A 55,401-nucleotide genomic window follows, 5' to 3' on the forward strand; every position below is an offset into this window, starting at 1 on the left:
TTGGGCGGCGACGGGGTCGCGGCGGCCGGCGCCGCCATCTGCGTCACCATAGCGCCTCTCTTAATGGGGATGGCCGCCACCTTCAATACCACCGCCCTCGATCCCGTGGCGTGGACCTTGATCACACTCTGTCTGGTTCATGCGGCCAGAACCGGTAAAGGCCGTGCGCTGTGGCTATGCGGCCTGATCGCGGGCATTAATTTGGAAATCAAATATTCGCTGGTCCTGTGGTGCGTCTGCCTGGCCGTGGGATTACTGGCGACGCCGGAACGCAAACTTCTGTTCCGAAAGGACATGTGGATCGGCATCGCGATTGCGGCCATCATCGCCGTGCCGTCCGTGATCTGGCAGGCCCTGCACGGGTTTCCGTTCCTTGAACTGGCGGCGGCAGCCAAGGCAAAGAACGCCGAAACGCCCCCTGTCGCCTTCCTGCTCAACCAAATCCTGATCATGAGCCCCTTACTGGCGCCGGTCTGGATATCCGGCCTTGTCGGGCCCTTCGTGATCGACCGCCTGCGCGTCATGCGCTTTGTGCCCATCGCCTTTGTCGTGTTTGCGCTCTTCGTCATGGTGAGCCACGGCAAGGACTACTATCTGGGCGCGGCCTACCCCGTCCTGTTCATCATGGGCGCCGTGTCGATCGCCCATTGGATCAAGCCGGTCTGGGGCCGCATCGCCTTGGCCGGGTGGGGTGTCGCGGCCATAGCCTTTTCGGCATGGATATCCCCGCTGGCCCTGCCGGTCCTTACCGTGCCGGAGCTGAAAACCTTTATCGAACACTTCCCCCTAAAGCCGCAACAGCAGGAAAAAAGCTTTGCGGGCACGCTCCTGCCCCAGGTCTTTGCCGACCAGTTGGGCTGGCGCGATTTCACCGATCAGGTCGGAACGGCCTGGAACCAGATCCCCGCCAGCGAACGCGCCAAAACCGCCATCAAGGTCGATAACTATGGCGAAGCGGCTGCGCTTGATATTTACGGCAAGCCCTACGGTCTGCCACCCACACTCAGTGGTCACAACCAGTATTATTTCTGGGGTCTGCGCGGTCAGCATCCGGTCCACCTGCTGGTCGTCCAGAACCATCCGGAGCGGCTATATCCCTATTGCCAGAAGACGACCCTCTACCGCACCACCTTCTCACCTGACGCGATGCACAGCGAAAACGGCAAGATCATCGCCTGGTGCCAAGGCCTTAAGGTCGATCTGCCAACACTCTGGCCAGAGCTGAAGCATATGGATTAAACGCCACTCTGCCGGCGGACGCCCAACCCGCGCGATAAACACCCCTTGCGCGACCTGTGTATATACAATATACACACTATATGACCCAGTCCGGCTTCGACATCAGGTTCGGCCCCGTCTCCCACGCGGCGGACGGCGCGCTTTACGAGCAGATCGTGCTGGCCGTGAAGCGTGAGGTCGCGGCGGGGCGGCTCAAACCCGGAGAGGCGCTGCCGTCGCTGCGCGTGCTGGCCGGCGACCTGATGGTCAGCCTGATTACCGTCAAACGGGCCTACGAAGAATTGGAACGCGACGGCGTCATCTACCTGCGTCAGGGGCTGGGCGCCTTTGTGACCGACGCGGGCCTGCGCCAGGTGCGTCAGGAAAAGGCCGAAGCCGCCATGGCGGCCTTGCGCGCGGCCGTACACTATGCCCGCGCCGCCGACCTGTCGGACACGGATATTCAAGCCCTATTACAGCGGATTATTGATCAGGAGGATCAGGCATGACCACGACACCGGCGATTGAACTCAGCGACCTGTATTGCACATCCGGCAAATTCGCGTTGGGGCCGATCAACACAACCGTTCCCCGTGGCTGCGTACTGGCCTTGATAGGCCCCAATGGTGCGGGCAAAACCACCCTGCTCGACCTCATCATGGGGCTGGGGCGGCCAAACCGAGGCCATATCCAAATCCTGGGTCTAAGCCAGCCGGTCGATGAGGTCGCCATCAAGGCCAGGGTCGCCTACGTCACTCCGGACCTCAATTTTAACGTCTGGGGGACGGTCGGCCGCGCCATCGATTTCATTCGCGGCTTCTACCCGGATTGGGACGCCGCGCGCTGCGACCGCCTGCTTAAGGCCTTCGAACTGAAACGCACCGACAAGATCAACACCCTGTCGTTTGGCGGGCGTATCAAGCTATCTTTGATTATGGCCTTGTCTCGCGACGCCGATATCCTCCTCCTCGATGAGCCGACCGTAGGCCTCGACGTCAATGCGCGCCGTGTATTGTTTCATGAGATCCTTGAGATCGTAAAAAACGAGAGCCGCACCGTCGTCATCTCGTCGCATCAGTTGGACGACCTTGAGCGGCTGGCGGACCGATGCGCCATTCTGGTCGGTGGGCAATTGATCGCCATGGCGCCCATGGATGGCCTACTGGACCGCTACCGCCAGATCGATTGCCTGATCGAAGGCCGCACGCCCACTATCGAAGGCGTCCGCGTGCTCGCGCGCCAAGATAACCGCGTCCGGCTGCTTATCGACCGCAGCCTGTGCCCCGACGATGCGCTCACGGGCGGGAACCTGCAGGTCGTCGCCGACATACCCATGACGCTCGAAGATTTGTTCGTGGCGCTTGCCTCAGATATGCCAAAGGTCGCCGCATGATGTCGCCCAATGTGCGCCGGCTGGTGCTCGATCCCTCCCCCCGGCTTCAACTCGGGATTGGCCTGATACTCTGGGTCATTTCCGGCCTTATGGCGGCCCTGTGGATGCACGGAAACGTGTCGCCCAACTTCTTCATGATTTTTATGACCTGGTCCTTCACCTTAGGCGTCACTCAGAAAGCAAGCATTTGGCGCATCTTGCCGGTGTCGGCAAAGGATTTGGGACAGGCGCAATGGTGGTGTCTGTGGGGGCTGCCGTTCCTGGCCGTCCTTATTACGGTCGGCATTGCGGCCTCTGTTGCCGCAGGCTTCGGCTGGCTGGGCGTAAGCGGGGCGGACATCTGCGTTTATGCCGGCGCCGAATTGACCCTCATTTTTTTGATGGGCACGATCCTGCCAGTACCGCGATTTTTGCGTTCAACCTTCGGACCGTCAGGCACTGTCACCGGCACGATCGTTTTGATCGTGGCCATTTTGAGCCTGGCGTTCCGCTGGACCGGCGTTGTCGCCTTTTCCACCCTCCGCCCTGAGATATTGGCCGGAACGGCCGTCTCCGTTACCCTGGTCGCGGTGGCTTATGGACTGAGCGCGCGTATCCCCATTACAGCGCCCAATACCCGGCAACTCAAGCCGCCGAAATCGCAGGCCTCGCCCCCTACGGCCACTGCCAAATCCGCGATCGGCTGGAACGCCTTATTTAGGCTCGCCTTAAAAATCGCCTTGACTGTGTTGCGCACCGCGGCGGTAGTCACCATCGCGCTCCTCTTGCTGTCCGCTGTCACACCACTTACCAAGACCTTTGACACCCAAGACATACTTCAATACGTCCCACTCGTCGGAACCCTCGCCGCCATCGGATATGTCCCCGCCTTGTCGCAGCGCGTACTCGCCGGATTGCCGCTCTCTGCCCTGCAACGCACGCTCATGCTGCACCTGATGTCCGTGACTATCCAACTCCCTGTGTTTGGCGCGATGATGATAGTGACGGCGATGGCGAATCCTTACGCGGTGAGCGGGACGTGGGTAATCGCCCGGTGCCTTTTTGTCCTGATGGCCGTGTCGTTTGCCGCCGCCATGATTGCCGTGGCGCTCAGGTTTGGCCAGAAAAACGTCGTTTGGTTTTACGGCCTGGCCGCAATGCCTGGAGCCTTCGGGAACGTCGCGCTGAATAGCCTGGACACCGGGGAGCCGACCTGGTTGGGGATCGATATGGCCAATGTGCCGGCCATTCTCACCCTGGCTTTCCTGGCGATTTACGGGCTCAGCGTGATCTGGACCTATCTTGAACTGGCCTTTGGCCGCGCGGCCTATCACTACCAACCCCTGGCGCAGGCGACATGGCGGGGCAGCGGGTCCTAAAGCCCAGACCGCATGAGTCTTCTGTTGAACGAAGACAATGCCGACTGTCTCGACGCGCCGCGCGATGAGGTGTATTTCAGAATCGGCTTTCCGGGAACAGGCGAATCCGGGTGGGAGGTGCTTCCGCCGGATATTGCCGTATCCGGGCCACGCTGGCTTGACGGAAAACCGTCATCCAGGGCTCACCTTTTCCCTATGGTGGCAGCGAAGAAACCGAACTCTACACCACGGAAAACCAATTCTGAGACGGCCAGGGAAAAAACGACAACAGCAGGTTCTGCTCTACCAACTGAGCTACGCGAAGGACCCTTCACGACCGGGTTCGAACCGGCGGCACGAGGAAGCTGTTGTCTGCGCCACTGGCCGCAGGTGTCAAAGGGAACAGACGAAAGCGCCTATTCTGTTGCTCTATCCAATTGAGCTACCCGGTTGCCCGGAGCCGGATTTGAACCGGCAACCCACAGATTATGAGAAGGATTCGCTTTCTACACCACTCTGACACCGCAGCCATTACGGACAAATGTTGCATACCGCAACAACAAATGCGCCCTTTGCGTTCGCACACCCCGGATAGTGTTTCAAATGCAACAATATGCCGGGAGGGCGCATTAGGGTGGAAGTGGGACCGAAATGTGCCTTTCAGCTAAATGCCTCGGAAAACCTGACGCATGCTGAGAATTTCTGTTGTGTAGCGAAGACAACACACCCCATCCCACCGCTTGCACGCACCCCACAATTCATAGTTGCCGTTAACGCAAATCGCAATTAGCTTAACAAACACGACAACTTTAGGGATTCCTATAGGAAGTCGACTTTCAAGCGCTGGGGGCAGCAATGAACTTCTTCAACTTGGCGATGGAATTACTTTTTTTCGTGAACGCGACATCGAATGTCACGCTCCCCGTCATAAATGTCCCTGCGGCCAATTTTAATGAAAAATACTATGACCACAGAGGCATCAGCAACCAAGCGACGTTGGTCGGGTGGCAAAGTGGCGCCCCCTTACTAAAAATAACAAGCGCGACAGTTTTTGTTGCTGGCATAAAGGACACGGATCAAACGATATGTATTGAGATTGAACACGTTAGTGGAGGCTATTCCGCATCTGCTCGCATCAAAAATCCATATCGAGGACCATCGATTGAGCTAAAGCTTCCTTCGACTTTTTTCGCCAAGAATAAGAATATAACGCAGGTGGACCTCGCCTTACTTGTTCGCGCCTCGTCGTCTCCGCGCTGTATGAGCGACAGTGCAATTCTAAGCGCTGGGTGGGAGCCAGTTATTAATTCGCCTTCAACCTCAATGCTCGTGAACTTAGGGTTGGGGAGCGTGGCGAAAGTGAATATTTCGAACGGCAGTTTAACAGGTTGCCAACCCGTTGACCAAATTGCAAGCGAAGCGAACACGGTGCGTCAGCGTTTCAATACAATTTGCAAAGTCTCTCAAGCTTCTCCGTGTGTTTCAGAACGCCATTTTGAGCTGGTTGTTGCTTCTGGAGACGGCAGGGACACCCCTCTTAGCGGAACTTTTAGAACCAGCTGTCCTGCAAAGAGATGAGCGACAAGCACCTGTCATTGACGCAGTTGTTGCACCTGCTTAAAAAGATTGGTGCATGGCTAACCTCTGTCGCGGCCCTGCCGCTGCGACTGCCGCAGTTCGTCGAAGCCTCAATTGTTCGGGTGAACTCCCGAACCATCCTCTGGACTACTTTAGCTATAAACCTAACAGTCGTACTGGCCGCTGGTTGGATCGTTTTTTCTCCGGTCGACAATGCTTTATTTTCTGTAGACGCGCTAACGGAAGCGTTGTCCATAGACGTTCCGGTCGGCACCATAATTCCGCAAAGCATTGCGATCCTTCAACGTACCGACGTTGTACACTGTAGTCGCTCTGTGGAGTTGTTCTCGCCCACAGAAACACCGCTAAGATTAGAGTTCACGATAGGTGAGAAAGAGCCCTCACTTACTGTCCGAAATTTGGCAAAAAATGGCGCCCCATTCGCGCGAGGGACCTGCAAATCGACGGCCGATGAAGAAAGAGACTTTATCGTATCAAATCCATTTTCAGGGTGGTCACATCAGTCCGTCGTATTGGACGGTAAGATTCAACTAGGGCAACAGGCGGGCGTGCCAGATGAACTACTTCAATCTGGCTCAATTATTACGCGGACTAAGTCATTTCCCATTCCAATCGATACAATTAGTGAGACGTCCGCATTGATGTTGGGGGATGAGGTACATTTCCTGAAAGATGATCAGGGACAAGAAGCAAACGCCAAGCTTTTGCTGCGACTTGATACTGAGCGCCGCGCTTTTCATGTCGTCGTTCATACTGTTGCGGCAAGGGCGTCAGTTGCCCGAAGTGGACTTACCGAAAATATTGATCTGGCGGTAGCACCGTCTCTATGGGCCCGCCTTAGAGCGCAATCACAATGGGCTATATTTGCATTAACGGGTGCACTTCTTCTGAACGTAATTGGTGCCATAAGGCATTTTTCCGAAACTCACAAGACAACAAAAAGTGGAGAACAAAATTGAAGCGTAATCTTTACTTGAAAGCAACTATGTCGATTAGCGCTTCGCTATTTTTGGCGCCTTGCTCTTTCGCCGGCTCGATAGATCCAGTATATATACGCACCGATTTTGGTGCACAGGGAAATGGAGCCAGGTTCCTTGTAGGCGACGAGTGTATTCTTGTCACTGCGGCCCATGTCGTCTCCGGTACTTCCCAACCTTTCGTGCGTCCTATGCGCTCTATTGAAGACAGAGCTCAGATGACGAAGCATGACACAACACTTGACGTCGGTATTGGCGTACAGAAGAATTTGAAAAGTAAAACATGTGCGCCGCTCCCGAGCAGCGAGACAATTCAAAATGCCCTCTTCGCAAGTCAGCGAGAAGTTTGGTATGTCGATTCAAATGGGGATGGCTTACCTTTCAAGGTCGATTTGATTAAATCTACTGACAAGTACATCCAACTGCAAATCATCCCTAACCCATTAAATCCCTCCGCACCAAAATCTTTCATTGCGGGTATGAGTGGTGCGTTAGTCGTTTTTAACGGCACCCCCGTGGCAATTCTGCAAAGTTCAGATGTTGATAGCCCAACTACCAATGCCTTGCGGCTGGATTTTATACGCAACCAGTATGCATCGATTTTTTTGGTTGTAGCGCCGTCCCGCACAGTTGCGCCCCCCTATTCCACTGATCAGCTTCCTGAAGAATACAAGACAATAGTACTAAATGCGCGTAAGACCAAGCAAAAGGTAATCGATGTTGAGACGATCGCATTTGATGTAAAACGAAAAGCTGAGGATGCTTCGTCCATCGCATTGCAGTACCCTAAAGGCCAGGTTGTCAAGGGGTACGCAAATTTTGACGCTGAGAACAATTCCAACTTTTATTCTGGGGAAGTATACCAGGTTGGGGTTGCTTATGGTTCGCAAGGTTATGGCGTATCTGAGGTCCGTTCGGGTGACGCCATCGGCGATAAATTTTACTGCCGTTATGAAAGAGATAAAGGGTGCGTGGGCTATGGTTTCCTCTCCTACCAAGTAAACCCTGACAATGAAGTGTCTCAGTTTAAATCTTGGGCAGGCGGTTTTTCCAATGGTCGGCACGGGTACGGCCATGAGGTTTGGAAGTCACCTGCGGGCGCCGAAGCCTGGATAAACGATCAAGATATTGCAACCCCCGGCGTCTGGAAAGAGGCTGATGGTCGACTCTATGAGGGGATGTTGCTGCACGGATGGGAGGGTAAAGGTGTGCTGTGGGACAAAGAGGGTAACATCTTGTTTGTAGGAGAGTTTTCTAAGGGCAAAATTGTCAAGGATGAGACGGATAGAATCAGATAAATTCGTGTTTTAGCTATTTATCTCTCCACCTATTCAAAGACCTTTAATCACCGGAAGGATCAATTGTCATTACCTAGCGATGTTTATGGCTTTCCTTATAAAGTATGATCCAGCCCGCGAGCACAGCGACATGCCATCTGCGCATCGCCGGTACCAATGTCTCGGCGTTCGCGCTATAGGCTATTGATACGTCACCCCTAACCAAAACACTGCGTCCTGGCCCTACCGTCTTCGCCTACGCCGACGACGGCAGGGCCAAAGCCACACCGGTACTGGCTGACCATTTGGATTAAGGCATTCTGATCGCCACCAGATCGCCACAGTCGATGCGTGGCCACCTCCCCCCGCCCGGGAGCCAGACCTGATGCACCACCAGCCACAACATAGCCTACCTACCACAGCGCTGATATAGCTGGACACCTCGAAAAACCTGGCGGAATTGGCCGGATCATGATTCCATATCTTGGTCGGGATATGGAGGATTTCGATGAAGGGAGAGCCTGGTCTTTTTGATGTTCAGGAGCGTTTGAAACGCTTAAGCGATCTGGGCGATCAGCTCGAAACGTACGGTCGGTTGGTCGATTTCGAAGCGTTCCGTCCGGATCTGTTGGCTGCCGTGGGTTACAGCGCCGGCGCCAAAGGCGGGCGGCCACCGTTCGACGTCGTACTGATGTTCAAAATCTTGGTCATCCAGGCGCAGAACAGTCTCAGCGACGAACGCGCGGAATATCTGATCAGCGATCGGCTGTCCTTCATGCGGTTCCTTGGGCTGACGCTGAGCGACCCCATTCCCGACGCCAAGACAATCTGGCTGTTGGAAAGCGGTACAGGCCACGCCTCGCATATCGTTTTTGCCCGCGAAGGGGCAAAGACAACGGGCGATGCGGCGCAATATGAGATGCGTGCCGACAGCGGTAATATGAAAACACGTCATTTCTGCAAGGTTTGCGGTTCCCCGATCCTTATGACCTTCGCCGCCACGCCGAACCCGTTCACAGTGCGCGCAGCCAGTCTCGATGCGCCGGAAAGATACCAACCACAGATCGTGACCTATACCGCGCGCGGTCACGAATGGGACTATCTAAACCCCGCCCTTCCCAAATTCGAGAGGATGCCTTAGCGCACCTCGACCGGAGGCGCAGCGGCCGCCTGCTCTTGCGGCGTCGCGGCCCGATGGCCGTAGCTCAGGACATTGGTGATGCGCCAGGCGCCGTCATGCTTGGTCCAGACCATGACGAACTTGGCAATGCCTTCGCAGCGGTTCGTCGCCAACTCGCAAAAGCGGTGCTCGCCCTCCTCGATCGCACCGTAGTCCTTGATCGGATAGACCCGGAAGGTCGCGGGGATCAGTTCGCGCCGCACCTTGCCGCATATGTATTTGCGCACGCCGTCCACCATGGCGTCACGCTCAAACGTCGCGCCCCCGGTATCGTGGTAGAAGGCCACCTTCGGATCGAAATAGCCCGAAAAGGTCGGCAGGTCGCACCGGTTGTAGGCGTCGAACACCTGCGTATCCAACGCACCGATTTCCGCCGTCAGCGGGTCGGCAGCCGCCGGAGTAGCGGCCGCGAGTACGGCGGCAATGGTAAGGGCGGTGATCATGCTTATGCTCCGGCGTCTGAGGCATGGAGGCTAGGTGACCGGCAGAAGGCTGTCATCTTAAACTGTTGTAATGTCGTGGGCCCGCATACCGGGCATACACTACCGCTCTTGACAAATCGGGCCGATCGAAACACAACCTTAAGAAGCGCGCGCATATGGTGCGGTTACGCAAATCAGCACGAGGCAGGTTATGGACGTCACCACCGCTCCCTCCGCCGCCGCCCCGGCAGCAACCCCACCCGAGCAACCGCAAGCGGCGTTCAAAAACCAGGACCAGTTCAGCGACCTGATCGAACGGGTGTCGAATGCGGCGGGAAGCTATTCTGAATCAGAACAGTTGGATGCCTATACGTCATTGCAAAACATGGCCGTCACGGGCGGAATGATCGGCATGGGCGCCGACAATCAAAAGCTATACAATCAGGTGACATCTAGTTCTGCGATCGCGCAGAAGGTCAGACAAACCGGCCAGGCCTATACCATGGCGATGATTGCGGGGGCGCAAAGCGGCGGTGCGTCCGGCGCACGACAGGCGGCGCTCGACTTTTTCGACAAGCAAAACCCATCTGACCAGCAAATTCTCTTCAGAGGTCACATCAACGCAGCGGACATGAGCGGCTCTGCGCCGTTCGCCAACGTGGATAGCTGGCGCACCTCCATGCTCGCGGGCATCAAACTCGACCAATATGTCGAAAGCGCTTCGGCCAAGGGTGATCCTTACGTCCAGGCCAGGACAGACCCCAAATTGGCCGCCGCGCTCAAGCTGTCGGACGCCAAGGACCAATTCGCCACCTGGGCGCAGCAGATCGCCGATCTGTTCGGCCTGCGCAACCCGATCCAGGATAAGGTCGATCTGTCCGACGCGGCCAAACAGGCGCTGGGAACGGTGTCATCGCCCGCAAACCCTACGCCCGCGCCCGCCAAGCCCGCGCCATATGAGGCGGGCGCCTTGGCCTCGAAGACGGTTTAAGCCCCACCACCCACGACGTCCTGACCTTGCCCGCCCCGGCGTTCCATGCCTAAGTGCGCCGCCGATTCCGGCCCTTAAGGACCACAGATGACCGAGCAGACGGGCCCGGCGACACCGCCCCTGTATAAGCGCAGCCCCGCCTGGCGACGCGTCGCCGCGGCCTTCGCCCTGGCGCTTTGCCTGGCGCTGGCCGCCTATGCCATCCTCTCTCTTGTCCGCAGCGAAAGCGGCTTTGCCAGCGTAAGTTTTCTGGCCGTGCTGCCCGCCATCCTGTCGGCCCTGATCTGCTATATCGGCGACCCGGCCCATGCGCGCGGTGCCGGCTTTTATTGGACGGTGCCGGCCGTCCTGGTCGCCCTCATCTGCGCCGCGGCAGCCTGGCCGCTGCACGAAGGGATTGTCTGCCTGATCATGCTGGCGCCCATCTGGCTGCTCTCCGGCTGGGCCGGCGCGTTCCTGCTGCGGCGGCTGCGCAAACGCGTCATCGACCCGACCCTGTTCCAATCCTCGCTGGCCGTCTTCCCGCTGCTGGCCCTGCTGGTCGAAGGGCAACTCCCCTACCCGCCGCAAGACTTTACGGTGACGCGCCGCATCGTGATCGAAGCGGACGCCGCCACCGTATGGCCCTTCGCCGTGTCGAACGCCCACATCGCCCCGTCCGAAGGCAAATGGACCTTTTCGCAGAATATCGTAGGCCTGCCCCGCCCGCGCGCCACGGTGTTGCGCGGCACCGGCGTGGGCGCGGTCCGCACCGCCTATTGGGGCGATCATATCCATTTCGACGAGATCATCACCGGATGGGAACCGGGACACAGGCTGGCGTGGCGGTTCAGCTTCCCGGACGATTCCTTGCGGACCTATACCGACAAACATATTTCACCCGATGGACCGGCCCTTAAGATCGCATCGGGCGACTACACCCTTAAGGCCCTGTCGCCGGGACGGACCCTGCTGACCCTGCGCACGCGCTACGTCGCCCGAACCCATGTCAACCTGTACGCCGCCGCGTGGGGCGAAGTCTTCCTGGGCGACATCCAAAGCAATGTGCTGACCCTGATCAGGGACCGCGCCGAACACGCCGCTCATGCGCGACGCGGCGAAGCAGGCTTGTAGTCCAGCAACCGGCATAGCCAACGCATCGCGTTTCCGCCCAACCGCACATCACCGACGGCCATTGACCTGAAAATACGAGATGTCCTGGCTATCGGGATCATATAGCGCGCGGAAATAACACGCACCACCGTCAGCGACGACAACCAGGTGCTGCGTCAGCATTTCATCCGGCACACCGCTACGTCTACAAAAAGCGTTTATCAAAATGACCTTCGGCCCTGACGCGTCTAAATCGTAAATCCGGTTCGCAGCAGAGACGCGAACGCCCTCAAACTGGAATATGTACGTGTCGATGGCCTCTCCGATGGCCCTGCGCTCATTTTCGCTGCGTTGATTTAATGAACCGAGACGAACCTGGCCAACAGGCGCTCTCAGGTATCGTTTCAGGGCGGACGTGGCGTCACCCACCTGCGCCTCGGACGGTGTCCATGCGCCCCCGGCATTTTCGGCGGGTACGGCAATGATATAGTGGCTTTCGAGCGGTTCGGCGCGCGCTGGAGCCGCAACGGCGGCGCAGACTACCGCGCACGCCGCCAAGATCTTCAAAGCTGATTTAAAATGCATCTGCCCTGTCTCCGCTTTCACTTATCCTACCGACGCCTCACGCCAACCTTCGCATAGCGCACGAAGAGATTCCAGCGGTGTGTACACACCTTATTTATCCTGCGGTTGTATGATGGCCCCTCCGGAGGGGCGGCATGTCAAAAAAGAAGTGAAGGCCTGGCTTTGGCTGCTCGGCGTGTCGGGCGTGGCAAGCTTCATGCTGTTCTTCCTGCCGGTCACCGTGCTCATACTGCTGATGTACGTTTTCATCGGCATGTTGATGGTCCCGGCCCCGTTCATTTTCCTCTATTCGGCCCTCACCTTCGGCCTCAATGCGCTTCTGTCCCGTGTCCTGCCCAAACCGGTCTGGCTGCGCATCGCCATGAGCATAGCGGTGGTGGTTTTCGGCGCGCACCTCGTTTCGGGCCTCCTCAACACAGAGCGGGCCGCCGCCTTCAACCGGATCGTGGCCAATGACATCGCCCTGACCTCAAAGCCGTCTTTTTCGCGGCTTGTGCGCATCGACGAAGGCCCGGAATCTCATCGCGCCGATGGCCCCGTGACCTGTGACCACGCCTGCATCACCTATCTGGCCAACGGCGCGGTCACGGCCGTGCTGCTTCCGACCGACCGTGGCGATACCCGCCCGCTGTATCAGCGCAGCTATACCCTGTTTCGCAACCGCCCCGGCTGCCGCCAGGCGCAGGATTGGCGCGACACCGGTCGCGTCTGGCAAGGCGGCTGTCTGGCGCCGCCCCAGTCGGGGAAAATCGCCATCGGCGATCTGGTCGTCCATGCAAAACCGGTGTCCGTGCCGTTTCAGGTCAAAGACAGCAAGGCCGAACGCTTCGAAGTCTATCTTATGACCGCGTCCGGCCTGCAAACGATCGAGCGCCAAACATCGTTTGAGATGACGGCCTATGGCGACATGCCCGTGGTGAGCCGCGATGCCGGCTGGAACGGGTCCAATTTCGATCACGGCTTGACCTTGCTCAACAGCACCAAGCCGCATTGGCGCTATCTCGAAAACGTGCTGAAAGACGATCTGGGTCTAAGCACCGATCTTCGCACCCGGGAGAGCGACCTGGCTGCCGCCAGCCGGGCCAATGCCGAAGCCAGTGCCAAAGCGAGCGCGGCTTCATCGGCAAAGGGCGACAAAACGGTCGGGCAGATTCTGATTGACCTCATCCGGTCCTTGGGTAACCGGTGAGGCTGAATCAGCCAGAACAGCCGTCGAGATCAAAGAACTGCTTATCGATGGCGTCGCCTTGCCAACTGGAATCCGCCAGACCGCTCATCAGGATATGCGCCGGTGCGGCGTCTCCCTTTTGGGGCGCATGGTTGATCAGGTCATAATTGGCGTCGGCACCGATATATTCCATGTCCCCCAAACGGCCCGGTCCGCCATCGGGTGACGGCAAATGGAAATCGGGGCGCGTGACGTCGGTGGTGTGGGCGACGTTTTGACGGCCATCGTTTCCCCCATTCCACGGCAGGAAATAGGTCGTGTGGCCGGGCAGGCGGTTATGCAGGGCCAGCGCGATACCGGACGGCCAATCCTGCGACCGCTCCACCTGCACAACGGACAGCGTCACGTCCCTTTGATGGCGCAGGCTGTAATGGGCCTTTTCGACGGGACAGGTCGCCGCCACGGCCAAGGCAACCGCGAACACAAGCATGGTCAGTTCTCCAGGGAATAAGGCCTAAACTGCGCCGATCCGCGCCGAAGTCAAGACGCCCCTACTCCTCCTTTTCCGTCGGCTTCAGCCGTATGCCGCGTTTCGACAGGGCTTCACGCAACAACATTTCAAGCTGGGCGTTGGTCGAGCGCAATTCGGCCGCGGCCAGACGCTCGACCGCCGTCAGAACCTCCGGCGGCAGACGCAGAGGATAGGCTTTCTTACCGGGCGACGCCACGGATCAGCCGTAGAGCGTGCCGGTGTTCACGACCGGCTGAGCTTCACGATCGGCACACAGCACGACCAGAAGGTTCGACACCATGGCCGCCTTGCGTTCTTCGTCGAGCTTGACAACGCCGCGGGCGGACAATTGTTCCAGCGCCAGTTCCACCATGCCGACCGCGCCGGCGACGATCTTCTGGCGCGCGGCGATAATCGCCTCGGCCTGCTGGCGCTTGAGCATCGCCCCGGCGATTTCCGGCGCATAGGCCAGGTGCATGAGGTGGGCTTCGTCAACCGACACCCCGGCGACGGCGACGCGCGTCTGCAAATCCGCCTTCAAGCGCTGGCTGACGATTTCCGCATCCTCGCGCAAGGTCGGCTGACCGTCTTCGGCATGGTCATAGGCGTATTGACGCGCGGTTTCGCGCAAGGCCGTCTCGATCTGGATGTTGACGAAGGCGGCATAGTCGTCGACGTCGAACAGGGCCTGGGCCGAGTCCGAAATGTGCCAGACAATGTTGGCGGCGATTTCGATCGGATTACCGCGCTGGTCATTGACCTTCAACGCCTCGCTGGTGACGTTGCGCACCCGCAGGCTGACCTTTTTGCGCCCGTACCAGAACGGCACCCAACGCAGGCCGGTATTGCGGTCGCTGCCCTTGTAATTGCCAAAAACGGTCAGGGCCACCGACTGGTTGGGCTGCACCGTATAGAAACCCATAAGGATGCATAGCGCCGCCAGGACAAGCGGTATGGCCAACAGCCCCGCCCCCAGGAACGGCGCCGCAATACCGATGGCCAGCAAGGCCACAAAGACGAGAAGCAGCAGCCCGCCGCTACCGCTCGCAACGGCCCGTTCACGCGTACTGTTGATCTGTTGATCGCTCATGGCAGCCTCCCTGAAAGCCTTATCGCTCTAGATATCCATTTCGGTCACGACATATCCCTTGCCCATCAGCTTCGGTCGGACGCTGAGGACACGGTGCACCTTCTGGCGGCGCAGAAGAAACCGCTGTACGGCCGCACCGCCGTAATCGGTTGCGCTATAGTTCAGAATTTCCCAGCCCTGCGCCACCAGGTCGCTCAAGGGTCTGATATCATTAGCCATGGTCAAGCCCTCCAAAGGTATATCAAAGTGATATCACTTTAGGCGCAGGCGATCAATCGTTTTCGCACAGTGGCGGGCTTCAGGCCGTGCGGGGAAGGCTGGAAACCGTGCGCAGCCGCACCGCGATCAGCATCAGCCAACTGATCAGGACGACCACAAATATACGATTGGTGATGCCGTAGGGCGCGCCGCGATGCAGGGTCATGGCCTGGGCGACAAAGGCGATAGCCAGGGCGGCAACCAGTATCAAGGCCGGCGTGCGCAGGCTTTTCCAGCGGGCGTCCGCCCCCAGGCTGACGCTCAGGCCGAGCGCGGCCAGGAACAGGCTGACGATATTGACCAGAAAGCTCAGCGTATGAATATTGCCATGGGTCGTATTGACCATGACCGTTTCCAGATCGGTCTGAAAGGCCGCCGTCACCAACAGCCCCAGCGACGCGATCCCCATCAGCACGCGGGCAATCGCCACCAGAACCGTCTTCGGACCATCGCGCCCCAACCCTATCGCCAGACACAGGCACCCCAGCGACACCGAGATAAAGGCGGTGGTCATGATCCAGCCGAAGCGGCCGACCGCATAGTCGCTGATCATGTGATCGACGGGCGTATAATCGGGCCGCAGAAAATGAAGCCCGATAAGCGCAATGGCAAAATAGGCGAAAAACGCAATCGTCAGATTGGGCAGGAAGGGACGCTCGTTCATGGGATGGCTCCGTGACGCGTAACACGACTATGCCAGCTTTTTCCGCCCGCGCAATGGCGGGCAGACATGTATTAAGACCTTGCAGGCGCGCCGCCGCTAAGGCCCCTGAGGATGGTCGCGAAGCCAGGCTTGCGCATTCTCGCGATATTCATGGATATCTTTGAGACACTGGGTCGCGACCGAGCCAATCTCGCGCCCAACCCACATGGCCTCCGCTTCCGCCAGATCAAGCAGATCGGCGGCGGGACTATTGATGTAGTAATCAGGCAAATGATGCTGATTGAACCAGACCGGCTCTATCATGGCCTCGCATAGACACCCACGGGCCTCCGCGCAGGCGGGGTCGAGATAAAGGGCGCGCTCGTAATGTTCGACCCCGAGTCCCAGCCGCCCAAGCCACAGATGGGCGATGACAGTGTCCGGCTCCCGCTCCCCCCATTCCCGGCAGGTTGGGTGGACAATCGTCTCAAGCAGCGGCGACGGCATGGAATACGGGCTTAAGGATTCCAACAGCCAAAGGCACAGGTCCAGGCGACGGTCAAACGACCAGGTAGCGGCGGCCTGCACAAATTCCGTGAGTTCAGCCAGGGCGCGCTTCCTGACTCCTCGGCCCTGAAGCGCCAGATAGTCGGCGAGCCCTTGCCAACCCGGCTTGCCGCTTGCCACTGCGCTCATGGCAATCATCTTGTCGAGATCGTTATTCTGCAAAGCCATTATCCGAATAGCGGAGGTTCAACAATCTTGGCCATGCCGTCGGCAACACGTCAACCGCCCCCCCTCCCCTCAAAGCAGTTGACGGGCGGCGGCGCGCAGCAGCGCACGCGAATAGACGATATGAAACGGCAGCAGCAGGTGGAAGAAAAGACCGAGATAGACCGCGCCATTGGACAGAATGCGCTCCGGCACCACCGCGCTGCCGAAATAGAGGCGCGTCCCGCCACCGTCTTTCGGCACGCACATCAACCAGGACCGCGTCTTGCTCTGATAATCGCACATGAGAATCTGGTCCGCCGTGCGCGCTTCCGTCGTCCAGGCGGCAAACCGGGCGGATTGCCCCACCGCCAGCGCCACCACATCGGCATCCGTCGATGGCTTGGCGACCAGGGCGGCCAGAACCAGTCGCTCAAGCTTGAACAGGCCGCTCGTATAGAAGGCCTGAATATAATCGGCCAAAGACATTGTACCGGGCAGATCGACGACATAGCCATCCGTATAGGCGCGCGCCTGCCGATAGGGCGCCAGCAGCGCGCCTTCGGGCAATTGCGAAATGGCCGTTATCTGCATGGGGCATACTCTGGGAAAGGGGCGTCAGTCTACAGGCAAGGCGCTGTATTTATCAAAGTCCGCCGGGAACTCCCCCTTCGGCGTCTTTGCCGCCAGGGCATCGTGCACGGATTGCAGGAAATCGGCACGTTCACGCCGGCCGTGCGCCTTCGCTTCGGCCAGGTGGTCATCGACGATTTTCATCGCCTCCGCGTAACGGCCACGCCGCATCAGCAGGTCGGCATAGTAGAGGTCGTAGCGGTCGCCGCTATAGCTATTGGCCACTTCGACGGCATGAAGGGTATTGTCATCGGGATAGTCGGGCCGGTCTCTGAACGCCTGGGTATAGAAATAGATGCCTTCGGGCGATGACGGATTGAGCTTATAGGCCTTGCCCAGTTCCGCCCGCGCCGCGGCGTAATTCTTGGCCCGATCCTCCGGTGGCCCCATGTGGGCCAGTTGCAGATACATGCGCCCCAGCAGGTACTGCGCCTCATAATCCTTCGGGTCGGCAGCAAGCGTCTTGACCAAAAACGCCTTTGCCGCATTCGGATCGCCAAAGCGTATCTCCCCGCGCGCCACAACGGTTTGAGCCAGCCGGTCGTTCGGGAAGCGCTCAGCCGATTTTCGCGCCGTCTTGAGCAGCTCAAGACCATGTTCGGGCGTCTGACAGGTTTGTATCGCCGCATCGACCAATGGCAGATCGCCGGGATAGTCCGGCAGTGACGTAACGGTGACCGCCGCCGCCGGGAGGTTGGCGACCTTGTAGCTCATATAGTGCATGCCCTTGCGCATATAGGTCTTCAGCACCTCATCATACTGCGCCGGCTCTATCCCGATCGTCGCCTTATAGGCGGTCATCGGGTCTGCGCCGTTATCGACCTGGCGCAGATAGCTGAAGAACTTGGCGCGGCGGTCCGGATCGCTCATCAGGTAGGATACGATGGTCCAGCTTTGCAGGGCGTACATATCGGCATTACTTTTGGAAACCGGCACGTCGGCAATCACATCGCCAAAGGCGAGCGGCCGGTCGTCGCGCAGGCTTTCGATATGTCCGTCCCCCAGGGACATGGCGATATTCGGCGGCGCCTTGCCGATCAGGATCTTGTCGTCCTTGAACACGGCGGTCATGAAATACCAGTTGAGACCTTTTGAGACCCAGTCCGGCAGTTTGACAAACCGTTGGTGCAGCACCTCACTGTTATAGGCAAAAAAGAGATAGGCCAGGTTGAGGTCAATGTCCGGGTCGAGCGCCGGACCGTAAAGCCTATTGTTTTGGTCGGCGTCAGCGGTCGAAAAATATTGCACGCCTTCCCGGCACGGCAGAGCGGGATTGAAGCCGTTCTGCGGGATGTTCGGGCGAACCGTGCGGAACAGGGCCACCGACGACAAAAGGGTAAAGCGCGTCTTATCGGTCTGCGGCACGATGGTGTCGCTCATCTGGTCATAAAAGGCGCCCGTGACGTCGTAAAAGGTTTCCAGTTTCGCCGCATAGGCGCGCGTCGCCGCTTCGGATGCGGCGCTATAGATCACGAAATGCTGGCTTTCCGCCTTGAGCCACGGCCGGGCCTGCGCCGTGAACGGCGCCAACATGCCCGCGATCATCAGACCGCACGCCACAAGCCGATTCATCCCCAACATCTCGCCCCCCCATATCATCTCGCTATGCGAATACCGCAGGCTAGGACTTACCCGCGATGACGTCAAGTTGCATTCACCCCCGTCCACAGCCGGGGCGGTCAGGCGCCTCGCTCACGACTGTCTTGCCAGACGGCGCGATTGGCGTAATATGCCACCACACACGGGGGTGGGGATAATGACGGAAAAATCAAAATACGTATCCGGATACGCTTCGGGATTTTGGCCGCGCGTCGGCGCGTGGTTCATCGACATGCTGTTGCTGGGCGCCGTCGGCTGGGGCATCGGCTGGGCGGCCATGGACTATGTGTCGGCGCTCGGGTCGAACGGCCGCTTTATCGGACTGGCGATTTGTATCCTCTATTACGGCATTCTGGGCAGCAACCTCGGCGGCGGACGCACCCTTGGCAAACGCATTCTGGGCCTGAAGGTCGTCGGCCTGAACGGCAAACCGCTCAACCTGTTTGTGGCGCTGTGGCGCGCCCTGATTCTGTCAGGGCCACTCATGCTGAATGGCTGGTATTTCAACATCGCCGACCCGACTCTGCTCCAGGTCCTGGGTATAGCCGACCTGACGGTGGTCTTCGGCATAGGCCTGGCGCAGATCTATCTGCTCCTGTTCGCCTGGCCGGAACGCCGGCTGGTTCATGACCTGTTGTCCGGCTCCATTGTCGTTCGCGCCGATACGCAAGAATTTACGCCGCAAACCAAGCGCGTCCACGCCATAGTGGCCGTCCTCATCGTTCTGGCCGCGCTGGTCTTGGCGGTGACAGGGCCCGACCTGCTCAACAAGGCCATGCCGGGACTCAAGGCGGACCTCAAGCCCTTGCCACATGTCATCAATGCCGTGAACACCCTGCCCGAAGTCGCAGAGACGTCAGTGCAGGACAGCACCAATACCTACTATTCCAACGGCCAGAAAACGACGACGCGAATCCTGATCGTGACCGCGACAACCGGCGCCTGGCCCGCCGACACGGACCCGCTGCTGGCCAGGATCGGCGCCCGGGTCGTGAAGGCCTACACCTTCGCCCCGAACCAGAAACTACTGGTCCGCATCGTCCACGGCTTCGACCTCGGCATTGCCAACTATACAAATTTCCGCGCCGTAAACTACAAGACGGACTGCACCTCGGCCGACGTGAAGTGCCTGGACAAATAGCATCAGCGTTTGCTTACGGATTCGGAACCTGAGGCCCAGACACCTCTTAAGCGCGGACGGGAAGACCGAACGCCCACAGCCTTTCGGTTGCGGCATACAGGCTGTCCACGCTTCCGTCCTCAAACTCGCCATCGGAAAGAAGCACAACGTCTAAAGGTTCCGCCCGATTGCGCAATTCACCCAGTTGCCCGACCAAGTCAGCAATGCGCGTAGCCTCGTTACCTTCAAGCGTGATGGCATTTGCGCCAATCTGCTCTCCAAGCCCTTGGCGCAATTCGGCCCGGCCAGCGAAAACGATAAATTCGTCCCTCAGCAAACCGGCGTTGACCCAGGTTTGCAGGCGTTCCAGGGCATCGGGCAATTTATCGGCAAAGCTTTCCGAGCAGTCGATCACGGCAACGGCGGGTCGATCCTGGGTGGTGAAGGCCTCAAACAGCGCGCGTTTCAAATCCTCGATGGCGGGCATACCAGGGCACACTCCGAACATCATGCCCACCTCCGGTGTGATCTCGGAACGAACCATGTATTCAACGGTAAACCGGTGCTGAGACAGGTTCTTGTACTTATCCAGCGTTGCCCGGTAATCTGAGGCATTATAACCACCTTTCTCGGAAAATTTGGCATCAAGCACGATCACCGCGGATCCCACCGCGTCGCTATTATCGTAGATAGCAAAGTCCGGCATGGTTGATCCGGCCTTTGCCTTGAATTGGAAAAAAGCCCAGGCTTGCGATCCAATTTTTGCCACCGGGGTCCGGGCACCGGCATATTTTAGATTCCAGACCTTGTGATCCTCGACCTGGCCGACGTTTTCGAGTGTAATGGTATATCCCGCGCATTCGAGCGTCCGCAGCACAAAGCACAGAAGCCAGACCTCATATAGCTGAGGCAAATTGCGAAACACAGCCAGCTCGATCAAAGCGGCAGCTCCCTCGATATCCGACAGCAAGGTCGCAGTTAGGCGCATCTGTTCGACAAAAATCGCGATCTTGCCGAGTGCTTCCTCATGATCGTTGTGAGAGTGGTATCCCTGATAGTGATTTTCCGTTAAATCGTCGCAGGCAATTTCAAGTTCGTCGCACTTTTCCACCACGCCGCCAATGAATTCTCCGCTGTCGATTTTCGGCAAAGACTCCCGGACAAGGGCGATCTGCTGCCGCAAAATGTCAATGATATCCTCATCGTAGGTGGTCATGCCTTGACGTCGCTCGTAGATGCCGCCGTATCTTGATAGCCTCCAACTTCCGGGATTTTCTGTGCTGGCGTCATCAAGCAGATCATCGAGGGCGGTGGAGGCGACCTCCCACATTTCCTCGAGCGTGCCGTTCTGTGCCAATCGCTGCATGGCCGCCTGGTCCCAATTCGCCATTGTTTTGCGGTGCTGCGGTTTGAGTTCCTCAATCCCAGGCAGGGTGGCGATGGTGCCTGTCGTGCGCGCCGCATGCCCGTGGCGCTCAAGAAAGCCCATGACTTCCGACAGCATCGCCATCGCCGGTCCCTGATCGTCCAGAACCTTGGCCAGCAACTGGGTATGCGAAATCTTCGACAGCAGAATGCCGGGCGTCTTTTGGACCTTGCTTCTGTCCCTGCTCTCGCCCTCAAACCCAAGGTCACGGCAGAGCGCCTCCCAGCCCTCATTCGAGAGAAGATCGGCGAGTTTTCCCAAAGCGGTTCCCCGCCGCAGGCTAGCATCGGATTTGGTCACAAAAATCTCCTATAGATGAGCGAAATGACCACGCCTAAAGTTGTTGGCGTCAACATAAAGTTGCGCGTTGGGAACATTTAGGTGCGCGGCGTTTCACCCTCCCTCTGTCGCACTAGCCGTGAGACAAAGCCCCTCTTCGGAAAACCGAGGTTCATCGCCGGGCTTGCCGCCAGCTACGCCCCCTACGCCTGGTTGACGGTACACCCGGTGCCGCTGACCTGGGCGAAGGCCCGCGCCGTAAACTACAAAACGGACTGCACCTCAGCCGACGTGAAGTGCCTGGACAAATAGCGGCGGAGGCCAAATGTTGGCGAACCCATAGGTATAATTTTACGGTTATGGGTTTCCGTCATATATAATAAAGGACTTTTCGAAAAGCGAACTGACCAGATTATAATCGGTCTGGTTCTTCATCCACCATGAAGAGCGGGACAGATTAACCTTGAGATTTTTCTTGAAGAAGGATTCGGATACCGCCACCATTGGCGTTTTTCCGCTACCGTCTTTCATCTCAAAATTTTTATAGGCGTTCAATTCGAACCAGTCGCTTGACACACCGTACTCATCTTTAAATTTTTCCTGATCGTCCAAAAGATCTTTCAATTTGGAAAGCTCCGAGTTCACGATCATATCTGTCTCTTCGGGCGATGGCGCAGGGTCGGACGCGGCAAGGGAAGCCCTAAGCTGTGCTTCGGCGGTCGAGAGAAAATGCTTATCCATTCCGCCATGCAAGGCGATGATCGAGTACGGCATAATCTCGATTGTCGCAGCCACCGGGACAATATAGTTCGCGCAGCTTGACGCGCAGACCCCGATAATTTTCAATTTGAGTTTAAGCCCCGCCACACGGCGCGCAACCGGCAACGCCTTGGCGACGTCGCCGCCCCCCGAAGTCAGCGACAAGGTGGTTATTTTCGCCGAACCGATGCTATTCAGGCATGCGTCCAAACCATCGGTGTCGCCGATAAACCTCAACTCGCCCGCCCGCGTGAGTTCACAAACGCCCGCCTTTGCCCTGAGCGTCACCATTGCGGCATGGGCTTCGGCATAGCCCGCCGGGCGCGACAAACCTGTATCGACTAAGACTGCGAAATCCATCCCCACCCCCAGCATGTGAGCTTAGATTGCGACACCTAAAGTTGCGCGCGTCAATATAAATTTGCGCGTTGCAAACATTTAGGTGTGCGACGCTCTGCCCTCCTCATTGTGGCGGAACTTTCCAGTTGACTCGGATGGAAACACGGGCGGATTCTGGCCAGACCATCCACCGCCAGTCAGGGGCGGACCCTGCCGTTTAAAGGCGAGACATAATGCGCAACCGAGGCCTAGATCCGCATCTTCTACATGCGTGGCTTTATGCCCGCTCGATCGCGCGGGGACTGCCTTTGCCCGTTCCCGACCATGGCGGCTTCCGCGTCGATACCCATTCGAAAACCGAGATCGTTCGCTGGGTTTTTCCGAAGATGGGCCCCGGTCTCGAAGAGCTTGCGCAGTCCATCGCGGCACCCGGCCATTTGCTGAAACTCTGCGGTGCGGCGGACGAATTGCAAACGGCGCTGCCGACGGGCTGGGCGCTTCACGCGCCGGCCTATGTCATGCGGGCACGTGGCGCGCCGACAGCGAGGCCGCTGGCCGGGGGCTATAGAATAGAGACTGAGCACACGGGCATGGTAATGGCGGCACGGATATTTTCCGACGCGGGAGAGATGGCGGCAAGCGGGTATGCGACGCAGACCCAGGACGCCTTTATCTATGACCGTATCGTAACGGAGCCTCAGCATCGCCGGAAAGGACTTGGACACGCCATAATGGCAACCCTGCGTACCGCCAGGCAGAATCCCGCCAGCCCCGAATTGCTCGTCGCCACGACCGAGGGCCGCGCCCTCTATTCGACCCTGGGGTGGGAAACGATCTCACCATATTCCACCGCCTCGATCCCGGACCCCGCTTCCGGCCCATGATATGGGCCGCGACCGGCACGCCGAAACGCGCCCCGCCCCTCACTCTGACGCAATAGCCGTGAGGCAAAGGCCCTCTTCGGAAAACCGGGGTTCATCGCCGGGCTTGCCGCGCGCCATCCAGTCACGCTTGGCGTGCAGGTAAGCGAGCAGCCGCGCCAGATCCGCCGCCTTCTCTTCCAGCCGCGCCACCTGAGTATCGATAATCTCCATCTCGCGCTGCGCCGACAGCCCCTTGTCCGCCAGTTCGCTGGCGATCACCGCGATTTCCTTCAGCGGCATCCCAAGCGATTGCGCGAACCGGATCATCAGCGCGGTGGAGACATCGCGTTCGCTGAAGATCTGATACGGATTGCGCCCGCCCCGGTGGCTCGATTGCGGCGCAAGCAGACCCTTTCGGACATAGAAACGCACCGTGTCCTGACTGAGCCCCGCCCGCCGCGCAAAAGCACCGATCAACATCGAAATCACCCCTTGACCATGGACCATAGTCCACACTTATAGAACAGACTCCTGCCATTGTGGAGCTGTTTCATGCCTGACGATTTCAACCCGGCGCACCACGCGCCCCTTGCCTTCGTAACCGGAGCCACCGGGCTTCTTGGCAACAATCTGGTGCGCGAACTGATCGCGGCGGGCTGGCGGGTGCGGGCATTGGTGCGCTCTCCCGACAAGGCGCGCCAGCAATTCGCAGGCCTCGACATCGACATCGTGCGCGGCGACATGCTCGACATTGCGGGCTTTGCATCGGCGCTTGCCGGTGTCGATACGCTTTTCCATACCGCCGCCTATTTCCGCGACTCTTACAAGGGCGGCCGCCATTGGGACGCGCTCTACGCCGCCAATGTCGACGGGACGCGCCACCTGCTCGGTCATGCCTACCGGGCGGGCGTGCGGCGCTTTGTTCACACCAGCTCGATCGCCGTCCTGCATGGCCGCCGCGGCCAGGTCATCGACGAGACCATGCTGCGCAAAGAGCGGGACGCGGATGACTATTACCGCAGCAAAATCCTGGCCGACCGCGTCGTGCTGAGCTTCCTCGACAGCCATCCGGATGCCTGGGCGGCGATGGTCTTGCCCGGCTGGATGCACGGACCGGGCGATATCGGGCCGACCTCGGCGGGACAGACGGTGGTGGACGTGGCGCAGAAACGGTTGCCCGGCGTGCCCCCCGGCTCCTTCTCGATTGTCGACGCTCGCGACGTGGCACAGGCGATGATCCTGGCCAATGCCCGGGGGCGGCGCGGCGAACGCTATCTGGCGGCCGGACGGCACATGACCATGGCCGACCTCGTCCCCCTGATCGCGCGGGCAGCAGGCGTTGCGGCGCCTCGCGGCCGCATCCCCTTGTGGCTCCTGCATGTCCTCGCCGCCGGTTACGAAACCTATGCCCGGCTGACGGGACGCCCGGTGCTGCTGAGTTGGGCCATGGCGCGCACCGTCGCCAAGGAGGCTGACCGCTCGCGCTACAACCCGGCCAAGAGCGAACGCGAACTGGGCCTGTCCTTCCGCTCGGTAGAAGACACCCTGCGTGACGAAGTGGCGTGGTTCCGCGCCAACGGATTTATCCCCGGATGAGCGACGGCGCCGCTCACCACGGAACGGTGCGTCCCTCGCGGTCGAGATAGCTTAGGCCGGGCTTGCCCTGTTGCGCGATAAGCGTGTCTACGATCTTCGGTACGGTTTCCTCCAGGCCGAACGGCGCCTGCGGCCCACCCAATGCGGTGCGAATCCATCCCGGCGCCATCAGAACCAGCGCGCGGGCGCCATCGGCATGGCGGGCGGCGAAGCAGCGCATATACTGGTTCAGCGCGGCCTTGGAGCCGCGATAGACGTCGTGGCCGCCATTGGTATTGTTGCTGACGCTGCCCTGCCCCGAGGACATGACCCCGATCAGGCCGGCCGGCGCGACGCAATCCTGCAACCCGTCGATAACCCGCATGGGACCGAGGGCATTGGTGACCATCACGCGGATGAACTCTTCCGTCGAGACCTTGGCGACGTTCTGGTCCTGATCGGCGTTGGCCGTTCCGGCATTCACGAACAGAATGTCGATGCCGCGTCCGGCCAGGCGGGTCCGCAGGGCAGCAATCTGCTCCGGCTCGGTCACATCCAGCGATTCGATTGCAACGCGCGTCGGCCAGGCATCGGCCAGGTCGTGCAGCAAGGTCCTATCTGGGCCGCGATCTGGGCCGCGAACCGTTCCGATGACGAACCACCCTCGCCTGACGAACTCTGCCGCCATGGCATGGCCTATGCCACGCGACGCCCCGACGATCAGGATCGTGCCGGCGGTCTGTTCTAAATCGGTAGACGTCATGGGATACCTCTCGTTTGACGGGTGACGCCAAGATGCGCGCCTTTCGTGACATGCGCCAGACGCAATGGACGCAAACTATTGTTGCATACAACGCTATACCGATCTTGGCATATGGCGTAAGATCGGGCGATGGATGCCATCGACCTGAATCTTATCCCGGCCCTGGACGCGCTTCTGGCCGAGGGCAGCGTGACCGGCGCCGCCCGCCGTCTGGGCCTGAGTGCGTCTGCCATGAGCCGCACGCTCACGCGGCTGCGTGCCGCAACCGGCGATCCGCTGCTGGTGCGGGCGGGCCGAGGCCTTGTGCCGACGCCCCGCGCCATGGCGCTGCGTGACCGGGTCCATGCCGTGGCGCAGGAGGCCCGTGAGGTTCTCAGCCCCCAGGGCGATCGTCTCGATCTGGCAACCCTAGACCGAACCTTCACCCTGCGCGCCAATGAAGGCTTTGTCGAAGCGTTTGCCGCCCCTCTGGTCGCCGCCCTGACCCAGGCCGCGCCGCATATCCGCCTGCGGTTCGCGCCCAAGCCGATTAAGGAGGCCGGGCCGTTGCGGGATGGCGCCGTCGATCTCGAAATCGGGGTGCTTGGCCCCTTCGCGCCCGAGGTCCGCACCCAATTGCTCTTCCGTGACCGCTTTTTGGGCGCGGTGCGGGCTGGCCATCCGTTGCTGTCGAACAGCCCCATCACGCCGGAACAATATGCATCGGCCCGCCATATCGTGGTGTCGCGCAGGGGCAGCTTTACCGGACCGGTCGATGCCGCATTGGAAACGCTTGGGCTGCGCCGCGACATCGTCGCCGTCGTGCCGGGCTTTCCCGATGCCCTTCGGATCGCACGCGCGTCCGACCTGGTGGCGCTCGTGCCGCAGTCTTATCTGGAAGGCAGCGCGGCGACACAGGGGCTGATCGGCTTTCCGCTTCCCGTCACCACGCCGGAGATCGCGATTTCGGCCATGTGGCATCCCCGCATGGACGCCGACCCTGCCCACCGTTGGCTGCGCGACACCGTCATTGGCGTCTGCCGTGCCGCACGCCGGTCGGTTGATCCAACCTCTCGATGACGACGCGCGAACGCCCATGATTATGGGGCGATATGCATATAGTTGACATCGTCAAGTGTCTTGGCATAGGCTGACGGCATGACCGACGCCATCGCCACCATCCGCAGCTTCAACCGCTTTTATACGCAACTCATCGGCGCACTGGACGCGCACTTCCTGGGGAGCGAAGCGACGCTTCCCGAGGCGCGGCTTTTGTTCGAAATTGCAGTAAACGAACCGGCAAGCGCCAATGCGCTTCAGGCCAGCCTGGGCATGGATGCGGGCTATGTCAGTCGCATCCTGACGCGCTTCGAAGAGCGTGGCTGGATCATCCGGGAACGCGGCGCCGACGCCCGCGCCCGTCCCATTCGGCTGACCGAGGCGGGGCGTGAGACATTCGCTATGCTCGACGCAAGACAGCGAGACGCCGTGGCGGACATGATCGCACGGCTCGATCCGGTCGCACAGGCCGATCTGGTCGAGGCCATGACCAAAACGCGCCTTCTGCTCGACCCTGCGTCCGCGTCGGAGCGTAAGACGATCGGCGCCGTTACCTCCAGGCTCGCCACACCGGTGGACCTCGTCGCGCTCAATGCGCTTATGACATTGGCAATCGATCAACTTCAAACCGACTTCCTGTCGCCCGAACAGGTGATAGCCAGCCGCGCGATCATGGGGCTCGATACCCAGCTCGTCCACGATCAAACCTATTTCATGGTGGAGGCGGACGGCGCACTTGCCGGCTGCGGCGGGTGGAGCCGGCGGGCCACGCTCTATGGCGGTGACCATAGCACCGCGTCGCGCGATGCGGCCTTGCTGGATCCGCGTCGCGATGCCGCGCGGGTCCGGGCGATGTACACCCATCCGAATTTCGTCCGGCGCGGCGTCGGGCGGCGCATCCTTGACCTGTGTGAAAAGGCCGCCGCCGCCGAAGGCTTTACCCGGGTGGAACTCATGGCGACCCTGAGCGGCCAACCGCTCTATGCCGCGTGCGGATACCACGTGATCGAACCCACCGCCGTGGACGTCAACGGCGTATCGGTGCCGCTCCTGCGCATGGGCAAACAGCTGAGCGAATAGCGCGCGGCTATGCGACACGCGGCCGTCTCCATCCACCTATCACGGGTCGGAGCGAATGCTTTTGTCCCGGCGGGTCATGGCGAAAATGGCCACGATGGCGGCGGCAAAGCCCGACGCCGCGCCGATGCCGAGCGCCCAGCGCGGCCCGAAGTGATTGGCCACCCAGCCGACAATCGGTGCGCCGATGGGCGTGCCGCCGAGCGCGACGCCGACACGCAGCGCCATTGATCAGGAAAGCCCAGCCGGTGCCGGTCACGGCAATGACCAGGCCGGAGACAGCCGGCCCGATCATCCGCGCGGCATTGAACAAGGTCGAGTTGAGAGCGACCGCATTGTGCAGGTCTTCATCTCCGACCAGTTCGGCAACGAAGGTCTGGCGTACCGGCCCATCAAACGCCGCCGCGCAGCCGAAAAGAAAGGCAAAAACATAGACATGCCAAAGCCGGGCCATGCCGGCGACCGTGAGAAATCCCAGCGCCAGAGCAAGGACGCCCATCGTCGCCTGCGTGTCGCGTGCCGATGACGGCGGGTACTATGTCTACGCTACCCCCATAACGCCGCCTTGGCATTGGATGTGACCTGCGCATTTGGTCGAATTTTATGCCGCAATTTTCTCGGAGGCCGCCCTAAATGCCCATCGCGGATTTGGTCGCAAAAGCGACAATGATCAGCGCCAGAAGGACAAGGCCGAATACGACCGGCCGGGGCAATGATGGCGTGACTGCGGGCGCGGCGTTCGCCATGGCGCGCCGAGATAGAATAAGCGAGGCGGTGGCCAGGGCGACGCCCAGTCCTGTGCCGATCCATTCCAGCGTTGCCAGGAGCATCGACATCGGGTTGGATGGCACGGGAAAAATACGGCCGAGATCGAGCAGGTAGACGCCGACGAAGGCGAAACCCGCCAGCGCGGACCAGCCGCATCCCCTGCCTGCTTTCGTGACGGTATAGGCGAGTACCAGGCTGCCCAAACCGAGCACCGTCAAAAACACGTTGAACGCGCCGAGCACAATGGAGGGATAGGCGCTGAAATCTCGCGTTTCAACAAATCCCCCGGGAACCATAAGCGCCAGATTCAGGGCGGATGCGACCAGAAGCGTGGCGATGACGAGGCGGGAAGTTGGCATTGGACTATTCCTTGTACGGTTTGGAGGCTTGCGCCGATGCGTCGCCGCCATCGCTTGGCGCGAGCATCGCTGCGAACAGGCTGAACACACGGTGGTTGATGGCGCGCGCGTCCTGAGGGTGAAGTGTTTGCGCATTCAGCGCGAACCAACGGTCGGCCTCCCGCGCGGCCGCGAAGGCCATCTCCGTCAGCAAGGTAAGCGGCAAGTCCGAGCGGATGGCGCCGATCTGTTGTCCAGTTTCGATCAGGCGCTCAAATTGGGTATGGAGAGCATCGAGCAGATCCGCGATGGCGGCCTGCGCCGCTGCTTCCCGATAGATGCCACGTCCCAACTCAGCCAAGCGGTCGTTCTGCTTGAGGACCTCCGTCACATGGCCAAAGAGTGTGGCGGTCTGTTGCCAGTAATCAGCAACGGATTCTGGCTGAATCGGGCTCGCGTTGATCAGGCCCGCAAGTTCGCTGATGGCGCGTTCAATGACGGCGCGATAGAGCTCGCCCTTGTCCGCGAAATAATAGTAGGCCTGCCCTTTGCTGAGCGCGGCACGCGTTAGAATTCGGTTCAGCGATGCGCGCTCCAACCCGAACGCCCTGAATTCCTCTTCTGCTATATCGAGCCAGGCGGCGCGTTGCTGATCGGGAAGTTGCCGCAGTCGCACACGTGCCTGACGTCGCTGATCCATGGGACAATCCGTAATGCCAATCGCAGTCGCTCAGACATATTTAGACCGGCGGTCTAAATATGTCCAGCCTACAATAACAGGTCTGTCATTCGGGCGGCGGAGCGTGTCTGCTTGCCCCGAATTTTAAGGATCAGGTTATGGAAACAAGTCCGTCGCAACAAAATGACGGCAATTGGGATACTCCAGCGCAAAAAACTGCACGATAGCGTAAAATCGGCAAGGTGGCGGGCCGTGCCCGATGATGATGAGCACTATGAATGGCCGGGTCAGGTGGAAAAGAGACCGCCCAGTCTTGGCGCGATGGGGGCGTTTGCTTCCGTTAAAGGAGCAGGCGCCGCACATCCGCAACCACCCGATCTAAATCGACTGGAGTTCGGGTATCCACCTCGATGATCGCGCCTAAACCCATCGGGCAATCATATTCGGCCAACATTTCGGGGGGGAGTTCTTTCAGCGGATGCGCGGCATGATGCTCACTTGCAGCAGCGCGTTTACGAAATCGCCTAGCGGTTTCGGCGGGGCCGCAATCGCAATGGACCTCGATGATTGATGCCCCAAGGCCTGTTAGCTTGTTGCGTTCGTAGTCACTGTGCGGACGAAAATTGGCTTCCAATACCGCATGCGGCGCGCGGCTTGCTAACGACCAGATGAGTTCCATCGACGCTCCACCAATCCGGCGAGAGGCCGCAAGATCGCCGCCGCCATCGCCGAATACGTCTGTCAGCGTCTCTTTGATGAAGTCCTTCGAGAAAAGTGGGAAACCGAGCCGCTGTGCCAAGGGCACGGCAAGCGTGGTCTTGCCGGCCCCCGGTGCGCCGGAAACAATCACAATCTTGCGCTGAACGTCTGGCATAGGAGCTGCGTATCATACACAGGGAATGGTCGCAATTGGAGGGCTTCCTGCCTATATGTCCCCCGACCTCAAGTTCAATATCCGCGTATGTGGCCCGCGCGGCTATCGGCGACGTCTGTGTACCTATTCTCTCACAATATCGCACCCTGGCTCAGAATTGGCGGACAGAGAGGGATTCGAACCTCACCTAAATGCGCGCAATTGTGTAGGCTTAAGGCCCCGTCACCCAGGCCCGCGCACGGCCGCTTCGATGCGGGCGACGTCGATCTTGCTCATCTGCATCATGGCCTGGAAGGCGCGCTGGCCCGCCTCCCCGCCTGCGGCCAGGGCCTCGGTCAGGACGCGCGGCGTGATCTGCCACGACAGCCCCCATTTGTCCTTACACCATCCGCACTCGCTTTCCGCGCCGCCATTGCTGACAATGGCGTCCCAATAGCGGTCGGTTTCCGCCTGATCCTCGGTCGCGATCTGAAAGGAAAAGGCCTCGCTGTGGTGGAACACGTCTCCGCCATTGAGCCCCAGACACGGCACGCCGCACACGGTGAAATGCACGGTCAACACATCGCCCGCCTTGCCGCCCGGAAAATCGGCCGGCGCGCGATAAACCGCGCCAACCGCGCTGTCGGGAAAGGTCTGGGCATAAAAGTGCGCCGCCTCTTCCGCGTCACGAACATACCACAGGCAGATTGTGTTCTTGGCCATTTTGCATCCTCTCAAGGGTGCCGGCAACGGAGCGTACCGGTCATTATAACCACGTTACAAAAGGACGGCATTACACGCCAATAACGCTCCGGTGATCACTCCCCTCCGCCCAACCGCATGGCGACATCGCAGCGTTCATAGCGCGCACCATAGGTGGCCATGATCTGCGCATCATGGTGGAAGCCGAGCTTTTCATAGAGGTGAATGGCGGCGGCGCAGCGCGCATTGGTCAAAAGATAAACCGTGCGCGCGCCCATGTCCTTCACCCGCGCGATCATGGCCGCCAGCAGGAATTCCCCCGCCTTCAATCCCCGGGCCTGCGACCGCACCCCCATCTTGGTCAGTTCGAAAGTGCCCGGCCCGGTCTTTTGCAAGGCGCAAGTCCCAACGATCCCCAGCCCCGCCGCTTCGACGAACAGGATCACCCCGCCGGGGGCGATGATCTTTTCCTCCGGATTCCGCAACACCTCGATATCCGTGGCCTCCAACCGGAACATGCTGCGGATCCATTCGGCATTGATGTCATGAAAATCCGCCGCCAATTCCGGCGTGTACTCACGGATCGTCAAGACGGGCGGCCCGCCCTCGCCCGCCCGCGCATAGAGGGAGCGGTCATCGAGCGCCGCTTCGACCGCCGATATCTGGCCGAGAAAATCACCGTCAAGCGCGTCAAACAGGCTCAGCACCCCGGCCTCGATGCGCGGCAGCGCCAGGTGCCTGGCCCGCGCAATGGCCGCCTGCCCGTCCGGCGTCAGGGAGGCGGTACGTATCCGCTGGTCCGCGCCCTTTTCGGACTGGACCAGCCCCATGTCGATCAATTGACCGATACTGCGCGTAATGCCGGGCTGGCTGACCCCGACCGCCTCGACCATCTGGCCTATGGTCATAGGCTGACGGTCCAACGCCATCAGCAAAGGCATGTGCGCCGGCTGAACGGCCAGACCCGCCTCCCCCACTATGCGCGCCGCATCCGCCTGCAACCGCTCAGCCAGCCGCTTCAACCGGCTGCCCAAAAACACCGCACCCATTTCATTGACAATATCCATCGCACGACTCCGCTTTACATATCCAGTTATATAACGCGATATGTAATTGTCGGCAAGGGTGGCGTAATCCAATCAAAGTCGGATGACAAAACCAGTGGCAGACGAGCCTTTGACTATCTATAGTCTGCGTATGCCGCTCGCCCGCAAACTCATTCTACATGTCCCGGTATCAGATGAAGCGCTGCTTGCTGATTTTGTGAAACGATGTGTGGCTGACGGCGTGGTACTCATTGCCGTTTTTGGATTGGGCTGTGAGAGGGTTCGACGGACTATCGGCGCGCTTGCCGTAAGTAGCGAAATCCACGAAAGTTTCTATTTTTGTACTTCGTCTCATCCGGATGAGGCATTTGATGACGTGGTGGACACGGTTCGGTCTTGTGAGTTCGAGCCCGGTGATCAGTTCGAAGAGATCAGGCTGTAAAAAGCGGCGAGTATCGGCAACGGCATTCTGCCTATTCTCCGCAAACCCTGCGGAGAATAAGGCGGGTAATCTCCGCATATAATTGGAATATCCCGCGCGCCGGACCTGCGCTAGACTTCACACATTGACAGACCTTCCGGCGGCTTAAGGCCAGCCTAAACCAAACGCACAGGGGGAGCGAATGGAGCCATTGGCCGCCATATTCGCCGCCGGCCTTTTGGCCGCGGCACCGACGCACGCCGCGCCAGATCCCACGGTTCATTACCGCTTAAAGCCGCTTATGTCGGATGGCCATCTGACCGGCGTCCAATTCGAAATGCGCTTTCGTGCGCCTCAGGCGCTTACCCCAGAGGCACTTACCGAAATCGACCTGCCCGACAGTTGGGTGCGCGGCAAAGACTATTACAAGGCGCTGAAGGATATCGAAATTACCGGCGCCACCGCCGTCACGACCCCGCAAGACCAACCGGCACACCGGTTGATCACGGCTGCGCCGGGCGCCGAAATCACCGTCCGCTACCGCATCGACGCCAATCTCAAGACCGGCGAAGAAGCGCCTAAGACCGATATGAACTATCCGGTTATCGGCCCCGACCGCTTCTACATCCTGGGCGAAACCGTCTGGCCGACCGTTGCCAGCCAGGGCGCCCGCCACGCCACCTTTTCGGCCGACATGCCGCCAGGCTGGCGCTTCGCGTCCAACCTCCAGACCCTGAAATCGTTGCACGGCACCGATTCCGATGTGATCGAAAGCATACTGATGGGCGGCACCGACGTCCACATTGACACGGTCCAGACGCCAAACACCCGGCTGCGTATCGCTTCGGCCGGACATTTCGACTTCCCCCTGACTGCGTTCAGCGATCGGGTGCAACGGATCGTCGCCACCGAACAGGCCTTTTGGGGCGACGGCCAGCCGGACTTCCTCGTCACCCTGGCCCCCATTACACCGGCGCCCGGCTATGTGTCCGTCCACGGCGAAGGCCGCCCCGGCGCGTTCGCCGTGATAGCCGTCCCCGACACCCCGCTCGAAACCATGAGCTTCACCCTGGCGCACGAATATTTCCATAGCTGGAACCCCGGACGGCTCGGCCAGATGGACCAGGGACCAAATGAAGCCCTGGGCTACTGGTTTTCTGAAGGCTTCACCGACTATTACGGGCGCAAGCTGGCGCTGAAAGCGGGCGTGGTCAGCCTGGCGCAATTCATTGCTGAATGGAACCAGACGCTCGCCCGATATGCCAAGTCACCGCACAAGACGGCACCCAATACGGAGCTGCGCGACCACCAATGGGACAATGAGACGTGGCACAAAACGGCCTATGATCGCGGCGCGATCCTGGCGATCTACCTCAATGCGCAATGGCGGCAGAAAGGCGTGCCGCTGGATCGCTTCATGCACAGCTTGCGCGACACGGTGGCGGCCGATCCGGCCTTCGCCAGCCTGCCGCTCGAACAGCGGCTGGACACGGTGGCTACCGGATTGGGCGTGCCCCTGCACGATGACATGAAGCGATTTATCGACGACGGTGCGCCGCTTGCGCTGCCGCAAGACGCGTTCGGCGGCTGCCTCACGGTCGTGACGGAGCCGGTGGCCGATGTTGAGCTTGGCTTTGACCTCGAAAGGACCATTGCCGCCCGCAGCCTTGTCGGGGGCACGCCGGACGGCCCGGCCTATCGCTCAGGCCTCCGCGACGGCATGACATGGCATAGCGTCACGGCCGACCCCACGGACAGCGCCGTGGCCGTAACCGTCAAGACGCACGATGACCAAGGCCATGAGCAGATCTTCACCTATCTGCCCGTCGCCAAAACCACCCATCCCCGACAAAAGCTGGTCGCACCCGACGGTTTGACACCGGACCGGGCCAAGGCCTGCGCCGCCGCCCTCACAGGCTAAGCGTAAGAAGCGGTTCTAAAAAGCGCGACGTGCCTATTTCGTCTTTGCGCTCTTCTGCGCCAGAATCTCCAACTGCGCCTTGGCGTTGCTGTTGCTCGGATCAAGCTGAAGCGACTGCGTATAGGCTTTGACGGCTTCGGCCTTTTGTCCGTTTTTGGCGTAAGCCTCTCCCAGACTGTCAAACGCATTGCCACTGGTTGGATAGAGTTTGGCGGCCAGCTTAAACACGCTCACGGCCGCCCTCGTCCGGTCCATGGCCAGCAATCTGTACCCCCAGTCGTTGAGCTCACCTTCCGACAGGCTAAAGTCAGGCGCGCGCGCCTTTAGCGCCTGATAGTCCGCTTCGATCGTAGCGAAATCGCTTTTCGCCGCCTGAACGGCCAACGCCTCGCGGGTCGGCGGAGAACCGGCGCTGACATGCCACTCACTCGTTACCATGTGGGCGGGCGTTCCGTTTTCCCGCGGCGTGCGGCGAAGGAAGGACAGTCCGGTCGCATCATTTTTCAGATAGGCATCGAGATAGTGCAGGACATAGGTTTCCAGCCATCCGTATGCGGCGGACATCTCATCCTTATCGTATTCACGATCGCCATCGTCTGGGGCAAGACGTTGATCGAATACCGACGAAAAGTTCGGGTGCTGAAGGGGATTTAAGGTGACGCGATAGACGTCGGCATAGATCATCTTCGTCAGGAAACTGCTGGTTTCATCAACCCCGGCTGAGGCATGCTCTATCTCCTTGGGGCGGGCCGCCAGGTAAAGCAGAGGCGCGGTCACGCGAGCCGGCGTGACATATTTCGTCTGCGCTATCATATCCGGCCAGTAGCGGACCGATCCGTCAAGCGCCACCAGGGCATTGATCCGGCCATCCTTTGCGGCCGCAAACACATTGGCGATCCCGCCCCAGCTATATCCGACTACGCCAATCTTGCGCGTGTCCGCCTGCGCAAGGCTGTGCGCATAGCTGATCAGGAAACCGATGTCGGCGGCCTGCGCCTCAATGCCTTCGACATCCGTCGTCATCTCGCGGGTGCTTGCGCCAAGACTGGGACTGGCAATGACGACATAGCCCTGGCTGGCCAGAAATTCGCACAGGTCGGCGTTTTCGAACGCCCAGGCGCTGAAGCTCGGCGCATAGATCACGACCGGAAATTTTCCGGATACGGGCGCGGCATCGGCATGGGCCAGCATAGGGGCGGTCAATTCGGCAAGGGCGCGCGCCTTTGACAGGCGGAAGGTGCGACCGGCCACAAAGGCCTGTTCCGCCGCCGCCCGATCGGCTGCCGACAATCCGAAATCATCGTCATTTGCGCCCAGCTTCAAATAGTCGCCTAATGTAAGCCCTGCGCCGGAGGCCTCGGCGGGATACCAGACCAGAGTCTGAATGGGACGCGCCCGCTCACCCGTTTTGCGCACGCCCGTCACCGGATCACTGGTGCCGCCATATCCACGGCTGTAATCATATTGCGTAACGACCTTAAGCCCGACCGCATAAGGGCCTGGCGGGATCACACGGGTAAAATTCGATGAAGCAAACGCCAGCGACGGGGCCAGCCACAGGGCCAATATCAGGTAAAAAAAGCGCATATGTCCAAATCACAGTGTTTCGTTGGCGACCACTGGTATCTGTTTTGCGCAATCGAACAAGTTACGCTTTTTTTATGTGGCCGGTTCTGCCTGACCGCAGCGCCAGGCAGCGGTACGCCATGGCTTAGGGCCGTCGCATGGGCCTATGCCCCCTCAAAGTCCCAGCGCGTCCAGTTTGGGCGCTTCATAGCGCTCGTCTTCCCCGGGATAACGGAGTTGCGTTTCATATCGGCCGCTTGCCTTTGCCGCCGCCCACACCAGACTCTGGCCGGACGGCAGGGTCTTGTATTCGTTGCGAAACTCCGGTTGTTTGAAGGCGGTTGCGGCGTCCACCAATCGCCAGCCCTTGGCCTTGAACATCGCCAGGACATCGCCGAGAAACAAACCGGTCGTCAGGTTGTGATGCAGCAGGAGCGTATGATTGAGCGAGTGGCCGAAGGCCGATTGCGCCAGCCGATCATAGTATGAGGCCCGATCCCAAAGATGATCGAGATAGGCCTGACGATAGGGTGCAAGATCGGACCTGGGGTCGGCCTTCAGGCGCTGGGTGAGCCTGGCGGCATAGAACCAGTCCGACGCATCGATTGTGACGTGGCCGATGCGATAGCCATTGGCACGCAACAGCGCGCGAAGGGCGTCACGGCCTTCCGCCGTCTTGCCCTCAGCCAGAAACGGATAGCGGAACAGCTTGCGAAAGCCGGCATAGGGCGTCAGCAAGCCTTCGCACCTCAGAATATCGGCCATATAAGCGGACGGATCAGCGCCGGAATAATAGGCGTGCGAAAAAGTGTGGTTGCCAAGGATGTGCCCGCCCGCCGACCACGCCGTCAAAACACGCGGCGCCACGTCGGCATCGACATATTTGCCGGCAACGAAGCCCGCACCGGCTATACCGTAGTCAGCCAGGGCCTTGCGAATGCGCCCATCGCGCGCTTCGCCAGACATCATCACGTCATCGGCCAAATTGAAGTCATCGACGGTGATGGCCACACCCGGTCCATGGCGGCGCTCGGCCGGCACCATAGCGCATCCGGTCAAGGGCACGGCCGCCGCACCACTCAAAAACGTTCGTCTGTCCATACGAAAGCGTCTCACTTATCGTCTACGAGAAAGGATCGGCACCTTAAAGCGCTTTCCGAAAACTGTGTTGTACTTTTCGGATAAAAAGGCGCCTAAACGTAAGGCCGCGAAACGCCAACCAAAGACGGAAGAGTGTGAGGCTGCGTGATGAAGATCAGGAACATTTTCAGGACCTTCATGAACGAAGGCCCCAAAGGGGTAGTTCGGAAAATAAACCGAAAACTCAGCATCACAGCCAAGATATCCTCTTCAAGACTGTTTCCTGAGCGACCGGTAAAATCGAAATACGGCGTTTTACTGGCCCCCAATTGGGACGACTTAACCTTTCGACTGTGCGCCTTCGCGGACTATGGCCCCTATCTGGCGCGTTATCTTGCCGATTATCCGCTCCCATTTGCTTTCCTTGATATAGGCGCAAACCAGGGCCTCTATTCGCTCCTTGCGGCCAAAAACCCGCATTGCCAACGGGTTCACAGTTTCGAGCCCGTCAAAAAGACCTTCGATCTTTTGACAAAAAATATCGCCTTGAACGGCCTGGCTGAGACAATCGCCCCGCATCCGTTCGGCATCTCGAACATCGATGCGCAGGTGCCCATCTACGTCAAGGAGGGTCATTCCGGCGTCGCCTCTATCCGGGGGCAAGAAGGCAGCCATATTTCCGGGACCATTGAGATCAAGTCCGCCGCATCGATCGCCCCCTTGCTGCCCGCGAACCTACCCATCGTTATAAAAATAGACGTCGAAGGGCATGAAGAAGAGGTCATCGCCTCCATTGCCGAAGCCGGTTTCGCCGCCAGGGTGCAGGCCATTTTCTACGAAGTCGATGAAAGTTGGGTCTCGCCGCGCGCCCTGGAAAACATTTTGCGCAATATCGGGTTTTCATCCTTCGAAAAAGTCGGCGAAGGCACACACTACGACGTGATGGCGCAACGCCAATAGCCTGTCCAGATCAGGCACCTTGTCATTCATAATTTCGGCCTCACGTTTGAGCGGGAAGCCGAAACGTTTCAGTGCCAGTATCTGATGAAGACGTGATATTTGCTCCGGACCATAGATCCTCCACTCCGAAGCGGTCCGATCCGGACGAACCAGACCATGCGCCTCGTAAAGCCTTAAGGCTTTCCGGCTGACGCCCAGACGGCGGCAGATTTCCGATAGGGTTAGATGAAGTCCAGTCTTTCGCAAAGCAGCACCTTTTTTCGAACCGTCTGCTTATAGGGCCGGCCCTTGGGGCCACAGCAACAGGAAAATTTAGAGCCTCATGCCGACAAAAAATGAGAGCCATGAGACGGCTCAACTGAGCCGACGAATGCTCTGGCCTGTATAATCGGCCAGGTTAGCGCAGAAAATAAATAGCCGCCCGCCCATGCCGTAGCCTGCGCGTAGGCAGCCGTAACGGGCCACTATAGATAAACGCGCGCAAGCGATATTCGACGCATCGGACTTCGGCTATGCTGCGCAACAAAAGCCATTTGCCCGGACCATAAGCTTCAGGAGGACGGATGCGTTCCATCGATGCCCGACACTACTGGTTGGAAGCCATTTTCCGCAATGGCGAGCCCGGCTGGGACGCCAACCGATACCCCTTCAACCTGCCGGTCGTGCGCGGTCTTGACCGGATTGCTTTTCACCCGAAGGTGACCTTCTTCGTCGGCGAAAACGGCTCCGGCAAGTCGACATTGATCGAGGCCCTGGCCGTGGCGTGGGGGTTCAATGCCGAAGGCGGCAGCAAAAATTTCAACTTTTCCAGCCACGCCTCCCATTCCGACCTGCACCAATTCGTCCGCCCGGTCCGCACCACGCGCAAGGTGCGCGACGGCTTTTTCCTGCGGGCCGAAAGTTTCTTTAACGCCGCCACCTATATCAACAGCATCGGCGCCACCAGCAGCTATGGCGGAGACTTGCACGCGAAGTCACACGGCGAGTCATTTTTCGCGCTTTTCGACAATCGCTTTTTCGGCAATGGCCTCTATATCCTCGACGAACCCGAAGCGGCGCTCTCCCCGTCCCGGCAAATGGCGTTCCTGGCGCGGATGCACGAACTGATCGCGCAGGAGTCCCAATTCATTATTGCCACCCATTCACCGATCATCCTGGGTTATCCGGACGCCGACATCTGGCAGGTGTCGCAATATGGTCTGGAAAAGGTCGCCTACCAAGATACCGAACATGTGCAGGTCACGCGGCAATTCCTCAATAATCGCGACGCCATGTTGGATATTCTGCTTCGGGACGACGAATGACCGTCTATGCCGCCGGTGTATGTACAGGCTCCGGCTTGGCGTAGCCCTGCGCTTTCAACGCCCCGGTCGCCAGCAGATAGGCCGTCCCGATCAGCAGCACAACCGTCGTCACCACACTGGCTTCCGGACCGAAGCTGGCGCCGGTCAGCCACCACTGCGCGCCGCCCACCGGCGCCAGATCGATCACCGCCGGCGTCACGGCCAGCTTTTCACCGCTCACTTCAAGCCCAAAGCCGACGCCGAGCAAGGTGTTCCACGCGCTGTGCCAGGCGCACACGCCCCAAAGCGATCCTTCCTTGATGGCGTAAAGGCTGATCATAACGGCAAACAGGACAATATTCAGCAGGCCAAGAACCAGTTCCTTCGACGGCTTGATATTGCCGGCATGAAGCAATGAAAACACGATGGCATTGATCACGATCGCGACGATCAGGCCGTGGCGCGAAGCCACCAGTTGCATCAGCCAGCCACGCAACAGAATCTCCTCCGTCGCGCCTTGAATCATGAACCCACCGAACAGACAGACGATCGGAATAAACACGGCCGGTGCGGGTGCTGCCCACACCCCCAGATTTTCAACCCGATAGCCGCCCAATGCCCAGATGAGGCCGATGACCGTCGTCAGGAAACCAAATCCGACCAGCAACCCCCGACCATATCGCACCAAGGGCTTGGCATTGAAGCCCAGGGCGACCGGGCTGCGGCATTCAAACAGCCCTGCCCAGGCAAAGACCAGCAGCGCCGAAAAGCCGAACCCCAAAAGTTGCAACAGGGCGGGAACCCATTTGGTTTCCAGATCGGTCTGATGAAACCCCATCGGCTTCAGCACGCCGAACACCGTCGCCGCCTGGCCCGCCACAATAAAGACAACGACTAAAATAATGGCGGCCGCTGTCCACGTCCGCCGATGCCGCTCTGTCCGCGGCGCGTAAAGTTCAATTCCGTTCATCTGCCCCTCCGGCTTTTATCCTTCATAAAGTTTCAGATGAAAACGCCTGCGACAAGTTAATTCTATGTAACGCCGTTCGCGGGCACGGCGCCACGCCGGCCTCCTAGCTAAGACGAAGCAGAAACGTGCCGCCTGAGCGCCTCCATATTTAGTCTTAGCAACTTGCTGTTCTGACAGAGCATGGGTGAAACACCATATTTTCGGCCTTTCACTCGGATAAAATAATCACTGTTGGAAAGGGTTCCAATCTCCTCAATGTCGGATATAGGGAAACGCCGAAATTTTGGGAAATACATCGTAACAACACAATCATGGGCGTCTATAATCGGCTTTCTCAAGAAAGCCATGAGGGCAAGGCGCAGCGAAACGAGTAAGAAAAAGATAAGCCCGATAATGAGCAGTATCCGAATAGGCAACGCCAGTGGGCTAAACATCCACCTGAAGTAAGTATGTTGGCTAATATCCCCGAAAGCCACACTACATGAAGCAATGCCGCAAAATGCGGCCACGCCTACAATTTTCCACCTCGAAAGGTAGCCCGAAAAGCTGATATTACTGTCTGTCATGGACTAATTCCCACACCACCCGCCTTAGGATATCGATCCGCAAGCGCTCCCCAAGCCAACCACCGAATACCGTTTCAACCGCTGCTCCTATCAGACTTCCCCCCACAGGTTCAATCGTTCCTAACGCGGCGCCAGCGAGACCTTCTCCCATCGCTCTAACCGTGAAACCCGCCATTGGGCCACGGCGCAAGCCGCACAACGCCCTCATGGACGTCTATAATCGGCTTTCTCAAGAAGCTTCGGGTCTTGTATTGCGTGCTTGAGACCGGCGTTATATATGCGCCGGGAGGGGGGAGGAATCATGCATATTGCAGTCACGGGTGCACATGGCGTAGGGAAGACGACATTCATCGAGGATTTCACTACCGTTCATCGCAGCTATGAAAGCGTGGCGGAGCCCTATTGGCTTCTTGAGCAGCAAGGGGTTGCGTTTTCCAATGGAGCAACGATACCTGATCTTGAAAAGCAGCTCACTGAAAGCTGCAAGCTGATCCTGGAGTATGCTCATGGCCGCGACGTGATCTTTGACCGCTGCCCACTCGATTTTCTCGCCTATTTGGAGGTTGTCAGCGCCCGTGAGGGCTTTGAATGGCTGCCGGGCGGCCGTGAACTGGCCAATATCAGCAAAGCGCTCGCCGTGCTTGATGTGGTCATTTTTGTCCCCCTCACATCTCCTGATGATATTCCCATCCAAATCGAATTTCCCCGATTGCGGAAGCGCGTAGACCGGCGCCTCAAGACCATGCTTCGCGAAGATGATCTTGGACTATTGCACAACGGACCGCGTATTATCGAGGTTCTGGGTTTTCGGGCTCAACGCGTGGCGATGGCAGACTCGCTCCTTGGATCTGCATAAGCCCTTAAAACGTTCGCTCCAGCAGCTTTTGAAGCCGGAAATGTCGGCTTTATGCCAATTTTTCTTGACAGCCCGGACAGTCTCTTCCCCCGGCAGGAACTGTTGCGAAACAGGCGCGAGGGTCAATGCGGCCATAAGGGATAGCGCACAATGCGCCGCCTATACAAAATCTCTATGGGCGTATGGCAAATCCATACATTGGCGATACGCGACGGGGCGTAATCTTGGGCTGTCTCCCCTGTTGTGAGCCAACCATCATGCCTTCCCCCATTCCTCTGCCTTCCCTCTTCACCTTTCCCCTGACCGTTGACGCCGATCTGAGCGCCATGCACGCCCTGGACCCCGACGAACCGGTATGTGCCGACAAATCGTCGAAAACAATATCGCCCCGGCCGGGCCATACCCGACCGGGGCAGAGATATTTAGGACAGCACCACGATCACGACGCGCCGGTTGGCTGATCGGCCTGTGGCGGTGGTGTTGGGGGCGACCGGCTGCTCCGACCCGTAGGAGATCGACGCCATCCGGTTGAGCGCAATGCCCTGGCTATTGAGGAAGCGGCGCACGCTGTCGGCGCGTTCCTCACCCAGGCGGTAGTTGATGGCATCGGTGCCGGTCGAATCCGTATAGCCCTGGATTTCCAGATAGACGTTTTTGTTGTCGGCCTTCAGCTTGTCGGCCAGTTGCGCCAGACGCCCCTTGGCGTCGTCGGACAGAACCGCCTTGCCCGTGTCGAATTTGATGGAATCGTCGCTCAATACGACGGAATAGACGAACTTGCCCTCGGCCAGCTTGCCTGCGGCCGTGGCGCGGTCGAGCGCGTCCTGGGTGGTCTTGTCAAGCTGCGACAGGTGCGCGTCGTGCTGATCGACGCGACTGCTTACCGTGGCGACCTTATCGTCAACATAGCGGTGGCTGGCGCAGCCCGACAGGACAAGCATGACAGGAAGCGCCACAAACAGCGCGCGGGATTTAAAGTCAGTCATCGAAACCTCTTCGTTCTCGAATCCGCCGTCACCCCAGTCGTGCGGTTCCCATTGAAACGACAAATAAGGACCGAAAAAAGGCGATTGCGCCACGGCTGTCATGATCGCGACGGCGGAGATGGCGTTAACTGAGCCGCAGGCCTGTGACCGACTACCGCCCCCTTAAGCCCTCAACGCCTTAAGCACCCTGAGCCAGCAAGGCCTTGAAATCCTTTTCGTCGCGCAAGGCCCACGCATCGAGGAACATGCGGAACTGATACCATCCGTAGGCGGCGGGATTGCTCCCCAGCTTTTCGTAATTGTCCTGGAAATAGGCGATCCGGTCCTGGCCATCCGGCACGGGATTGGGCAGATTCGATTCGACCACCGCCACCGCCGCCATCAGGCGTTCGATACGCGCCCGCCCGCCGGGCTGGCCCAGCCAGAACGCCACGGCCACACGGTTGGCGTGGACTTCGCCGTCATACAGCCGCCCCCCGTTACGCAGAGTGTTGCGCTTGGCGTCCACGAAGTGAGACATCTCATGCGGCACCAGAAAGGCGTTGAAAACTTCGCCAAAGAACAGACCCGGCGCCATCGGAGGAATCGGCCCCAGCAGCGAGGCGATGAAGCCCTGAAAATCAGGCGGGCACTGCACCCACGCCGCCGTATGCACCTCGGTGCCGTCCGGCGTGATCCAGGACAGTTCCGGGGTAAACGACACCACAACCTTGGGCGTGGCGAACCCTTTCACCAGATCGCCCGCGCTCACCATGAACTGAGCGACGATCTGTTCGACCGCCGACTGGATGGCGGCCACCGCCGCGGCGTCGTCCGCCCGCGCCGACGTCGCAATCAGGGCCGTCAGGCCGGATAGAAATATGCGCCGATCCATTTAGATGCCTTCCTTGAATGACCCGTTCACTGAAATATAACAACGATATAATTAAAGTCATTGCCTAAATGGAACTTTTTCCACCCACGGCTGCGGGGCCGCACTGCGCTTCGCCACCTGTGATTATATTGCAAGGATTTGCAAAGATTTGCAAAGACCTACAAAACACGCAAAATTTTCCTATATATTTGATTTAAAGCCATATTTTCGCACTTTTTGCTTTACCTTTACGTGAACTATGTCATAACTATTGCAAAATATAACAACGGTATTTGAGATGCGTCACACAGGGTTAGAACTATTGTCTCCTCGCCCCCCCTCCGGCCAACCCGGTGCGGGCGGCCTCCCCTTACAACGTCCCGTCCGCAGGTCGCGTGTCCTGGTGGTGGACGACAACGAAGCCTCCGCCACCACGCTTGGCTGGGCCATGGAAGACTATGGCCATGAGGTCAGAAGCTGCTTCAATGGTGCCGAAGCGGTCGCGATGGCGAAGACATTCAAACCGGATGTCATTCTTATGGACCTCGCCATGCCGGTCATGGACGGCCTGGATGCCTGCCGGCACATTCGCGCCGACGACAGCCTGGGGCGATGCCTGATCATTGCACAAACGGCGTGGAGCAGTCCCGAATCGCGCGATGACACCCGGGCCGCCGGCTTCGATGTCCATCTGGTCAAGCCGTTGGACATCGAACAGGTCAACGGATTGGTCGAGGCGTTCCGGGTCAACTCAGCCCCCCTCGCCTGATTGCGCAAGGATGCCGCCTCCGTTATACTGCGTCGCATCTAACATCGCGATTGCACCTACGCGAAAGCGTGCGACAGCGATCCGGAATATTGAGCAACGGGGACAGGCGTCATGCCTTCAAAACCTTGGTTTCGGCCTAAGCGCTATGGATATGGTTCCGGGCTGCCCATAGCTTGGCAAGGCTGGGTTGTTCTGCTGGTGTACCTGCTGGTCGTCATTGGCGCCGGCGCAGGACTGCCCATGATCATTCCCAACCCCGCGATTTTCACCGTCGCAACCTTGGTCGTCATCGTGATCTCCTCCGTGATATTGGGGATCATCTGTGCAAAGACGACCGACGGCGGCTGGCGGTGGCGCGGAGAATAGGCCCGCGAAGCTCCCCTCATTGTAGCGGCTCCGCCTGTCGCGGCCCGAACCGCAAACCGGCCACCAGGCCGGCACCGATCACATAGACGGCAATGACCGATAGCCAGATCGCGCCCGGCCATCGGCTGCGGACGACAAAATAGACGCTGGAAAAGACCAGCGGCGCGACGATGGAGGCCAGGCTCACCACCGAAGCCAGCACGCCCTGAAACTGGCCCTGCTGCGCGTCGCTGACCTGACGGCTGGCCAGGGCCTGCAAGGCCGGCATACCGATGCCGCCCATGGCGAAAACCGGCATGACCGCAAACACCATCCAGCCCTGCCTGGCAAACGCCATGACCAGCAAGGCCACACATGTCCCGGCCACGCCGGTCAGTATGGTTACGCGTTCGCCCAGACGCGACACCGCCAGCCCCGGCAATACGGCCTGGGCCAAGGTCTGGCAGACACCGAACGTCCCCAGTGACAGGCCGATCCACAGCCCGTTCCAGTGGAAGACATCGCTGCCCCACAGGGCCCAGCTGGTGCCATAGGCTTCGCCCGTGGCGCTGAAGACAAAGAAGACGAGGATAAGCGGCAACAGGCCCGTCATCGACAACGCCCAACGCAGCGGCCGGAACGGATTGAGCGCCGCCAGATCGAAGGGCTGAGCGGCCAGCTCACGGCTTGGGACGCGGGATTCGGGCAACAAAAAGAGCGCCAGCAACAGATTGCCGCCATTGAGGACCGCCGCCGCAATAAAGGGCAGCCGCACCCACTGGTCGCCGAGCAATCCCCCCAGGACCGGCCCGATTATGAACCCCATGCCGAACATGGCGTTGATCAGCCCGAAACGGCGGGCGCGCGTGTCTTCGGGCGACACGTCGGTGACATAGGCCGCCGCCACGGACATGTTGGCGCTGGTCAGACCGGCGATGGCCCGCCCCAGAAACAGCATCCAGAGATGGGGCGCGAACGCCAGGAACAGGTAGTTGACCGCCGCTCCCGCCAGCGAGATCAGAAGCACCGGGCGGCGGCCGATCCGGTCGCTAAGCGCCCCCAGCACGGGGGCGAAGAGGAATTGCATCACCGCATAAAGGGCGGTCATGACGCCGATATAGGCGGCGACATTGGCGGCGTGGGTGACGTCCCGCAACAGGGACGGCAGAATGGGAAAGATGAGGCCGATGCCAACGGCATCGAGGACAATGGCGGTAAAGATAACGACAAGAGGTTTGCGCATGGCGTGTCCCGGTCAAGGCAAGCGCCGACGCCACACGGACGCCAACGGCTTGCGGTTAGCCTGACGGATGTCAGGCGGGCTGTGCTTGGAGAACGCTGGCCAGCCATGGCTTTCGCGCATGGGTGGGTGTGCTTGACCGCCTGGACGTAAATTCGTCCACCTGTTTACTCCGCCAACGGGCAGCTCAAGGGAAGCAGTCGCTTTTCGCGATAACCGCCCCTTACGCCACATGACAATGCACGGCAAGTCTTTTTGAAAACCGCATCCCGCATCACGGCCCGGCGCGCCTATCCCGCCATCCTAGCAGAACGAAAATGATGATCGCTGACATGACGGTGATGATAACGAGCCCGTTGCTCAACTGCTGAAAGGCGACGAAATAGCTGTCGTGGAATTGGGATGCGGTGAGCCTGGGCAAGACGGCGGAGGCCCCGCGCACATCGCCTATCGCCAATCTTTGCGAAGCCACCGCCAATTCATCGCCCGGCTGGGAGGTCAGGGCCGATAGCCGCGCTTTTGTCAGGCTGGACAGGATGGCATTGACGATAACCAGCGCGACGCCTTCGCCCGCCACCCGCGTCGTACTGAAAATTCCGGTCGCCATGCCGGCGCGTTCCTTAGGCACCACGCTTACGGAAAGCCCATCCATAAGCCCCCAGGGCAGACCCGTTCCAATGCCGATGACAAGCATCGGAAGGACCACGGCCGCGCCATTGGACGCCGGATCGACACGGCCGAGCCAGAACAGCCCGACAGCCGCCAGTAAAAGGCCGGCGCCGGACAAAATGCCCGCCGAAACCCAGCGAACAAGGTAAGAGGCCAAAAGCGGCACGACCAGCATCGGCGCGGACAGGGCAATCAGCCGCAGGCCCGCACCAATCTCATCAAGTCCGCCGACGCCGATGAAGCGCAGTGGCAGCAGGACCAGTAGGACGACATAGCAATAGCAGGTGGCAATGGGCAGAACCTGCACGCCGACAAAGCGGGGATAGCGAAAAAGAGACAGGTCGAGCATCGGCCGCGCCGACCGTGTTTCGATGACGATGAACGCAGCCAACATGGCGGCCGCACCGATCAGCGAGGCCACGACAATCGGATGGCGCCACCCGACCTCCGGCGCTTCGATGACGCCATAGGTGAAAAGCGTCAGCATGGCCGTGAAGGTCAGTGCGCCGGAACGGTCGAGGCCGGTTGCGTCAGGGTCGCGGCTCTCCCCCATGCCCCCGGCGGTCAGAAGCAGCGAAAGCACGCCTATGACCGTTCCCGACAGAAATATCGCCCGCCAGCCAAAGGACGCGATCAGAAAACCGGCCAGAAGCGGACCGAAGGCCAGCCCCAGGCCGAAGGTTGTGCCCAGAAGGCTGAACGCCCGCGTCCGCGCCGGCCCCTCGAAGGCTTGCGCCAGCCCCGCCGTTCCGCCGGCGAGCGCGGCCGCCGCCGCAAAGCCTTGTACCGCGCGCAGGAGGTCGAGGACAAGGATGGAGGGGGCAAAACTCAAGGCAAGCGAAACAACCGCGAACGCGACGATACCCGTCACGAAAAGCCGTTTGCGGCCGAACTGGTCGGCCAACGCCCCGGCCGCCATGAGCGAACTGCCGAAGGTAAGCATGAAGGCATTGGTGATCCAATTCAGCGCCGACGGGCTGCCGCCGAGATCCGCACCAATGGCCGGTGTCGCCACCGCGCCGCCTGAAAAACTGAGGGGCAGCACAAGCGCCGCCAGGCAGACCGCCATCAGGATCGGCACCTTGCCGGTTTGGGTGTCAACTCTGGCAGGGGGCATGCCGGATCTCTCTTTGGCTGGCTGCGGAAAAAGCGACGCAGAGACTTAAATCCCGCCGCACGCCGGACATATCGCGGAATAGGACGACGATAAACGACCCGCGCTTCCCTTGATTACGGAGAAAAAGTCTTCAATATAAGGACATGGACAGTTTGAGCGGCATAATGGCCTTCGTGCAGGCAGCCGAGCATCTGAGTTTCGTGGCCGCTGGCCGCGCGCTCGGTATATCCGCCTCCGCGGTCGGCAAAAGCATAGCGAAATTGGAGGACACGGTCGGCGCGCGGCTCCTTCACCGCACGACCAGACGCGTGTCGCTGACCGAGGAAGGGGCGGCCTTCTACGCGCGCTGCCGCCGTATTCTCGACGACCTGCGCGATGCCGAGGCCATGGTGTCGGAGGCGACGGGCACGCCACGCGGTCGGCTCCGCGTCAGCGTACCGACGATTGGCTACCGCTTCCTGCTGCCCATAATCCCGGCGTTTCGGCAACGCTATCCCGACATCGAACTGGACATCGACTTCAATGATCGTCTCGTCGATGTGGTCGAAGACGGGCTGGATGCCGTGATCCGCAGCGGCCCCCTGACGGATTCAAGCCTGATGTCGCGACGCCTCGGGCCCTTCTGCTTCGTCCTGTGCGCAGCCCCCGCCTATCTGGAGCGCCACGGCATCCCGCAATCGCCACGCGATCTGGAAATGCACGATTGCCTGCGCTTTCGTTTCCCGACGTCGGGCAAGCTCCAGACGTGGCAGCTCACGCAGGCGGATGGGGTCGATCCCTTCCGGCGTCCATCGCCCTTGACCTGCAACAACATGGAGGCCTTGCGTGGGGCGGCGATTTCCGGGTTAGGCATCGCCTATATGCCGGACTTCCTGGCGCGCGAGGCCGTGGACGCCGGCCTGCTTCGCACGGTGCTTGACGGCTATTTGGCCGAGCCCGGGCAATTCAGCATTCTGTGGCCATCCAACCGTCTCGTCTCGCCCCGCTTGCGCGTATTTATCGACCACATGACGGAAACGTTGTTTCGCAAGACCTGAATAGACCCGACATCAGATGGGGCTGGCCTGCAATTTGTCCCGCCAATGGGCCGCCAAATCCTTCAAAGCCGAGGCGCGCATATATGGCGACGTGTCGTCGTCGAGCGTTTCCAGAACCTCGAAGCTGAATTGTGCCTCGCCATGGTTGTTCCAGGCCTCGAGCAGGTCCTTTCTAAGATGTGTCCCTCGCCGAAGCTCGAACCACAACCGGGTCTGGATCGTCGCGATGTCGGCCCATTGCCCCACCCAAATTTCACCGGACGCCGCACAGCGCACCGCATAAACGCCGCCCACGACCTTGCGTTCCTTGTAAGCCGCCACGGCCGCCTTGCGCGCTTCGCCCTTCATGTCGCCATACCTTTTCAACCCGTTTGCGCTGCGATGGATATCGCCTCGGCGGCCAAAAGACCGCCCGCTCCTAATATTACACGGGTAATATTGACGCAAGTATTTTATCCGGGTATTAATCGGCATCAACCAAAGGTCTAAACCGCGTGTCCACCCTCGTTTCCAAACCCTGCACGGCCTTTGACGGCCATAAACGGCTGCTGTCCGGCCCGCTTGTCGACGTGGCGCTGGCCGTTAAAACCGCGACCGAAAGCGGCACACCACGCACGATCCTCGTCTTTGACGATGCGACGGGCGGCGTCGTCGATCTCGACCTGAGGGGGACCAAGGCCGACATCGTCGAGCGGTTGTCCCAGGCGCCTCAGACGGTCGCCGGGCGCTATCGGCCGGACACGGCGACCACCCCCGAAAAAATGGATGAGACCTCCGAACCGAGAGGCCGGGGACGGCCTAGGCTCGGTGTCGTCGCGCGCGAAATCACGCTGCTGCCGCGGCAATGGGAATGGCTGGCCGCTCAGCCCGGTGGGGCCTCCGCCGTCCTGAGGCGGCTGGTGGATGAGGCGCGGCGAAATGGCGGGACGCGGCAACAAAAACGGGCCGCCCAGGACGCCGCCTATCAGTTCATGCTGGCCATCGCCGGTGATTTTCCGGGCTATGAGGAGGCGACGCGCGCCCTTTTCGCCGACGATCGCCCAAAGCTTCAGCACTGCATAGCCGATTGGCCGGAAGACGTCCGGTCGCACGTCCTGCGCCTGGCCACCCCGCACAGCGGCGATTGAAAGACATACACCCATGACGATCACGACAACCAACGGCATCGATCTGGCCTATGACAGTTTCGGCCAGGCGGACGCCCAACCCATTCTGCTGATCGCCGGATTGGGCACCCAGAGGATCCGCTGGACGGAGCCGTTCTGCCAAGAATTGGCGGCACGGGGCTATCGCGTGATCCGTTTCGATAACCGCGACACGGGCGGCTCGACCCATTTCCGCCATTGCCCGCCCCTGGATTTCGGCGCGCTGGCGGCGTCACTGATGGCGGGCAAGCGACCAGACGTGCCCTATACGCTCCACGACATGGCCGCGGATGCCATCGGCCTGCTCGACGGTCTGGCTATTGACCGGGCGCATGTCGTCGGGCGCTCAATGGGCGGGATGATCGCACAGATTATGGCGAGCGAGTATCCGGATCGCGTGCTGTCCCTGACGTCGATCATGTCGAGCACCGGCAATCCGGCCCTGCCCCAGGCCGCGCCGGACGCCATGGCCATGATGATGCGCCCCGCGCCCGATCCCTTCGCGGACGAGGCCGGATTCCTGTCGCATAGCCTGGCCTTCGCGCGCCGTATCGCCGGCACAGGCCAACCCTTTGACGATGCGGCGCATCGCCGTCTCGTTCTGGAAGAGGTCGCTCGCGCCTACGATCCCGGCGGCACCGGGCGCCAGGTCGGCGCAATGGCCGTGACGGGCGACCGGCGGGCACGTCTGGCAACCGTCACGGCGCCAACCCTGGTCATCCACGGCGCGGAGGACCCGCTCTTCCCGCCCGCCTGCGGTCAGGATACCGCCGCCGCGATCCCGAACGCCGAACTTATGGTGATCGACGGCATGGGCCATGATTTGCCGCCGGCTCTGTATCGACAGGTTGCCGAGGCGATTGACCGAACGGCGCGCCGGGCAGCGACAGGCTGAATAGACACTCGCGGGCGTTTGAGGGAGCGAGTTGGCAGGTTGCCACAGCTCGTCTTGTCGCATGCTACTGGCGCCAAACGACGAGGATATGTGAGGGTTAACAGCGCTAAAAACCCTGAAATTTGGGATCTTCGCCCCCGAACAAGCCTATGTTCGACCGCCCTCGGGTGAGGCCTCCAAGCGTAACACTGGCAAACAAATCCTTTCAATCGTAGCCACGGCGACTTCCATTGCGTCAGTGACTTCGTTTACCTCACCCGCTGGGGGCTTGAGCGCATACATTCCACGCTTTAGTTTTTTCGTAAACTCAGCATCTGTGCCCTCGTAGTCCACATAGCATTCCACATCCACCTGCACGACCCGAAATTGATGGATCAACTTCTCAATGGCCTGCTCTAAATTCTCACTAAATAGCGCACGAGCCATTGGAAGACACTGGTCAAGCGCCTCGCGTTCCTCCTTAGTGCGATTAATCCTGTTGTAAAAAGCCTGGGCAGTCACCAACCGCTTTTGTCGCGGAGCTGTCTGCGCTGCCCAACCTTCCTTTTCTTTCATCTGCTCTCCAGCAGCGAGTAGTTCGTGCTCGGATATCATTGCATGACGTACTTCCGCCAGTGCACGCCGCCCCTTGTATGCCGCTGTTAGAATTCGCTCCGCCTGATCTAACCTGCGCTCTGCCACTTTCTGCCTGCGCCAAGCATTAAACGTGTCTGCGCCCTTGTTTGCTGCCCACACAACGGCAACGACACCTCCGATGGTGCCAATGCCTTGCAGCATAGTGCCTGTTGCAGCCCAGTCGATTGAAGAACTACAAATTGCGAATTTCATAAGCATCCTCATTACCCAAATCCTGCCAGATCACAAAAACTTACCTGAACTTGCAAAAATACGATACGCAATTGATGAATTACAGACGCGCCTTACGCTCCTGATTGCAACAATCTGTCCCCAGATCAAAAACCGATCTTCACCCCCGTCTCCGGTTTGACGCGGCTCTCTTCGCGCAGGCGCTCCAGTATCGCCTGGGCGTCCGCCGCCGGGACGTGACGTAGTTGGCGCGCCACCACTGCGAAATCACCGGGCGTGAGGTTGCGCAAGGCGGTAAGCCCCGCCGGGGCCGCCATGCCGAAGAAACGTTCAAAGGCGCGCCGCAGACGCTCCGGCCCCAGGGGCCGCAGGTCGAGCTTGAACACAAACCGGCGCAGCGTCGCCGGGTCCAGTTGCCCTGGATGGTTGGTCGCCGCCACGACCGGCAACGGGTGCCGGTCAAGCCAGGTCAGCATCTCGTTCACCTGGCCCACCTCCCATGACGTGCGCGCCCGCGTGCGGTCGAACAACAACGAATCCGCTTCGTCGAACAGGAGCACGCCGCCCTGACGCCGCGCCTCCTGGAACGCCTCGGCGATCTGTTGTTCGGTTTCCCCGACCCATTTGGACAATAGATCTGACGCCCGTCGCACCAATAGCGGCCGGTCGAGGATATGCGCCAGATGGTGGGCCAGGGCCGTCTTGCCCGTGCCCGGCGGTCCGGTCAGCAGCAGGGATACGTCAAGCGCCTCCAGGTTTCCAAACGCCCCGAACAGGGCATCGAGCGGCCGGTCGGCTTCGTAAAGCGTCAGGTCGAGCGCCCCCGGCCCTTCCGGAGGCAACTCCCCACGGCGCAAGGCGCGCACCAACGATGTCGCCGCGCGGGCGCCGCAATCCCCTTCGCCCGCCAGCCGCCCCGCCCGCATGGCGACGCGCAGAACGCTGGCCGTTTCCGGGGCCTGATCGACCAATTGACCGATAGCCGCGCCGGGCTGGCCGCCCTCATCCCCGGCAATACGCGCCAGAATACGGTGCGCCACCCGGCGCGGCGGCAGGTCGAGCCGCAGGATAAAGCTCATCCGGCGCAATATGGCCGGGTCGAGATTGCCCACGGCATTGGTCACCCAGATAACCGGGGCCGCATTGGTTTCGAGGAGACGGTTGAGAAACACCTTGCTGCCTTCGCGTCCGGAGAACCAGTCCCCCTCCGAGCGACGCACACCGCCGATCAGGTCCTCCATCTCATCGAACAGGACAACGGCCCCGCTGCGGTCGCCTAGCACACGTTGCGCCAACTGAAACGCCAGGACGCGGTCGTGGCGCGTCGGTTCTTCGCCGTCGTCATCGGCTTCGCCCACGGCATGCAGCGGACATCCCGCCGCCGCCGCCAGGACGCGCGCCAGCTCGGTCTTGCCCGTGCCGGGCGGTCCATGGATGAGGATATTCACCCCGGGCGCGCTTTCGCGTTTGGCGCCGTCCAGAAGCCGGACCAAGAACGGTACGTCAGCGACATGGGCAAAGTCGCTCAGATCGAGGCGCGTCTCCTGGCGCGGACCGGTCAGGGCTTCGCCCAGCGTCTCGGGCGCCGGATCGCGGTCGAGCACACGCGCCAGCGGCCAGCGGATATCGATGGGCCCGTCATGTCGCGTCCGGGCCGAAAAGGCGACCAGCCCCAGCTTCAAAACCTCGCTGCGCCGGACGTGGCGCGCGGCATCGGCCGCATCGGCGCCGGCCAGTTCACCCAGCACCGCCGGCAGGTCGCGCACATGCGGCCCCATCACGCACAGAAGGTCGGCCAGACGCGGCAGCCGGTCGCAGGCGATCATCAGGGTCAGCAAACGCGCATCGAACGGCGCGAAATGCAGCAGCCGCCCCAGTTCGTCGGCCAGCTCAAGCACAGCCGGGCGCGGCGCGTTGTTTGCCGGCGCGGCCTCAAGGCTGGCCAGGAAGGTCTTCCAGCCCGGCTTCTTGTCCGCGATGGTCTCGTCCCCCAACACCCACTGAGCATTGAGCCCGGCCCACGCTATCAGTTGGTTTGCCGGTACAGATTTTGGCGCGATGTCGCGTGCGATGCGGAGCATGACGCTCCGGACGATCGAGTGTTCGTTCATTGTCGTATCTTCGTATTGGCTTGACGCAGACGCACGCACGGCGGCGCACGTCTGACGTGGGGCTATTCATATGTTTGGGAACCTGAGCACGGGACCGCACCTGTGGGCCGGCAGTCAGCCGCCTCATAAGTGTACGGTCTGGCGCGCGTGCGGTGGTGGCGTTCCCGCCCCGCCGCGGCGCCGGACGGGCGCTTAGACGAAAGGCAGGATCGCGGCGGGCTTCATGCCCCGGCAGCTATTCGATCCTATCAATCCATACTCTCCATATGGCCGCGATTGGCGCGGCACGATGCGGGCTATAGTTAATTTTGAAACCAGACGCAAGGCGGCAAGCCCCAATGCAACCCAAACACAACCAAGCGTGGCATGATGGCCACACCCGCCCCCCGCTACCGTACCGAAAAGACTTGCCGCGCCAACCCGGACACCTCTAAAGTAAGACGGGGGCATATAGATTAAGGCCAGACCATGCTGAAAAAGACACTTTCCATGACCACCGATTTTCTGAGCAGCGAAGCGGCGGGCGGTATAGTGCTTATGGCGGTCGCGGTCGTCGCCCTCGTGGTCGCCAATTCGCCCCTGGCCGACACCTATTTCCACACGCTCCACCTGTATGTCGGCGGCCTCAGCGTGCTGCACTGGATCAATGACGGCCTGATGGCGATCTTCTTCCTGCTCGTCGGCCTGGAAATCAAACGCGAAGTCCTGACCGGCGAACTGGCCACCTGGTCGCAACGCGCCCTGCCCGGCATCGCGGCCCTGGGCGGCGTCGTCGTGCCGGCGGGCGTCTATCTGCTGTTCAACCTGTCCCACCCCGAAAGCGTCAAGGGCTGGGCCATACCGGCGGCAACCGACATCGCCTTTGCGCTCGGCGTCCTGGCCCTGCTGGGCTCGCGCGTGCCCGCCTCTTTGAAGATATTCCTGACCGCGCTCGCCATTATCGACGATCTGGCGGCCGTCATCATCATCGCCCTGTTCTACACGGCGCAGCTCAATCTGCTCATGCTGGGCGCCGCGCTCGCCGGGTTGCTGGTTCTGTTCGTGTTCAACCGTCTGAAGGTCAAGGCGGTCTGGCTCTACCTGCTGGTCGGGGCCGTCATCTGGTTTTTCACCTTCAAATCCGGCATCCACGCCACCCTGGCCGGCGTGGCCGTGGCACTGTTCATTCCGCTGAATACCCATAAGGCGGCGGGCGATGACCACCATTCGCCCCTGATCCGGCTGGAACACGCCCTGCATAAGCCGGTCGCCTTCCTGATCGTACCCATATTCGGCTTTGCCAATGCCGGTGTCGCCCTGGGCGGGTTCAAGCCGGAAAGCCTGCTCGACCCCGTGCCTCTGGGCGTGGGCTTAGGCCTATTCGTGGGCAAGCAGTTGGGCGTGTTCGCCGCCTCGACCCTGGCCATCAAGACCGGCCTGGCCCGGATGCCAAAGGACACGGGCTGGCTGCAACTCTACGGCCTGGCCATACTGACCGGCATCGGCTTCACCATGA

General features: G+C 60.0%; 58 protein-coding genes and 3 pseudogenes (1 of these 61 only partly in view). 28 read left to right on the forward strand and 33 right to left on the reverse strand.

The genetic code is table 11. The features are described 5' to 3' along the window. From AEAC466_RS41680 to AEAC466_RS44295, 9 genes and pseudogenes are all read left to right on the forward strand, one after another. On the forward strand, positions 1-1,239 hold a 1,239-nt coding region (locus tag AEAC466_RS41680; RefSeq protein WP_023459936.1), incomplete at its 5' end, for a glycosyltransferase family 39 protein. A gap of 80 nt (positions 1,240-1,319) precedes the next feature. After that, on the forward strand, positions 1,320-1,727 hold the full coding sequence (locus AEAC466_RS41685) for a GntR family transcriptional regulator (RefSeq protein ID WP_023459937.1): 408 nt from the start codon (positions 1,320-1,322) through the stop codon (positions 1,725-1,727). Next, entirely contained in the window at positions 1,724-2,611 is an 888-nt protein-coding gene (locus AEAC466_RS0122880) for an ABC transporter ATP-binding protein (protein ID WP_023459938.1), read from the forward strand. Before AEAC466_RS41685 ends, AEAC466_RS0122880 begins: the two co-directional genes overlap by 4 nt. Next, positions 2,608-3,969, forward strand: coding sequence for a hypothetical protein (locus AEAC466_RS41690; protein ID WP_023459939.1), 1,362 nt, complete (start codon positions 2,608-2,610; stop codon positions 3,967-3,969). The genes AEAC466_RS0122880 and AEAC466_RS41690 overlap by 4 nt, the downstream gene beginning before the upstream one ends. A gap of 834 nt (positions 3,970-4,803) precedes the next feature. Then, positions 4,804-5,526 (forward strand): hypothetical protein, encoded by a 723-nt coding sequence (locus AEAC466_RS44665; RefSeq protein WP_155913852.1) that lies wholly within the window; start codon positions 4,804-4,806, stop codon positions 5,524-5,526. Further along, the gene (locus AEAC466_RS41695) at positions 5,523-6,506 is read left to right on the forward strand and encodes a hypothetical protein (protein WP_023459940.1); all 984 of its coding nucleotides are present in this window, start codon (positions 5,523-5,525) and stop codon (positions 6,504-6,506) included. The genes AEAC466_RS44665 and AEAC466_RS41695 overlap by 4 nt, the downstream gene beginning before the upstream one ends. Next, positions 6,503-7,822: a hypothetical protein gene (locus AEAC466_RS41700; RefSeq protein WP_155913854.1), complete on the forward strand. Its 1,320-nt coding sequence runs from the start codon at positions 6,503-6,505 to the stop codon at positions 7,820-7,822. Before AEAC466_RS41695 ends, AEAC466_RS41700 begins: the two co-directional genes overlap by 4 nt. 487 nt (positions 7,823-8,309) lie before the next feature. Then, positions 8,310-8,633, forward strand: a pseudogene (locus AEAC466_RS45055) (transposase); the annotation flags it as partial. 21 nt (positions 8,634-8,654) lie between these two features. Then, positions 8,655-8,942: pseudogene (locus AEAC466_RS44295) on the forward strand (GFA family protein); the annotation flags it as partial. On the opposite strand, the gene AEAC466_RS41705 reads toward AEAC466_RS44295, so the two are convergent. After that, entirely contained in the window at positions 8,939-9,424 is a 486-nt protein-coding gene (locus AEAC466_RS41705; RefSeq protein ID WP_023459943.1) for a nuclear transport factor 2 family protein, read from the reverse strand. The pseudogene AEAC466_RS44295 and the gene AEAC466_RS41705 sit on opposite strands and share 4 nt — an antisense overlap. Positions 9,425-9,614: 190 nt before the next feature. On the opposite strand from AEAC466_RS41705, the gene AEAC466_RS41710 reads away from it, so the two are divergent. After that, the gene (locus AEAC466_RS41710) at positions 9,615-10,394 is read left to right on the forward strand and encodes a hypothetical protein (protein ID WP_023459944.1); all 780 of its coding nucleotides are present in this window, start codon (positions 9,615-9,617) and stop codon (positions 10,392-10,394) included. 87 nt (positions 10,395-10,481) lie between these two features. Next, a complete protein-coding gene (locus AEAC466_RS41715) occupies positions 10,482-11,507 on the forward strand; it encodes a hypothetical protein (RefSeq protein WP_023459945.1) in 1,026 nt (341 codons plus the stop codon). Between the two features lie 48 nt (positions 11,508-11,555). On the opposite strand, the gene AEAC466_RS41720 is transcribed toward AEAC466_RS41715, so the two are convergent. Further along, positions 11,556-12,071, reverse strand: coding sequence for a hypothetical protein (locus tag AEAC466_RS41720; protein ID WP_023459946.1), 516 nt, complete (start codon positions 12,069-12,071; stop codon positions 11,556-11,558). A 148-nt stretch (positions 12,072-12,219) separates the two neighbouring features. Between AEAC466_RS41720 and AEAC466_RS41725 the strand changes: the two genes are divergently transcribed. Next, a complete protein-coding gene (locus AEAC466_RS41725; protein ID WP_155913856.1) occupies positions 12,220-13,260 on the forward strand; it encodes a hypothetical protein in 1,041 nt (346 codons plus the stop codon). 7 nt (positions 13,261-13,267) lie between these two features. Here AEAC466_RS41725 and AEAC466_RS43990 read toward each other — a convergent pair whose 3' ends face one another. The 8 genes from AEAC466_RS43990 to AEAC466_RS41760 all read right to left on the reverse strand — a co-directional run bounded on the left by AEAC466_RS43990 (position 13,268) and on the right by AEAC466_RS41760 (position 18,666). After that, on the reverse strand, positions 13,268-13,729 hold the full coding sequence (locus AEAC466_RS43990; RefSeq protein ID WP_023459948.1) for a hypothetical protein: 462 nt from the start codon (positions 13,727-13,729) through the stop codon (positions 13,268-13,270). Positions 13,730-13,790: 61 nt separating this feature from the next. Continuing rightward, the gene (locus AEAC466_RS44300) at positions 13,791-13,967 is read right to left on the reverse strand and encodes an Arc family DNA-binding protein (protein ID WP_023459949.1); all 177 of its coding nucleotides are present in this window, start codon (positions 13,965-13,967) and stop codon (positions 13,791-13,793) included. A 3-nt stretch (positions 13,968-13,970) separates the two neighbouring features. Beyond that, positions 13,971-14,840, reverse strand: a complete 870-nt coding sequence (locus tag AEAC466_RS41735) for an SPFH domain-containing protein (RefSeq protein ID WP_023459950.1) — start codon at positions 14,838-14,840, stop codon at positions 13,971-13,973. 27 nt (positions 14,841-14,867) lie between these two features. Next, positions 14,868-15,059 (reverse strand): hypothetical protein, encoded by a 192-nt coding sequence (locus AEAC466_RS41740; RefSeq protein ID WP_023459951.1) that lies wholly within the window; start codon positions 15,057-15,059, stop codon positions 14,868-14,870. Positions 15,060-15,138: 79 nt separating this feature from the next. Continuing rightward, positions 15,139-15,762, reverse strand: coding sequence for a DUF998 domain-containing protein (locus tag AEAC466_RS41745; protein ID WP_023459952.1), 624 nt, complete (start codon positions 15,760-15,762; stop codon positions 15,139-15,141). A 96-nt stretch (positions 15,763-15,858) separates the two neighbouring features. Then, positions 15,859-16,470, reverse strand: coding sequence for a hypothetical protein (locus AEAC466_RS41750; protein WP_155913859.1), 612 nt, complete (start codon positions 16,468-16,470; stop codon positions 15,859-15,861). A 75-nt stretch (positions 16,471-16,545) separates the two neighbouring features. Beyond that, positions 16,546-17,046, reverse strand: coding sequence for a hypothetical protein (locus tag AEAC466_RS41755; RefSeq protein WP_023459954.1), 501 nt, complete (start codon positions 17,044-17,046; stop codon positions 16,546-16,548). A 24-nt stretch (positions 17,047-17,070) separates the two neighbouring features. Continuing rightward, positions 17,071-18,666 (reverse strand): tetratricopeptide repeat protein, encoded by a 1,596-nt coding sequence (locus tag AEAC466_RS41760; RefSeq protein WP_162148978.1) that lies wholly within the window; start codon positions 18,664-18,666, stop codon positions 17,071-17,073. A gap of 175 nt (positions 18,667-18,841) precedes the next feature. Here AEAC466_RS41760 and AEAC466_RS43995 point away from each other — a divergent pair, with 175 nt between their 5' ends. Then, positions 18,842-19,825, forward strand: a complete 984-nt coding sequence (locus AEAC466_RS43995) for an RDD family protein (protein ID WP_023459956.1) — start codon at positions 18,842-18,844, stop codon at positions 19,823-19,825. 46 nt (positions 19,826-19,871) lie between these two features. Here AEAC466_RS43995 and AEAC466_RS41765 read toward each other — a convergent pair whose 3' ends face one another. Together AEAC466_RS41765 and AEAC466_RS41770 are read right to left on the reverse strand one after the other, a co-directional pair. Then, positions 19,872-21,530: a hypothetical protein gene (locus AEAC466_RS41765; RefSeq protein ID WP_155913861.1), complete on the reverse strand. Its 1,659-nt coding sequence runs from the start codon at positions 21,528-21,530 to the stop codon at positions 19,872-19,874. A 336-nt stretch (positions 21,531-21,866) separates the two neighbouring features. Then, positions 21,867-22,628, reverse strand: coding sequence for a hypothetical protein (locus AEAC466_RS41770; RefSeq protein WP_023459958.1), 762 nt, complete (start codon positions 22,626-22,628; stop codon positions 21,867-21,869). 212 nt (positions 22,629-22,840) lie between these two features. Between AEAC466_RS41770 and AEAC466_RS41775 the strand changes: the two genes are divergently transcribed. Continuing rightward, the gene (locus tag AEAC466_RS41775; RefSeq protein ID WP_023459959.1) at positions 22,841-23,491 is read left to right on the forward strand and encodes a GNAT family N-acetyltransferase; all 651 of its coding nucleotides are present in this window, start codon (positions 22,841-22,843) and stop codon (positions 23,489-23,491) included. A gap of 39 nt (positions 23,492-23,530) precedes the next feature. On the opposite strand, the gene AEAC466_RS41780 is transcribed toward AEAC466_RS41775, so the two are convergent. After that, positions 23,531-23,950, reverse strand: a complete 420-nt coding sequence (locus AEAC466_RS41780; protein WP_031239523.1) for a MerR family transcriptional regulator — start codon at positions 23,948-23,950, stop codon at positions 23,531-23,533. A gap of 72 nt (positions 23,951-24,022) precedes the next feature. Between AEAC466_RS41780 and AEAC466_RS41785 the strand changes: the two genes are divergently transcribed. Next, positions 24,023-25,066 (forward strand): SDR family oxidoreductase, encoded by a 1,044-nt coding sequence (locus AEAC466_RS41785; protein ID WP_023459961.1) that lies wholly within the window; start codon positions 24,023-24,025, stop codon positions 25,064-25,066. 13 nt (positions 25,067-25,079) lie between these two features. On the opposite strand, the gene AEAC466_RS41790 is transcribed toward AEAC466_RS41785, so the two are convergent. Continuing rightward, positions 25,080-25,808: an SDR family oxidoreductase gene (locus AEAC466_RS41790; protein ID WP_023459962.1), complete on the reverse strand. Its 729-nt coding sequence runs from the start codon at positions 25,806-25,808 to the stop codon at positions 25,080-25,082. A gap of 129 nt (positions 25,809-25,937) precedes the next feature. Here AEAC466_RS41790 and AEAC466_RS41795 point away from each other — a divergent pair, with 129 nt between their 5' ends. Further along, complete coding sequence (locus AEAC466_RS41795; RefSeq protein ID WP_023459963.1) at positions 25,938-26,867, forward strand: LysR family transcriptional regulator; 930 nt, start codon at positions 25,938-25,940, stop codon at positions 26,865-26,867. Positions 26,868-26,945: 78 nt separating this feature from the next. After that, positions 26,946-27,926 (forward strand): bifunctional helix-turn-helix transcriptional regulator/GNAT family N-acetyltransferase, encoded by a 981-nt coding sequence (locus AEAC466_RS45270; protein WP_023459964.1) that lies wholly within the window; start codon positions 26,946-26,948, stop codon positions 27,924-27,926. A gap of 39 nt (positions 27,927-27,965) precedes the next feature. On the opposite strand, the gene AEAC466_RS45150 is transcribed toward AEAC466_RS45270, so the two are convergent. The 7 genes and pseudogenes from AEAC466_RS45150 to AEAC466_RS41830 form a co-directional block, all read right to left on the reverse strand. Then, positions 27,966-28,088, reverse strand: coding sequence for a hypothetical protein (locus AEAC466_RS45150; protein WP_255346299.1), 123 nt, complete (start codon positions 28,086-28,088; stop codon positions 27,966-27,968). 112 nt (positions 28,089-28,200) lie between these two features. Continuing rightward, positions 28,201-28,422: pseudogene (locus tag AEAC466_RS45275) on the reverse strand (MFS transporter); the annotation flags it as partial. Between the two features lie 130 nt (positions 28,423-28,552). After that, positions 28,553-29,050 carry a hypothetical protein gene (locus AEAC466_RS41810; RefSeq protein WP_023459967.1) on the reverse strand — a complete coding sequence of 166 codons (498 nt, stop codon included), beginning with the start codon at positions 29,048-29,050 and terminating at the stop codon, positions 28,553-28,555. A gap of 4 nt (positions 29,051-29,054) precedes the next feature. After that, positions 29,055-29,729, reverse strand: coding sequence for a TetR/AcrR family transcriptional regulator (locus AEAC466_RS41815; protein WP_023459968.1), 675 nt, complete (start codon positions 29,727-29,729; stop codon positions 29,055-29,057). A 319-nt stretch (positions 29,730-30,048) separates the two neighbouring features. After that, entirely contained in the window at positions 30,049-30,582 is a 534-nt protein-coding gene (locus AEAC466_RS41820; RefSeq protein ID WP_023459969.1) for an AAA family ATPase, read from the reverse strand. Positions 30,583-30,804: 222 nt separating this feature from the next. Further along, positions 30,805-31,284, reverse strand: a complete 480-nt coding sequence (locus AEAC466_RS41825; RefSeq protein WP_023459970.1) for a VOC family protein — start codon at positions 31,282-31,284, stop codon at positions 30,805-30,807. A gap of 95 nt (positions 31,285-31,379) precedes the next feature. Next, positions 31,380-32,330 (reverse strand): bifunctional helix-turn-helix transcriptional regulator/GNAT family N-acetyltransferase, encoded by a 951-nt coding sequence (locus AEAC466_RS41830; RefSeq protein WP_023459971.1) that lies wholly within the window; start codon positions 32,328-32,330, stop codon positions 31,380-31,382. 94 nt (positions 32,331-32,424) lie between these two features. Here AEAC466_RS41830 and AEAC466_RS44315 point away from each other — a divergent pair, with 94 nt between their 5' ends. Further along, the gene (locus AEAC466_RS44315; RefSeq protein ID WP_200863997.1) at positions 32,425-32,751 is read left to right on the forward strand and encodes a hypothetical protein; all 327 of its coding nucleotides are present in this window, start codon (positions 32,425-32,427) and stop codon (positions 32,749-32,751) included. Positions 32,752-32,932: 181 nt separating this feature from the next. After that, positions 32,933-34,651 (forward strand): M61 family metallopeptidase, encoded by a 1,719-nt coding sequence (locus AEAC466_RS44000; RefSeq protein ID WP_023459973.1) that lies wholly within the window; start codon positions 32,933-32,935, stop codon positions 34,649-34,651. Between the two features lie 33 nt (positions 34,652-34,684). Here AEAC466_RS44000 and AEAC466_RS41850 read toward each other — a convergent pair whose 3' ends face one another. Together AEAC466_RS41850 and AEAC466_RS41855 are read right to left on the reverse strand one after the other, a co-directional pair. Next, entirely contained in the window at positions 34,685-36,238 is a 1,554-nt protein-coding gene (locus AEAC466_RS41850) for a tetratricopeptide repeat protein (RefSeq protein WP_023459974.1), read from the reverse strand. Between the two features lie 153 nt (positions 36,239-36,391). Next, complete coding sequence (locus tag AEAC466_RS41855) at positions 36,392-37,318, reverse strand: polysaccharide deacetylase family protein (protein WP_235074358.1); 927 nt, start codon at positions 37,316-37,318, stop codon at positions 36,392-36,394. A 147-nt stretch (positions 37,319-37,465) separates the two neighbouring features. Here AEAC466_RS41855 and AEAC466_RS41860 point away from each other — a divergent pair, with 147 nt between their 5' ends. Then, positions 37,466-38,257 (forward strand): FkbM family methyltransferase, encoded by a 792-nt coding sequence (locus tag AEAC466_RS41860; RefSeq protein ID WP_023459976.1) that lies wholly within the window; start codon positions 37,466-37,468, stop codon positions 38,255-38,257. On the opposite strand, the gene AEAC466_RS45280 is transcribed toward AEAC466_RS41860, so the two are convergent. Then, complete coding sequence (locus tag AEAC466_RS45280) at positions 38,198-38,503, reverse strand: MerR family transcriptional regulator (RefSeq protein WP_155913863.1); 306 nt, start codon at positions 38,501-38,503, stop codon at positions 38,198-38,200. The genes AEAC466_RS41860 and AEAC466_RS45280 overlap by 60 nt on opposite strands. A gap of 317 nt (positions 38,504-38,820) precedes the next feature. On the opposite strand from AEAC466_RS45280, the gene AEAC466_RS41865 reads away from it, so the two are divergent. Beyond that, positions 38,821-39,561 (forward strand): AAA family ATPase, encoded by a 741-nt coding sequence (locus AEAC466_RS41865; RefSeq protein ID WP_023459977.1) that lies wholly within the window; start codon positions 38,821-38,823, stop codon positions 39,559-39,561. Between the two features lie 4 nt (positions 39,562-39,565). Here AEAC466_RS41865 and AEAC466_RS41870 read toward each other — a convergent pair whose 3' ends face one another. Together AEAC466_RS41870 and AEAC466_RS41875 are read right to left on the reverse strand one after the other, a co-directional pair. After that, positions 39,566-40,510: a CPBP family intramembrane glutamic endopeptidase gene (locus AEAC466_RS41870; RefSeq protein WP_023459978.1), complete on the reverse strand. Its 945-nt coding sequence runs from the start codon at positions 40,508-40,510 to the stop codon at positions 39,566-39,568. Positions 40,511-40,617: 107 nt separating this feature from the next. After that, on the reverse strand, positions 40,618-41,076 hold the full coding sequence (locus tag AEAC466_RS41875) for a hypothetical protein (RefSeq protein WP_023459979.1): 459 nt from the start codon (positions 41,074-41,076) through the stop codon (positions 40,618-40,620). Between the two features lie 301 nt (positions 41,077-41,377). Here AEAC466_RS41875 and AEAC466_RS41880 point away from each other — a divergent pair, with 301 nt between their 5' ends. Beyond that, positions 41,378-41,932, forward strand: coding sequence for an AAA family ATPase (locus AEAC466_RS41880; protein ID WP_023459980.1), 555 nt, complete (start codon positions 41,378-41,380; stop codon positions 41,930-41,932). Between the two features lie 422 nt (positions 41,933-42,354). Here AEAC466_RS41880 and AEAC466_RS41885 read toward each other — a convergent pair whose 3' ends face one another. Both AEAC466_RS41885 and AEAC466_RS41890 read right to left on the reverse strand, forming a co-directional pair. Further along, a complete protein-coding gene (locus AEAC466_RS41885) occupies positions 42,355-42,918 on the reverse strand; it encodes an OmpA family protein (protein WP_031239533.1) in 564 nt (187 codons plus the stop codon). 178 nt (positions 42,919-43,096) lie between these two features. Further along, positions 43,097-43,792, reverse strand: a complete 696-nt coding sequence (locus tag AEAC466_RS41890; RefSeq protein WP_023459982.1) for a hypothetical protein — start codon at positions 43,790-43,792, stop codon at positions 43,097-43,099. 301 nt (positions 43,793-44,093) lie between these two features. Here AEAC466_RS41890 and AEAC466_RS41895 point away from each other — a divergent pair, with 301 nt between their 5' ends. Beyond that, positions 44,094-44,540, forward strand: coding sequence for a response regulator (locus tag AEAC466_RS41895; protein WP_235074360.1), 447 nt, complete (start codon positions 44,094-44,096; stop codon positions 44,538-44,540). Between the two features lie 111 nt (positions 44,541-44,651). Next, positions 44,652-44,906: a hypothetical protein gene (locus AEAC466_RS41900; protein WP_023459984.1), complete on the forward strand. Its 255-nt coding sequence runs from the start codon at positions 44,652-44,654 to the stop codon at positions 44,904-44,906. A 16-nt stretch (positions 44,907-44,922) separates the two neighbouring features. Here AEAC466_RS41900 and AEAC466_RS41905 read toward each other — a convergent pair whose 3' ends face one another. Continuing rightward, positions 44,923-46,128 carry a TCR/Tet family MFS transporter gene (locus tag AEAC466_RS41905; RefSeq protein ID WP_023459985.1) on the reverse strand — a complete coding sequence of 402 codons (1,206 nt, stop codon included), beginning with the start codon at positions 46,126-46,128 and terminating at the stop codon, positions 44,923-44,925. A 271-nt stretch (positions 46,129-46,399) separates the two neighbouring features. Next, positions 46,400-47,911, reverse strand: a complete 1,512-nt coding sequence (locus tag AEAC466_RS41910; protein WP_023459986.1) for an MFS transporter — start codon at positions 47,909-47,911, stop codon at positions 46,400-46,402. 143 nt (positions 47,912-48,054) lie between these two features. On the opposite strand from AEAC466_RS41910, the gene AEAC466_RS41915 reads away from it, so the two are divergent. Continuing rightward, a complete protein-coding gene (locus AEAC466_RS41915) occupies positions 48,055-48,948 on the forward strand; it encodes a LysR family transcriptional regulator (RefSeq protein WP_023459987.1) in 894 nt (297 codons plus the stop codon). 12 nt (positions 48,949-48,960) lie between these two features. Here AEAC466_RS41915 and AEAC466_RS41920 read toward each other — a convergent pair whose 3' ends face one another. Continuing rightward, a complete protein-coding gene (locus AEAC466_RS41920) occupies positions 48,961-49,296 on the reverse strand; it encodes a GIY-YIG nuclease family protein (RefSeq protein ID WP_023459988.1) in 336 nt (111 codons plus the stop codon). A 146-nt stretch (positions 49,297-49,442) separates the two neighbouring features. On the opposite strand from AEAC466_RS41920, the gene AEAC466_RS41925 reads away from it, so the two are divergent. Both AEAC466_RS41925 and AEAC466_RS41930 read left to right on the forward strand, forming a co-directional pair. Next, the gene (locus tag AEAC466_RS41925; protein WP_023459989.1) at positions 49,443-50,075 is read left to right on the forward strand and encodes a DUF2239 family protein; all 633 of its coding nucleotides are present in this window, start codon (positions 49,443-49,445) and stop codon (positions 50,073-50,075) included. Positions 50,076-50,088: 13 nt separating this feature from the next. Further along, on the forward strand, positions 50,089-50,988 hold the full coding sequence (locus AEAC466_RS41930) for an alpha/beta fold hydrolase (protein ID WP_023459990.1): 900 nt from the start codon (positions 50,089-50,091) through the stop codon (positions 50,986-50,988). 147 nt (positions 50,989-51,135) lie between these two features. On the opposite strand, the gene AEAC466_RS41935 is transcribed toward AEAC466_RS41930, so the two are convergent. Together AEAC466_RS41935 and AEAC466_RS41940 are read right to left on the reverse strand one after the other, a co-directional pair. Beyond that, positions 51,136-51,816, reverse strand: a complete 681-nt coding sequence (locus tag AEAC466_RS41935) for a hypothetical protein (RefSeq protein WP_155913865.1) — start codon at positions 51,814-51,816, stop codon at positions 51,136-51,138. A gap of 125 nt (positions 51,817-51,941) precedes the next feature. Then, positions 51,942-53,906 (reverse strand): AAA family ATPase, encoded by a 1,965-nt coding sequence (locus AEAC466_RS41940; protein WP_023459992.1) that lies wholly within the window; start codon positions 53,904-53,906, stop codon positions 51,942-51,944. Between the two features lie 468 nt (positions 53,907-54,374). Here AEAC466_RS41940 and nhaA point away from each other — a divergent pair, with 468 nt between their 5' ends. After that, positions 54,375-55,401: the 5' portion of a Na+/H+ antiporter NhaA gene (gene nhaA, locus AEAC466_RS41945; protein ID WP_023459993.1), read on the forward strand. Its footprint extends 143 nt past the window's final position; 1,027 of the gene's 1,170 nt are visible here — the first part of the coding sequence; the start codon lies at positions 54,375-54,377; its stop codon lies off the right edge, out of view.

Source organism: Asticcacaulis sp. AC466 (assembly GCF_000495815.1).
Taxonomy (GTDB): domain Bacteria; phylum Pseudomonadota; class Alphaproteobacteria; order Caulobacterales; family Caulobacteraceae; genus Asticcacaulis.

Coding starts and splice junctions, on each gene's coding strand:
- AEAC466_RS41685 (WP_023459937.1), top strand. CDS start 1,320: ATGACCCAGTCCGGCTTCGACATCAGGTTCGGCCCCGTCTCCCACGCG.
- AEAC466_RS0122880 (WP_023459938.1), top strand. CDS start 1,724: ATGACCACGACACCGGCGATTGAACTCAGCGACCTGTATTGCACATCC.
- AEAC466_RS41690 (WP_023459939.1), top strand. CDS start 2,608: ATGATGTCGCCCAATGTGCGCCGGCTGGTGCTCGATCCCTCCCCCCGG.
- AEAC466_RS44665 (WP_155913852.1), top strand. CDS start 4,804: ATGAACTTCTTCAACTTGGCGATGGAATTACTTTTTTTCGTGAACGCG.
- AEAC466_RS41695 (WP_023459940.1), top strand. CDS start 5,523: ATGAGCGACAAGCACCTGTCATTGACGCAGTTGTTGCACCTGCTTAAA.
- AEAC466_RS41705 (WP_023459943.1), bottom strand. CDS start 9,424: ATGATCACCGCCCTTACCATTGCCGCCGTACTCGCGGCCGCTACTCCG.
- AEAC466_RS41710 (WP_023459944.1), top strand. CDS start 9,615: ATGGACGTCACCACCGCTCCCTCCGCCGCCGCCCCGGCAGCAACCCCA.
- AEAC466_RS41715 (WP_023459945.1), top strand. CDS start 10,482: ATGACCGAGCAGACGGGCCCGGCGACACCGCCCCTGTATAAGCGCAGC.
- AEAC466_RS41720 (WP_023459946.1), bottom strand. CDS start 12,071: ATGCATTTTAAATCAGCTTTGAAGATCTTGGCGGCGTGCGCGGTAGTC.
- AEAC466_RS43990 (WP_023459948.1), bottom strand. CDS start 13,729: ATGCTTGTGTTCGCGGTTGCCTTGGCCGTGGCGGCGACCTGTCCCGTC.
- AEAC466_RS41735 (WP_023459950.1), bottom strand. CDS start 14,840: ATGAGCGATCAACAGATCAACAGTACGCGTGAACGGGCCGTTGCGAGC.
- AEAC466_RS41740 (WP_023459951.1), bottom strand. CDS start 15,059: ATGGCTAATGATATCAGACCCTTGAGCGACCTGGTGGCGCAGGGCTGG.
- AEAC466_RS41745 (WP_023459952.1), bottom strand. CDS start 15,762: ATGAACGAGCGTCCCTTCCTGCCCAATCTGACGATTGCGTTTTTCGCC.
- AEAC466_RS41755 (WP_023459954.1), bottom strand. CDS start 17,046: ATGCAGATAACGGCCATTTCGCAATTGCCCGAAGGCGCGCTGCTGGCG.
- AEAC466_RS41760 (WP_162148978.1), bottom strand. CDS start 18,666: ATGTTGGGGATGAATCGGCTTGTGGCGTGCGGTCTGATGATCGCGGGC.
- AEAC466_RS43995 (WP_023459956.1), top strand. CDS start 18,842: ATGACGGAAAAATCAAAATACGTATCCGGATACGCTTCGGGATTTTGG.
- AEAC466_RS41770 (WP_023459958.1), bottom strand. CDS start 22,628: ATGGATTTCGCAGTCTTAGTCGATACAGGTTTGTCGCGCCCGGCGGGC.
- AEAC466_RS41775 (WP_023459959.1), top strand. CDS start 22,841: ATGCGCAACCGAGGCCTAGATCCGCATCTTCTACATGCGTGGCTTTAT.
- AEAC466_RS41780 (WP_031239523.1), bottom strand. CDS start 23,950: ATGTTGATCGGTGCTTTTGCGCGGCGGGCGGGGCTCAGTCAGGACACG.
- AEAC466_RS41785 (WP_023459961.1), top strand. CDS start 24,023: ATGCCTGACGATTTCAACCCGGCGCACCACGCGCCCCTTGCCTTCGTA.
- AEAC466_RS41790 (WP_023459962.1), bottom strand. CDS start 25,808: ATGACGTCTACCGATTTAGAACAGACCGCCGGCACGATCCTGATCGTC.
- AEAC466_RS41795 (WP_023459963.1), top strand. CDS start 25,938: ATGGATGCCATCGACCTGAATCTTATCCCGGCCCTGGACGCGCTTCTG.
- AEAC466_RS45270 (WP_023459964.1), top strand. CDS start 26,946: ATGACCGACGCCATCGCCACCATCCGCAGCTTCAACCGCTTTTATACG.
- AEAC466_RS41810 (WP_023459967.1), bottom strand. CDS start 29,050: ATGCCAACTTCCCGCCTCGTCATCGCCACGCTTCTGGTCGCATCCGCC.
- AEAC466_RS41815 (WP_023459968.1), bottom strand. CDS start 29,729: ATGGATCAGCGACGTCAGGCACGTGTGCGACTGCGGCAACTTCCCGAT.
- AEAC466_RS41820 (WP_023459969.1), bottom strand. CDS start 30,582: ATGCCAGACGTTCAGCGCAAGATTGTGATTGTTTCCGGCGCACCGGGG.
- AEAC466_RS41825 (WP_023459970.1), bottom strand. CDS start 31,284: ATGGCCAAGAACACAATCTGCCTGTGGTATGTTCGTGACGCGGAAGAG.
- AEAC466_RS41830 (WP_023459971.1), bottom strand. CDS start 32,330: ATGGATATTGTCAATGAAATGGGTGCGGTGTTTTTGGGCAGCCGGTTG.
- AEAC466_RS44000 (WP_023459973.1), top strand. CDS start 32,933: ATGGAGCCATTGGCCGCCATATTCGCCGCCGGCCTTTTGGCCGCGGCA.
- AEAC466_RS41850 (WP_023459974.1), bottom strand. CDS start 36,238: ATGCGCTTTTTTTACCTGATATTGGCCCTGTGGCTGGCCCCGTCGCTG.
- AEAC466_RS41855 (WP_235074358.1), bottom strand. CDS start 37,318: ATGGACAGACGAACGTTTTTGAGTGGTGCGGCGGCCGTGCCCTTGACC.
- AEAC466_RS41860 (WP_023459976.1), top strand. CDS start 37,466: ATGAAGATCAGGAACATTTTCAGGACCTTCATGAACGAAGGCCCCAAA.
- AEAC466_RS41865 (WP_023459977.1), top strand. CDS start 38,821: ATGCGTTCCATCGATGCCCGACACTACTGGTTGGAAGCCATTTTCCGC.
- AEAC466_RS41870 (WP_023459978.1), bottom strand. CDS start 40,510: ATGAACGGAATTGAACTTTACGCGCCGCGGACAGAGCGGCATCGGCGG.
- AEAC466_RS41875 (WP_023459979.1), bottom strand. CDS start 41,076: ATGACAGACAGTAATATCAGCTTTTCGGGCTACCTTTCGAGGTGGAAA.
- AEAC466_RS41880 (WP_023459980.1), top strand. CDS start 41,378: ATGCATATTGCAGTCACGGGTGCACATGGCGTAGGGAAGACGACATTC.
- AEAC466_RS41885 (WP_031239533.1), bottom strand. CDS start 42,918: ATGACTGACTTTAAATCCCGCGCGCTGTTTGTGGCGCTTCCTGTCATG.
- AEAC466_RS41890 (WP_023459982.1), bottom strand. CDS start 43,792: ATGGATCGGCGCATATTTCTATCCGGCCTGACGGCCCTGATTGCGACG.
- AEAC466_RS41900 (WP_023459984.1), top strand. CDS start 44,652: ATGCCTTCAAAACCTTGGTTTCGGCCTAAGCGCTATGGATATGGTTCC.
- AEAC466_RS41905 (WP_023459985.1), bottom strand. CDS start 46,128: ATGCGCAAACCTCTTGTCGTTATCTTTACCGCCATTGTCCTCGATGCC.
- AEAC466_RS41910 (WP_023459986.1), bottom strand. CDS start 47,911: ATGCCCCCTGCCAGAGTTGACACCCAAACCGGCAAGGTGCCGATCCTG.
- AEAC466_RS41915 (WP_023459987.1), top strand. CDS start 48,055: ATGGACAGTTTGAGCGGCATAATGGCCTTCGTGCAGGCAGCCGAGCAT.
- AEAC466_RS41920 (WP_023459988.1), bottom strand. CDS start 49,296: ATGAAGGGCGAAGCGCGCAAGGCGGCCGTGGCGGCTTACAAGGAACGC.
- AEAC466_RS41930 (WP_023459990.1), top strand. CDS start 50,089: ATGACGATCACGACAACCAACGGCATCGATCTGGCCTATGACAGTTTC.
- AEAC466_RS41935 (WP_155913865.1), bottom strand. CDS start 51,816: ATGAAATTCGCAATTTGTAGTTCTTCAATCGACTGGGCTGCAACAGGC.
- AEAC466_RS41940 (WP_023459992.1), bottom strand. CDS start 53,906: ATGAACGAACACTCGATCGTCCGGAGCGTCATGCTCCGCATCGCACGC.